This window comes from Avibacterium paragallinarum (assembly GCF_900450705.1).
In the GTDB taxonomy this organism is placed as follows: Bacteria; Pseudomonadota; Gammaproteobacteria; order Enterobacterales; family Pasteurellaceae; genus Avibacterium; species Avibacterium paragallinarum.
Genome location: NZ_UGHK01000001.1, coordinates 108366 through 165249 on the forward strand (window position 1 = coordinate 108366; position 56884 = coordinate 165249).

The following is a 56884-nucleotide window of genomic DNA, read 5'->3' on the forward strand; positions in this document are numbered from 1 at the left end:
GCCAAAGATGTATCAGATTTACGTATTGCTTTAGTTGAAATGAAAGGTGAAGCTAAGGAGCTTCGAGCAGAAACCAAGATGCTTCGGCATTTGGTAGGATTATTGACAGAAAAAGAGGTAAAGAATGGATAAGTTTAATATTTTTGCCCAAGACCAGCGGCTTGTTATTTTACGCTCGCTGATTGAGGCGGACTACGATGCTAACGAAAGCATTTTGCAAGATTGTTTAAGTTTATATGGGCATGATATTAGCCGAGATAGCCTGCGTAATCACCTAAATTGGCTTGAAGAACAAGGCTTGGTGAGTATTCGCCGACTACTTGATGGCTATATGGTCGCCACCATTACCACTCGCGGCATTGATGTGGCAAAAGGACGCACAAAAGTTGAGGGCGTGAAACGTCCTGCACCACGTATTTAAACCCCATTTAACGCCAATTTAAACCGCACTTAGAGGATGTTTAAATGACAGACAAAATCAAACGTGGGCGTGCGAGTAAAGTGGATTTATTACCGCCGAACATTAAAACCCAGCTCGCTATGATGTTACGAGATAAGCAATACTCGCAAGCGGAAATTTTGGAAGAGATCAATGATTTGATCCGTGATTGTGGATTGCCTGAAACAGCCTTGTTAAGCAAAACAGGGCTTAATCGTTATGCCAGCCGAATGGAAAAAATGGGGGCAAAAATCCGTCAATCTCGCGAAATTGCAGAAATTTGGACGAAGCAATTTGGTGAGGCACCACAGTCTGATATTGGCAAAATGTTGATGGAAATTGTGAAAAACATTGCCTTTGAAACCTCGCTTGGAATGAGTGAGGACGGTACAGCCGACCCGAAATCTATTGCCCTACTCTCTGCGGCAGTACAACGCCTAGAACAAGCGGAAAGTTTAAGTTTTAAACGTGAGCAAGCTATCCGAAAAGAGGTGGCTCAACAAGCAGCCGAAACCGCTGAAAAAGTGGTGATGCAAGCGGGCGTTTCCAAAGCCACCGTAGATCAACTGAAAATGGAAATCTTGGGGATTGCGTAATGACAGCGTTACCTGATTTTATTCTTTTTGACAAAAATGAATTGCTGCTCGGTTATCAAAAACGTTGGATAGCCGATCAAAGTCAATTAAAAATCGCCGAAAAATCACGCCGTACTGGGCTGACATGGGCGGAGGCGGCAGATGATGTGTTGATCGCCAGTCTTGCCAAGTCAGAAGGTGGTTCAGATGTGTTTTATATCGGCTCAAATAAAGAGATGGCACGGGAATTTATTGACGCTTGTGCGATGTGGGCTTCGAAATTTAACCGTGCGGCAGGCGAAATTCAGCAAGAAATTTTTGAAGATGAAGACAAGGATATTCTCACTTATGTGATCTATTTTGCCAGCGGTTACAAAATCAAAGCCCTTTCCTCTAACCCGAAAAATTTACGGGGTATGCAAGGGATTGTGGTGATTGATGAGGCGGCATTCCACGAGCATTTGGCGGAAGTGTTGAAAGCCGCTCTTGCTCTAACAATGTGGGGAGCCAAAGTACGACTCATCTCCACCCATAACGGCGTGAATAATCTGTTTAATCAGCTTATCCAAGATAGCCGTGCAGGGTGTAAGGGCTATTCGATACATACCATTACCCTCGATGACGCTTGTCGTGAGGGGCTTTATCAACGCATTTGCCAAGTGAGCAAACAGACGTGGTCGCCAGAGAAAGAAGCCGAGTGGAAAGCGAAATTATTGCGAGAAACGGCGACCGAAGACGATGCCTTAGAAGAATATTACTGCGTCCCCAAAGCCAGCTCAGGGGCTTACATTCCTCGTCCGTTGGTTGAGCGTGCTTGCGATAAAAGCAAAATCAAAGTGCGGTTTGATTGCGATGCGAAATTTATGCAATGGACGGAAGCGGAACGCATTCTCTTAACGCTAGCCTTTTTGACGACCGAAGTGCAACCGCATTTGGCAGCTTTAAACCCTGATTTGCGGCATTGTTTTGGCGTGGACTTTGCTCGTAGTGGTGACTTAAGCGTGTTTGCGGTGGCGAGTATTCAGCCGAACACGGCTCGTCATATTGAACTCACGCTGGAACTTCGCAACTGCCCTTACAACCAACAACGGCAGATTATGCTCTTTATCCTCAAAGCCTTGCCACGCTTTATTGGGGCGGCATTTGATGCTACTGGTAACGGTGGCTATTTAGCGGAAGCGGCATTGGTGCGTTATGGCTCAACAATGATTGAGGCGGTGCAACTGAACGACAAATGGTATCGGGAGTGGATGCCAAAATACAAAGCATTATACGAAGTAGATTTGATTACCATACCGCAAGATGAAGACATTATTTTAGATCAGGGGCATATTGCCGTGATCAACGGCGTGCCAAAAATTAACCGCACTCGCAGCCAAGACCAAAGCGGCAAACGGCACGGCGATAGTGCGGTCGCCTATTGTATGGCGGTGCGAGCCAGTTATCTGACGGGAGGCGAAATCGACTATATCGCCCTGCCAAGCAAGCACAACGACAAACAGCAACAATCCGAACAGGCATTTTATTATGCGGACAACGCCTTCGATGATTTGCCAAGCCAATATCACTCAGACTGGGAGAACTATTAATGATGATCGTGGATATTCACGGCAACCCATTGCGATTTAATGATGACGTACAAACCGAAAATGATAGTCGGTTGGCAACACTCAAACGCCACTACTCTGAACATCCTGCCAGTGGGCTTTCGCCTGAGCGTGCCGCACAAATTTTACAAAGTGCGGAACAAGGCGACTTAATCGCTCAAAGCGAACTCGGCGAAGATATGGAAGAAAAAGATGCCCATATTCAATCGGAACTCGGCAAACGCCGTTCAGCGGTGCTAACGGTGGATTGGCAAATTCAGCCACCGCCGAACGCCTCCGCCCAAGAACAACGTGATGCGGAAATGTTGGAAGAAATTTTGCGTGATGCGGTTTGGCTTGATGATTGTCTGTTTGACGCAACCGATGCGATTTTAAAGGGCTTTAGTTGTCAAGAAATTGAATGGGAGCCGAATTTAATTGGGGGCTTAAAACTGATCCGCAATGTGCAATGGCGTGATCCAGCGTGGTTTATGACCCCAAGCACACAACGCAACCAACTGCGTCTGCGTGATGGCTCAATCAATGGGGTTGAGCTTCAGCCATTTGGTTGGGTGAAGCATATTGCCAAAGCCAAAACGGGTTATTTATCACGTATTGGTTTAGTGCGAGCCTTAGTTTTTCCTTTTATCTTTAAAAATTATTCCGTGCGTGATTTTGCGGAATTTTTGGAGATTTACGGCTTACCAATGCGACTTGGCAAATACCCCGAAGGGGCAACGCAAAGCGAGAAAACCACCCTACTGCGTGCAGTGATGGGCATTGGGCATAATGCTGGCGGCATTATCCCTCGTGGGATGGAGATCGAATTTCAAAACGCCGCCCAGGGCGACAGCGGCTCCTTTATGGCAATGGTCGAATGGGCAGAAAAATCCATGTCCAAAGCCATTCTAGGCGGCACACTCACCAGCCAAGCCGATGGTGCAACCTCCACAAACGCACTCGGCAATGTGCATAATGACGTACGGTTGGAGCTGCGAAATGCGGATTTAAAACGGCTGCAAGCCACCTTAACCCGTGATTTGGTTTATCCGTTATATGCCCTAAACTGTAAATCTTACAATGATGCACGTCGTATTCCACGCCTTGAATTTGATATTAGCGAAAGCGAAGATATTAATAGCTTTGCTGACGGTTTAAACAAACTCGTGGATATTGGCTTTAAAATTCCGACCCAGTGGGCTCACGAAAAACTGCAAGTGCCGATGGCGGCGGAAAACGAAGCGGTGTTAGAGCGAAAAACGCAGCCAAATATGACCGCACTTTTATCTGCCCAGCCGAGCCAAAAAATGGCAGTGTTAAGTGTGGGGCGAGATCCTGATGATTTGCTTGATGAGCTAGAGCCAACCGCCGAGCAATATCAAGCTATTCTTGACCCGATGCTAAAGCCCGTTGTCGAGGCAATAGAACAAGGCGGCTATGAATTTGCTCAACAGCGAATAGCCACCCTTTACGCCGATTTAGATGATACACAGCTTGAAGAAACGCTGACCCGTGCGATTTTTGTCAGCGATTTATGGGGGCGATTAAATGCCAACCGATAACACCGCACTGGATATGGGCTATATGCTACGCCTTGAGCCAAAATTGGCAGTGGATTACCTGAAAGCCAAAGGCTACAACATCACGTGGAACTGGCAAGAGCAACTGGAAGACGCTCACGCCCGTGCCTTTACCGTTGCCAAAGCAACCAGAGCGGAGATTTTAGAAACGCTCCATCAGGCAACTCTAGATGCCATTGAACAAGGCATACCCGAACGGGAGTTTATCAAAAATCTTGAACCTAAATTGCGTGAATTAGGTTGGTGGGGCAAGCAAGCCATCGTGGACAGTCAAGGTATTGTCGAGCTTTCTGAAATGGGATCGCCACGTCGATTACGAACCATTTTACGCACCAACAAAAGCACCGCTTACCACGCTGGGCGTTATGCCGAGCAAATGGCAAATGCTGATGAGCAACCTTATTGGCAATATGTGGTAGTGCGAGATAGCCGCACTCGAGCTAGCCATCTTGCGTTGCACGGCAAAATTTATCGTTATGACGACCCGATATGGGAGACATTTTACCCTCCGAATGATTGGGGGTGTCGTTGTCGTGTGCGAGCGTTAAGCGAATTTAGGCTAAAGAAACAAGGTTTAACGGTCAGCCAGAGTGATGGCAAGATTGAAACAGATTGGGCGTTAGCAGGCGTAGATAAACGCACCGGTGAAGAAACCCATACTAAAATTAGCCGATTTACAACGGAAAAAGGCACCATCAAAACGGGAGCAGGCTGGAATTACAATGTGGGGAAAGCGGCGGTAGGGAGTGATATTGCCGTCATTCGCAAAGTGCTAGGCTTTCAAAACCGCCAACTACGGCAAGAAACCATTCAGACGATCAATAACAGCCCCGCTCGCCACAAAGCTTTTGAAAGTTGGGTAAAAAGCCATTTAGGTAAACGTGGAGCGGGTGCACGTTATATGACAGCAGGAGTTGTTACTCCTGATGTTGCGGAAGCAGTAACCAAATTTTCTAATGGTGAGAAATATTCTGAGCGTGTTTTAGTAATGACAGAAAAACGATTAGAACACGCTAACAGCGATAAACATCATAAAGGCGGAATTGGTTTATCTGTTGATGAATATGCCAGTATTTCAAGAATTATTGCAAATCCTAGTGTAATTCTTTGGGATACAGAACACCGTAATTTAATCTATTTGGACAAAACACAAACAATAAAAGTTGTTGTGGACGCACCAAATAATGACAAACTGAAACCAAACGAGGGGCTAGACTCAATAATTAATGCGTATCGCATAAGTATTGAAAGTGTGAAAGCAGCAATAAATGGTGGGATATTTAAAATTGTGAAAGGTGAAATAAATTAAGAGCCTTACGAAAAGGCTCTTATTACGAGAAAGCCGGTGGGAGTCGAACCCACATACATAATTTCTTACTGGCTTACCATTAGCCGACACTTTCTCTATCAACATACTCCACGCAACTAAAAGTTGATCCGTCAGTATGCGATTGATTGAAATCTAGCTTGTTTTATAGGAAATGTCAAATGCATTTAGAGTTTAAAGCTGATACCAACGAAATCCAGAAGATGTTCAGCAAGTTAAGTAAGCTGGGCAAAACAGATGGCTTAACCCGAAAAATTGCTAATGTCCTTTGGAAAGATGCCGAAGATGCCTTTGATAATGAATGCTCGCCAGAGGGAGAAAAGTGGGCGACATTGAAAGAGCCGTATAAATCGCAACGTTATAAAAAGGGTTATACGGGTTCAATGTTGCAGGTAACAGGAACATTAGCAGCCAGTTTAACGTTAGATTATGGTGAAAACTTTGCGGTGATTGGAACTCAAGAGTCTTATGGGCAATATCATCAAGCAGGCACAATAAAAATGGCTGCTCGTCCATTTTTAGGGTTAAGTGATGATGGCGTGGAAGAAATTAAAGATATTTTACACCGCACTTTAAAACAAGCGACACAAAGCTAAACATGACCCCAATCAGAAAAACGCCTCAATCGCTTGTCATCGTGTTTTTTTATTTATGGCAACCTTTCATCATCTCAACTTTTTTGAACGCACTGTGAGGGTTTTGAACGGGGTTTGAATGACATCTTAACCTCAACGTTATCTTATTTTGAAAAAATGCGTCAGACGCTCACTGTGGCGTTTAATTTTGTAAGTAATGGAATTTATCCGCTGAAAAAATTTAAACGCACTTAAACGCATTTAAACGCCCTTTAAACGATATGCAACCTCTCTCCCTCATTGTCTTTTCCTCTTTCCCGCAAAAATCCCCCGTTTTAAGGTCTGAAGTTCCACAAACTCACTCTGCTCTCCGCTCGTTGCATTATGCACCTATGAAAACGATAACTTCCCCTTTGGCAGTCTTAACGGCTGCACTTAACCCCAATGCCGATGGTTGGCAGCAACTGTTACCGCGTGGCGAATTTCGCTCAAGGGACGGCAGTCCAACCGATGTGCCGCATTGGTTTATTGATAAAACCATCGCCGAACGCCTTATTGACAAAGTGCGAGGCTTAAATCAGGACGTGTTGATTGATTATGAACACGAAACGATTTTTAAAGCCAAGCGGGGTGAGGGTGCAGGTGCGGTGTTAGCCGCCGGTTGGTTTAATGCCGATGAAATTAAATGGTTTGAAGATGACGAGCGTCAAGGCTTGTTTATCAAACCTCGTTGGACGGAAAAAGCCTACCAGCATATCAAAAATGGGGAGTTTGCGTTTTTAAGTGCCGTTTTTCCTTACGATAAAAACGGTATCCCGTTAGAACTGCGAATGGCAGCACTCACCAACGACCCCGGCGTAACGGGAATGCAACGATTGGCCGTGCTTTCGGCAGTCATTAACCAACAAGAGGACAAACCAATGCCTGAAATTTTGCGAAAACTGTTAGCAAAACTCGGTGTGGATGTGGCGGAGGGAGCAGATGCAACGGATGAGCAACTGCAATCGGCGTTATCCACGTTAGAGAAGCTACAAAGCGATAAAACCGCCGCAGACGAACAAGTGGCGACATTGAGTGCCAAGAGTACCGAAGTGGATTTAAGCAAATATGTGCCTAAAGACGCTTATGACGCCACCGTTACCCAACTTGCCACCCTGTCAGCGAAAGCCTGCGAAACGGAAGTGGACAGTTTGATTGCGACAGCCCGCAATGAGGGGCGGGTGTTAGAAGCGGAAGTGAATTACCTCAAAGGCTTTGGCAAGCAACAAGGGGTGGCAGCGTTATCGGCAATGCTCGCACAACGTCCACAAATTGCGGTGTTAAGTGCCAAACAAACCGATACCACTAACGTGGACAAAGACGGGGAAAAAGAAAAAGGGCTTGCCGTGTTATCGGCAGCAGACAAAGAGGCTGCGAAGTTAGTGGGTATGAGCGAAGCGGACTTTGCAAAACAGAAAGCAGAATTGGAGGAAAGCAATGGCTAATGTCACCCCTGAACTGGTGAAATCGTTATTTACCGCTTTTGGTAAAAATTTCAAAGAGGGCTTAGCGAAAGCCCCCTCGCAATACAGCAAAATTGCCACCGTAGTGAAATCGACCACCGCAGGCAACACTTACGGCTGGTTGGGGCAAATGCCAAAACTCACTGAATGGATTGGCAAACGTACTATCACCGCCATTCAATCGCACGGTTATGCGATTAAAAACAAAAACTGGGCGAATGGGGTGGAGATTTTACGCACGGACATCGAAGACGACAATGTCGGCATTTACAGCCCATTAATCGAAGAATTAGGGCGTGCCGCTGGCGAACACCCTGATGAATTGGTATTTGGGGTGTTAAAAGCAGGCTTTACCACCGAATGCTATGACGGGCAATATTTCTTCGACACCGACCACCCTGTGGGGACGAATGTCGATGGCACAAGCCCTAAATCGGTGAGCAATATTACCGATGACAGCACTTCAACCAGTGTGGATGACAGTTGGTATTTGCTGGATTGTTCTCGTTCGCTTAAGCCGATTATTTTCCAAGAACGTAAAGCCCCAACACCGGCACAGATGACCGATGCCAACGCCCAAAAGGTGTTTGAGGAGAATGTTTACACCTACGGTGTGGATAGTCGCTGTAATGTGGGCTATGGCTTCTGGCAAATGGCTCACGCCGTGAAAGGCAAGCTGACCGCTGAAAACCTGTGGAAAGCGATTGAAGCAATGCGAGCGGTACGAGGCGACGGCGATAAACGTTTGGCGATTAAGCCAACCCATATTGTGGTGCCTCCGCATTTAGCCAAAGCAGCAACCCAGCTTCTAGAGCGTGAATTGCGGGCAGAAAATGGGGCGGTAATTGATAACGAGTTTAAGAAAATGAACTTGGAATTGGTGATTGCCGATTATCTGTAACCGCAAAAGTGCGGTCAAAACGCACCGCACTTTAAATTCTGTTTAAACCCAATTTAAACCAATAGGAAAACGATGCAATGTCAGACATTATTATTGTCAAAAATCGCATTAAAGAAGGCTATCGCCGTGCTGGTCTGGCATTGGCGAAGGGCGATAACCGCTTTGAACAGCACACCCTCACGCAGTCGCAATTGGATGCACTTCACGCGGATCCACGCTTATCCGTGGTATTGGAAACCCGTGAAGGAGGTCATCCAAAAGGGCTATCTGGAAACGGTGAGGATAACAAAACCCAATCGGAAATGGACAATCAGTTGGTTCCAGCCAATTTAACGGTGGAACAACTGAAAACCAAATTGAGCGAATTGGCTATTGAATTTAAAGCCTCAAGCAAGAAAGAGGAACTTGTTGCCTTGCTTGAAGCCGCCTTAGCCAATGGGCGTGGTAAATAAGATGTACGCCACCTTAGACAGTTTGATTAAACGCTATGGGCGGGAAGAAATCACTCAACTTGCTTGCGGTGAAGATCGTGAGCTTGATGTCGCAAAAGCCGAAGAAGCCCTTTTCGATGCGAGTGATACCATCAATAGCTATTTAGGTGGACGCTACACCCTGCCCCTTTCACAGGTGCCTGCTGTGCTTGAACGCCATTGTTGCTATATCGCTCGTTACTTTTTAGAGCGTAATCGTGCCACCGACCAAGCTCGCAAGGACTACGAAGACAGCATACGTTTTTTGGAAAAAGTGGCAGCGGGAACCATCTCACTGGGTATCGCTGAAAACGGGGAGACCGTCGAAAGCGAGAATGTGGCTATCATTGAGTCGGCAGGTTCGGTGTGGGCAAGGGGAAAATCGCGAGGGTTTATTTGATGAGTGTGATTGCCGAAACCTCTAACGCCTTAATCGCCAGAGTGCGTGAGCTTTGTGGTGATTATTTAAAAGAAATTGCCGAGCATCCGGGTCAGTGGGACGAAGCAAGTATTCGCCGCATTGTTCGCAATCCCCCTGCGGTGTATGTGGCATGGCTAGGGCAAGTGCCAAACCCTCGCCCTTATACGGTGACGGCTCGTTGGGGCATTTTTGTAGTATGTGATGTGCTTAATGGTAGGCGTAAAGACAGCGTAGGCATTTATCAAGTGGTTGAAATGCTCACAGCGGGGATTGATAAAAGCCAAATAGAGCCAAGCGGACTGTTTGAATTGCAATCAGTGCAAAATTTATGGTCAGACACGCAAAGTGGTATGGGTGTTGCAGTCTATGGAATGTATTTTAATGCGGTGCAACCGTTGCCTACAGAGTTTGATGATAGCTCACTTGATGACTTTATTACTTATCATCACCAATTTAATCAATCGCAAGATGAAAAATACATTGATGATAAAACCCAACTTACGATTGCTCTACCCAAACAAGGAGAATAGAAATGTTCAAAATTAAACCCTGTAAAGGGCTGATTATTCGTGATCCAGAAACCTTTGAGGTATTAGCGGAAAACGGCGAGGAAAAGCCACGCACCAGTTATTGGCTTAATCATTTAAAAAATGGCGATGTTGAACTCGTCGAAACAAAATCTCGTAGCAGAGGAGAAAAATAATGGCGATTTCTTACAATGAAATTCCTAATGCAATTCGTGTGCCGCTTGCCTACATCGAATTTGATAACACGCAAGCCACATCAGGCACGCCAGCTATTTTGCATAAGGTGTTAATGCTTGGCACTAAATTGGCTTCAGGCTCTGCCGTTGCTGGTCAGGCGGTGCGTGTACTCAATGTGTCGCAAGCAAAACAATTATTCGGGCGTGGTTCGCAACTAGCACGAATGGTTGAGGTATTTAAACAACACAATACTACCCTTGATTTATGGGTATTACCCCTTGATGAAAATAGTGCCGGATCGAAAGCGACAGGTAAAATCAAACTCACTGGCACAGCAACACAAGCAGGTGTGCTAAATGTGATGATCGCGGGGGGGGGTAAACTTTAAACAATCGGTTAATATCGGAGATACTGCCGCAGTATTAGCTAAAAAACTGCAAAAGCTTATTGCATTAAACCAAGATATTGTCGTGAGTGCTGAAGTAGATAGTAGTGCAGAGGATTCGATTAATTTAACTTGCCGCTTTAAAGGTGAGTGTGGAAATGAAATTGATATTCGCACGAACTATTATTCAGGCGAGACTTATCCAGCGGGGATTTCGGCGGAAATCACGAAAATGGCAGGTGGCTCAGTCAATCCTGATATGACAACAGCAATTACAGGATTTGGGGCGGAATGGTGGAACTATCTCATCAGCCATTTACAGACACTGAAAGTTTAAATGCATTGCGTACAGAATTGGTTAAACGCTGGGGACCATTACAACAAATTGACGGAATTTGTTTTATGGCGAAAGGTGGCACACATGCTCAAGTGACTACCTTTGCCGAGCATCGAAATGACCATTTATTTAGCGTAATGGCAACCAATGCGACCCCTCAACCTGCTTATGAATGGGCGACGGCATATTGTGCGGTAGCAGCTAATTCTCTTTCTATCGATCCTGCTCGCCCTGTGCAGACGTTAGTGATGGATTTGCTCCCTCCTACGATGTCGGATCGTTGGGATTTGGCCGCACGCAATACCTTGCTTTATAGTGGGCTAAGCACTTACACCGTGAATGCTAACAGTCAGCCCCAGATTGAAACGGCAATTACGATGTATCGTAAAAACAGTTTTGGTGAGATGGACGAAAGCTATTTGTATATTGAGACCATTGCGACATTAAGTTATCTCCGCTATGCCATTCGCAATCGTATTACCAGTAAGTTCCCTCGCTATAAATTGGCTGATGATGGCATTCGTGTTGCACTAGGTCAAAAAGTGGTAACCCCAAATGTGATCCGTAATGAGCTTTTAGCTCTTTTTACGGAACTGGAATATGTGGCATTAGTGGAAAATTTTGAAGCGTTTAAGAAAACACTTATTGTTGAACGTGATCAAAATAACCGTTGTCGTCTAAATGTGTTATCCGGTGAGGATTTGGTTAATCAATTCCGCATCTATGCACATGCTATTCAATATCGTTTATAGGAGTAAAAGATATGAAATATCACGGCATTGCTCGTATCCGTGTCAATGGTGCGGAATACCCTACAGGTGAAGACGCTACGCTTGATGTGGGTGGATTTACCCGCGAAACCGTTAAAGGTGCGAGAGTTTACGGCTATAGAAACCCCAACAGAAGCGACGGTAGAGTGCAAAATGTTTAACAAGGCTCAGATTGATGTGTTAGAAATTAAAAGCTGGACAAATGCGACAGTGGAATTTGAAACCGACGTAGGGCAAACCTATTTACTCGCCAATGCGTGGGTGGTTGATGCAGTAACCCTTTCTAGCAAAGGCGAGATTGCGGTGAAATTCGCTGCAGTGGAATGTAAACGAGCTTGAGGAAATCAATATGGAATTTAGCTTAAAACATGGCTTAATGTTTGGTGATGAGCCTCAATTAGACGTGGAAACCCGAGATTTAAACACTGGCGATCTCATTGAGGCTGAATGTGCAGCAGAACGTTTGCTAATGGATGGACAAGGCAACCCTGTTCTTGTGGTCAGTTCGGTGTTGTTTAATTACGAACTTGTTCGTCGCCAAATTAAACGCGTAGGCAAGATTAATGGACCACTCTCGTTAAAACAATTGGGCAGTTTGCATCGTGAAGATTTAGACATCATTAATGCGATGCTATCCGCACAAGAAATTGCAAAATCAACACAGGCGTTAGATCAGCGGGGGCGCTTGGAAGCAACAGATAAGGACATTTGAGAAAGCTTGTCTGTTGCTTGCGAAACATTATCAATGCACCCCAGAGTGGGTGCTTTCTCAACCTATTCTTACTCTGCCCCGTTTAATTAGTTATATCAACACCGATTAGAGGCTTTTATGGCAACCAACTCTACGTCATTTTATATCAATTTAGCGGGTAATATTTCGCAACAGGCTAACCGCTTTGGACGAGATGTCTCACAATTTTCCAACCAATCTACCGCCAGTTTAGCCAAGCTCTCATCAAGGATTAAAAGCACCGCTAGCCAGTTTAAAGGTTTAGGCAAAAGTATTGGTATGGTTTCTAACCGTATTAATGGCATTGGCAATATCACTATCCCTGTATTAGGTATTGGTGCGGTAGCGGGTGCAACCACCGTTGGTAAATCTTTACTGCGTACAGCGGCAGATTTTGAGATGGCTGGTATCCGTATGAAGCAAACTTTCGGTGAGCGAGGTGATGAAGCCACAGCGTGGTTAAAAGACTTTGCGACTAATACACCAATGGCATTTGGCGATGTACAAAATGCCATGATGCGTTTGCAAACAGCGGGAATTGATCCAATGAACGGCTCATTACAAGCCTTAGTGGACTACAACGCGAAAGTGGGCGGTGATGCGGCAAACCTTGATGGCTATATTTCTGCTATATCTAAGGGATTTATCAAGGGCAAGCTCTCAATGGAGGAAATCAATCCATTGCTTGAGCGTAACGTTAAAGTCTTTGAATTATTAGCCCAAGAAACAGGCGGAAAATACACAGCCGAACAAATGCAGAAAATGTTGCAAGAAGGCAAGTTAGGACGCCGTGCTATTAAAGCCCTTTTGCGAGCGATGGGAAAAGATGCTGCAGGCTCTGCCAAAGAGCAGATGAAAACCTGGGACGGCTTAGCCTCTAATCTTGGCGATACTTGGACTGCAATGCAAGCACGCTTTATGGAGCATGGAGCGTTTGATGCGTTAAAAAAAGAACTCGGAAATTTAATCACTTGGCTTAATGAAAACATGGAAGATGGTACGCTAGATGAGTTTGCGAAAACGGTTAGCGAGACGCTGATTACTGGCTTAAATGATCTGAAATCAATGGCAAAAGAAGTGAAACCTGTTTTGGAAAGTATTGGGTCAGTAATGAGCTGGCTATCTGAAAAAGCTGGGGGATATGGAAATATTGCCAAATTTGCTGCCGCACTTTATGGTGCAAACAAGATTGCACGCCTTGGATTTGGATTGGGTAAAGGGATGTATGGATTTGGCAAAGGCACTTATGGTGCAGGTTCAACCCTTTGGGCGGCTGGCAAAACCTTATTAGGTCGTGGCAATGTGGCGAACTTTGCAGCAAATGCCGTAGCTGGAGCGGAAGGGGTACAATCGGTTTATGTGGTAAATATGCCCGATATGGGTGGCTTTGGCGGTGGAAAGAAACGTCGTAATCGACGCAATCAAAGAAAAAATAGTCGACCAAATAGATCTATTAGCCCGCAAAAACAAATGAAAAAGGTTAATACGCCATCAAATAACGCAATGCCTAAGCCGAAGGTCTTCCCAACGGGGCAGAAGTTAGCCAATGGCGTAAAACAGGCAACCAGTGCGATGAAAAACACGAGTCTTAATGTCGCAAAATCTACCGCAAGTATTACTAAATCCGCCACCACTGCTATTGGTAAAACAGTGGGAAAAGCCTTGCCTTTGGTTAATACGGGCTTAGCCATTGCACAAGGGGCCGCCGTTTTATTAGATGATGAAGCCTCAACTAAAGAAAAAAGCGAATCAATTGGCTCTATTGCAGGAGCTACCGCTGGGGCATTTATTGGACAAGCATTGATTCCTATTCCCGTTGTTGGGGCAGCAATTGGCGGATTTTTAGGCGAAACTATTGGTGGCTGGCTTGGTGAAAAAGTGGGCGAGGTAATAGAAGATAAACCCACACAACCGCCTGCTGAAAAACTCTCAAGTGCGGTGCAAAATGTGGGGCAAGCGGTCGGTCATTTTGTCAGTGGTGAAGTGGGTGAGAAACTCGCTAGCATTAATCCAATTGACACTAAATTGAATGGTCTTATTGAGGTGAAAGTTAAAGCCAGTGAAGGGTTGGTGACCAGTGTGGCTAAATCGAACTTAAATACCAATCAAGCCAATAGCTCATTAGGACTCAGTGTGTTAATGGGTAATAGCGGACAAGGATTATACGGAGGGGCATAATGCGTAGGAAAAGTGGCAAGGGAAGCTTTCGCGGCATCCCTTTTTTAATCGAAGAGCAACAGGATATTTCTGGCGGTCGTCGTTTAGTGCAGTTTGAATATCCACTACGTGATGATGGATTAACTGAAGATTTAGGCTTGCGATTACGCAATTACCATGTGAGCTGTTTAGTCATTGGTGATGACTATATTAAACAAGCAGAAAAGCTGATTGAAGCCTTAGAAAAACCCGATGAAGGGGAATTAAAACACCCTTATTTTGGCACAAAAACAGTGCGGGTCGAAGATTATAAAACCAGTTACTCCACCTCCGAGCAACGTATTGCTCGCTTTGAAATTACGTTTATCCCGGCTATCAACGACATTGCTCCCTTAGCAAAAAAGGATACGCTTTTGGGAGCATTAAGTCAGTATGCTGATGCACTTAATGCATTAGCAGATGAATTTGCAGAGATGATTGAAGAGGCATTAGCTTTTTTAGACGAACTAACCGCCCCTATCTTTGAGCTTGTTGATGCGTTTGTCGGCTTAATCGAAACAGTTTTTGATGGAGGCTATATGCTTGTTGGGGCTGGCATGGAATTTAAAAACCGTTTAATAAGCGTTAAAAACCAAATTGGTGTTTTAATCCGTACACCAAAATTACTAGCAAAAGAATTACAAGCCTTAGTTAATTTCAGCACACAAATAGGCGTTTATCAATCAGGGCGTTATCGCCCCCAAACACAATATGGCAATTTAACCGTTAGCCAAAACATAGATAACAAAAAGCAAAGTGCGGTGGAAAGCAAACGTGTTTTTGTATGGCTTGATACGATGATTAATAGTGTACAGACACAACAGAACAAACTACACCACCACTATGGTGAATTACAGACATCTGATGTGTCAAGACTTGCACAAAGCCAATTACAACACCAGCCGTTAAGTTTGGCTCTTGCTCGGACTTTTCGTGGACAATCAAAGCAAAATATGGTTGCCCTGTTACAAGCAAAGACCCAGTTTATTTTCTTACGTCTTATACAAGCTAGCCTTGTAATGGAGTATGGCAATGCCATTATGCGTGAGGTGAGTTTATCAAGCCAAATGCGTAATATAAAAATCACCGAAGGCATTATCCCTAATGCGATCGAAAGCAAAGGAGATGTACAACGTTATATGAACGAAATAAATGAGCGATTAGAAACCTTAGTCTTTGCCCTAGCTGATAATGAGCAGTGGCAAAGCTATGATGCTTTAGAGCAATATCGCCTCGCTCTTTTGAGTGATTTACGCACACGCGGTGAATTATTGGCTCATAGTCAAACAATAACGCTTAATGATACACAACCCGCCCTTGTGGTTGAATTTAATACTAATGGCAATGCGAGAGGCTGGGAGAAATTAAGTTTACGTAACCATATTCGTCATCCGTTATTTTGTGTGGGTGGCAAGGAGATTGAAGTTTTATTATGACAACATCTTTAACCCAACCCCAAATTGAACTTTATCTTAACGGTCTGATTTTTTCAGGCTGGAAATCCCTTTCTGTCACCCGCTCGCTGGAAGCAATGAGTGGACATTTTGAGTTGGGGATAGCCGTACGCCCTGAAGATGATGTTAGTGCCTTACAAGTTGGCGGTAGTCTGGTTTTAAAAATGAATGGGCAAACTGTGATCACGGGGTATTTAGATGATCTGACACAAAATATTAGCGGTACAAATAAAGACATTCGTATTACTGGACGAGATAAAACAGCGGATTTAGTGGATTGTTCGGTTATTCATCACAGCTACCATTTCCGCAATCAGACGGTAAAACAAATAGCTCAAGTGCTTTGCCAGCCATTTAATATCAATGTGGTGTGGGAGGTATTAACCTCTAAAGCTAATGATGTGATCAAAGTATGGCAAGTTGAGCCAGGTGAGACGGTGTTTGATACCTTAACCAAATTAGCTCGCCATAAAGGGATATTAGTCACCTCTGATGTAGAGGGAAATTTAGTCTTTACTGAGCCAAGTACAGAATTAAAAGGCGAATTGATCTTAGGACAAAATATTTTAGAACTTGAAACCACTGACAGTTGGGCAAACCGTTTTTCCCTTTATCGGGTTATTGGTGATGCGGAGCAAGGTGGCGAAAAAGGGGGGAAAGGGAAAACCTCAGCTCCTGAAGATCCCGATATTTATGTGTAGGACAAGGAGAATAAACAATGACAGCGAGTGGTTTAAAAGTGGAAGTCAGCGATCAGGAAATTACACGCTATCGCCCAATGGTAATTATTGCTGATGATAACATGACAGGCTCAACGGGCTATCAACGAGGTATGTGGGAGCTTAAACGCAATAAAGCGGAAGCCAAAAAAGAAACGGTTACTGTGCAAGGTTGGCAAAAGCCAGATGGCTCACTTTGGTTACCCAATGAAGTGGTTTCTCTTACTGCACTTGAATTGGGATTTGAGCGGGCGGAGCGTTTAATTATTGAGGTAAATTTTATTCTTGATGATAGTAGTGGTACTCGCACAATTTTAACCTTAATGCATCGTGATGCCTTTAATGAGCCACCGCAAGCCTTAGATGAAGTACAGAAAAAAAGTAAAACAGCGAAAAAATCAAATAAAGACAATGTGAAAGAATTTACTGACTTTAAACAGGAATAAATACATTATGCAAGGTTTAAATCGTCTTTTAGCCCCACTTAAACGCAATTTAAAATCCCTGATAGCACGTGGTGTGGTTTCTATTGTAACAGACTCTTTTGCCCGTCAAAATCTGCAATTACGTCTGCAAGCTGATGAGGTGATTGATGAGGTGGAACGTTTTCAAAATTACGGACATTCCAGTGTGCCTTTTGGCGGTGAAGCCATAGTGTTATCTGTAGGCGGTAAACGCTCGCATCTCATTGCTATTGCGGTTGAGGATAAAAGCGTGCGTCCAACTAATCTAAAAGTGGGTGATTCAGTTTTATATCATGCCGAAGGGCATCGCTTACTCTTAACCGAAAATGGAGAGGCCATTCTTACATGCAAAAAATTTGTGATTGATGCGGAAGAACAAGTGAAGTTTGAAACTCCACAAACGCAATTTTCAGGTGATGTTGTTATTCTTGGAAAATCAACAGCAGAAGATCACATCTCCAACGGTAAAAGTGGTGCAAATCACGACCATGTAGTGGGGGTGGGGAAACCAGTATAGAGGATTTATGAGCGATTTAAGCATAATGTGGAAAAATGGCGAAGGAGATTTAGTTGCCCTTGATGACGCATTATTGCTTGATGATACCCTGACGACCTCTATCATTATTAGCCTTTTTACTGATATGCGTGTCGATAAGCAACGTGGTTGGTGGGGTAATACATTTGGGCAAGATGAATTAGGTTCTCGCCTTTGGACACTTACCCGCTCTAAGCAACTCAACACCGTATTAGATGATGCACAAGCCTTACAATGGTTGGTGCAAGATAAACAGGCTACCGCCCTTGAGGTGATCGCCACTAATCCTAACGATGGCGTGCTGTTATTAACCGTTGTAATTACTTTGCCCAATGGAACAACAGAGCAACGTACATTTTACAGCACTTGGAGTCTTTAATGCCTTATCAATCCCCGACATTATCACAACTTATCCAACAAGGCGAACAACAGTTTTTAAGCCGTTTTCCTGATCTTAAACGCCATTCGGTAATTTCCGTATTAAATCGCGTTAATGCCGCCCTTAGTGCTGGAGAGCATAAACATCTTGATTGGTTGGCTAAGCAAATCATCCCTACCACAGCCGATGAGGATTATTTGCTTGATTATTGCATGTATAAAGGGGTTTTCCGCAAACCTGCTATAGCAGCAACAGGCATTATCCGTATTGAAGCTGTAGATGCTGCTGAAATACCAAAAGGAACAACATGGCGTGATAGTCGTACTGAGTTGAGCTTTATTGCCACAGCCACGCAACAAATTGACGCGGGGACGGCAGAGATTGCTGTGCAATGTGAAGCAGTTGGTAATCAAGGTAATGTTGCTGTCAATACGCAAGTTAGCCTCACTAATGCGATTTTAAACGTTAAACCAAAAGCAACCATTATACAGATGAGCGGTGGAGCAGATCTGGAATCGTTATCAAGTCTGTTAAGTCGCTTAATCCAGCGTGTGCAATATCCTCCAGCAGGAGGAGCATCGCATGATTATGTCCGCTGGGCTTTAGAAGTTTCAGGGATTACACGGGCTTGGTGTTTCCCGCGTTATTATGGCGGTGGCACAGTTGGCGTGGCGATTGTGCTTGATGAGCAAGCCGATATTTTACCTACCTCACAAGATTGTGAGCGGGTGAAAAACTATATTAGCGGACATAAAAACAGCGTCACAGGATTGTGGGAAGGTATGCCTGCCAATGTGGAGCTCTTTGTCTTTGCACCAAAAGTTAGGCGTTTGGATTTAACGATTCGCTTGATGCCAAATACTGATGCTGTGCAAAGTGCGGTGAAATCTGCCTTAGTTTCTCTTTTTCGCGGATTACCACCAGGAGGCTTACTCTATCTCTCTCATTTGCGAGCCTGTATTTCAAATGTAGTAACCGAAATTGATAACAGCCTATTGTCTGTACAGTCAGACATTCAGCTTGCTCCTGATGAGATTTTGGTATTAGGGGAAATCCAATGGCAGGCATAAGCACCGAACAATATCTTGACGCGGGATTAAAGCTATTACCTGTAGGGCTGGCTTGGACTCGTCATCCAGACAGTAATTTTGCAAAAATACTTAGCATCCGGGCAGAACAGCTTAGTCAAGCCAATGAACTTGCTCATCAGCTCGTTAAAGAACGGATATTAGGTAATGCGTTTTTACTTTTAGATGAGTGGGAAGCCTTTTTAGGACTTCCTGAATGCAGTGAAATTAATACCATTGAGGCACGTCGAACCGCATTGGTCGCAAAAGATAATGAAATTGGATCGTTTAATAAACATTATCTTGAGGAGGTTGCAGCTCAAAATGGCTATCAAATCCGCGTTATTACTTATTACCCACATCATTGTTTGCGAGATTGCCGTTATCCGTTATATCCCCAAGAAAATGCGTGGCGTGTGTTTATTTATACCACTAGTCGAAACGTCAGAAATATGACGTGCTTAGACGATATAACAAACGAACTCACTATGATTGAACGCTCAAAAATTGAATGTTTTTTAAAGCGTTTTTGTTATTCCCACTTAGAAATGATTTTTATCTATGAGGATTAATTATGTATGCACTTGATAATGAGTCTGGTGTGGCGGTAATGCCACCTGTAAAAGCCCAGAAAAAAGCACCCAATGAACCACAATGGTTTACAGAAGGGGGAAATGGTGTAGCCCCTACTTATCCTGGTGCGGATTGGTTTAATATCATGCAAGCAGAGCTTCTGAATATTTTAACTGATGCAGGTATTACACCAGATAAAACGCAACTTAATCAACTCACCTTGGCGATACGTACTTTGGCACGTAATGAAATAGGTAACTTGCCAGCAGCAAGTGGCACGGTTGCAGGGATATTGCGGCTTACCGACAGCATCAATATGGCATCAAGTGTGTTTGGGGCAAGTGCGTTGGCGGTGAAAACGGCGTTTGATAAAGCCGAAAGGGCTTACCATTTGGCTGAAAGCAAACAATCCCCTGCCACAACCTTAGCGGGCTATGGGATTGGTGATTTTAAGGTGGGGACATCCACCGGTGATGCCAATGATTGCAAGATTGACGGCAATTATTATTTTGCCAGCGGGCAAAATTTACCGAGTGCAGGTGAGTGGCATATTGAGGTGATTAGCGGCGGGCAAAATAATGCTATCCGACAAATTGCCCGTAAAGCCAATGAGAGCAAGGTTCAAACCCGTTATTTTAACGGCACGTCTTGGAGTGCGTGGAAAGAGGTGGGCGGTGATGGGGTGCCTGTTGGCTCTGTTGTTGCGTTTCCAAGTGCGGTACAAAATCCGCACGGATTTTTACGCTGTGACGGCTCAACCTTTGGGAGAACAACTTATCCCGCCCTTTATCAAGCCTTAGGGGTGAACACATTGCCCGACCTGCGTCGCTCTGATGTGGGAATGACCGCCTATTTTGCCACCGACAATATCCCCGAAGGCTGGATTGCCTTTGATGACATTGAAGAGCAAGTTAGCGAACAGGCTTATCCCGAACTGTATCGCCATCTTGTGGCGAAATATGGCAGCCTTTCCGCCGTGCCGAAAGCGAAAGACCGCTTTATTCGTAACGCGGGAGCATTGCTTGCGGTGGGTGAGGTGCAACAAGACGCCCTTCAAGACCACTTTCACTATATTCCTACCGAAGCCGGGGGCGATTATCAAGCCGAGAAAGGTATCACTATCGTCATTCATGATAGTGATACCACCAATGTAGTGCCGGGTGCGTTTAAGCCCGCACAAAAAGGCAGGGTGCAGGCGAACAACGTGGCGGTCGCCGATGGGGCAAGGGCAAAAACCTACCTTGCTTCTACGAAGGATAGGACAGAGAAAGATACGCGAACTGCGGAAGAAACGCGCCCGAAATCCCTTGTTCTCAAACTCTGCATTAAAGCACAAAACACGCTCGATGGGGTGCAGTTTTGGATTAAGGCGTTTGGAGAGATTGCTAATGCTGGGCAACTTGATGCAAGTAGATTGGCACAAGATATTCAAGAAGTGAAGGCAAAAAAAGCGGACGTGTTACATACGCATAGGGTGAGTGAAATAACGGATTTTGAACGAAGCGTAGAGCAATACCTTAACAATCTTTTTAGCCAACAGTTTACAGAAAATGGCTGGAGCAAATTGCCCAATGGATTAATTATTCAATGGGGTAAGTTTAGAGCAGGGTGGGAAGCAACCACACAACGGCGAGTAACATTTCCAATAACCTTTCCTAATCAAGTATTTTTTATTGGACTCACAGAGTTTACTAAGATGTGGAGCTACACAAGTACCGTACAAAGCCGTGGACAGATGGATAATAGTGGTTTTGAGGTAGTCAGCCAGCGAAATGACACGATGTTTTTAGCAATAGGTTATTAAGGGGGAACAATGTATTTTTTTAACAGACTCACACAAGGTTTTTTCCTAGCGGGGATACATGTTATCCCCGAGGGTTCAGTAGAAATTAGCGAAGAAACCTACCGCACTTTACTTATCGGGCAAAGTGAGGGAAAACAGATTATCCCCGATGAGCGGGGCTATCCCGTTTTGATTGAGCCCCAGCCAAGCCCTTATCACAGATTGCAAGGGGGAAAATGGGTGATGGATGAGGAGCAAAAAGCCGCTTGGTTAGCTGCACAACAAGCCGAAGTATGGAAAAAAATTAAAGAAGAACGTTATCGTCGCACGCATAGTGGGGTGTATGTTGCGAGTGTGAATAAATGGTTTCACACCGATGAGGTAAGTCGCCAACAATATACCTTTATGCGGACATTACCCAGTTTTCCTGAAACGCAATGGAAAACAATGGATAACAGTTTTGTATTGATGAATGAGGCATTATTAGACCAGCTAGCATTAACGCTAATGCAACAAGAGCAAGCCAATTTTGACAACGCTGAAAAGCACCGCTTGGCGATGTTGGCGGTGGATAACCCGTTAGATTATGACTACAGCACAGGCTGGCAGGAGGTTTATCATGGATAATCGAGTTTATTTAGCTCTCTATAAAGGCAACCGCAGTGGCAAAGGTTTTGCCGTGCTTAAAGCCAAATTAGGTGACTGGCTCACTCGTAAGCTCACTAAAGGCCAATACTCCCATTGTGAGATTGCCGTTGCTCGGCGTGAGTGGCTAAGTGGTCATCATTATGACCACGAGATTGTTTACGACTGTTACAGCTCATCAATCCGAGATGGTGGGGTGCGTTGCAAGCAGATTGACCTTGATAACGGCAAGTGGGATTTAATTCCGCTTTATGGGGTCGATGAGGCTAAAGTTAAGGGATATTTTTGGCAAACTAAAGATAAAAAATACGACTGGTTAGGGGCGTTAGGGATTGTGTTATTTACCCCGCAAGCACGCGACAAATTTTTTTTGCAGTGAGTGGTGTGCAAATGCGATTAATGGCGGTGATGAGGGCTGGCGGTTTAGTCCAAATCATTTAGCGGCAATTTTTAAATTAAAACATAAGGAGTAAATTGTAGATGAAAGGAAATCTAACATTTGGACAAAAAGCAGTAGGATTAACTTTTAATCCTGATAATAACGATGAAGTGACAAAGTGCAAACGGCTTTATGCGGATATCATTGATCAACTTAATGAGTTACGTAACTCAACAAATATACTAGAGGTTAAGCGTTTAGCCAGCGTGGCAATCACTGAAGCACAAACCGCTCAAATGTGGAGTGTAAAAGCGATTACTTACAAAGATTGAGAATGTAACAAGTAAACATAAAGAAGCGGCGATGTGGTAGGCTCTGACCTCTACCACATCAGCCTAAGCAGATAGCACCTGCATAGACCCGAGACCGCTTTGTCTGACCAGACGGACGGATTGTAACAAAACCGCGTAAAGTGAGAAAGTCTATGCAAAAAGATTTGCAAGAAATGCGGTGCAAGTGCTGTAAAAAGCTCCTTGCACGCACAAAAGATAATCAATATTTAGAAATTAAATGTGTGCGGTGTAAAACCTTAAACACATTTAAACCTACTCGTTAAACAACTCAGAGTGTCCGAATGCCTTGAGCGTCAGAACGCCATAATTTAAGGATAAATTATGGCAAACAAGAAAATCATTGTTTGGGCGTTATTTGATAGCGGCAACGGCTGCTATACCCAAGCAGCAAAAGCATTTCGCAATATTAAAATCTATCCTATCGGCATTGATATTGAGCGTAAAAATCGGCATTTTCTACCGCTGAATTTAGCGGATTTTGGGCGGTTGTTTGGTGATAAAACCCTGTTTAATAAGCTAGATAGCCTCCCTAAACCCGATGTCATTTTAGCCAGTCCGCCTTGTGAGAGTTTTTCCGTTGCCAACTCTATTAAGGGCGGGAATGTCTGTTGGCAATGGCAGGGAAATACACGCTTTGCTATTCGTCGTCGCAAAGATTTTGACGCGGCAGCGGTTAAAAAGCGACGTTATCGTTATGAGACCTCTTTTTTAAATCGAATTAATGGTGAGCTTTGCATTTATAACACCATTGAGATTATTAAACGGTATCAGCCGAAAATTTATGTGATTGAAAACCCTTATGCGAGCCGCCTTTGGCACTATCTTGATGAGATTTTAGCCTTTCCTCTTCCTTATGCGAACCCTACCTATTATGGGAATTATGGCTGGCCCTGCAAAAAGGCGACTAAGTTTAAAAGCAATATTCCGCTAAATTTGCGTTATCAGCATTATATTTCGGGCAAAACGATGTTTGACTGTTTACACAGTTATAACGCCCGTTCAGCCATTCCGTTGCCGCTTATCCACGATATTTATCGTCGTATTATTGAGGTATTAGGGGGTAACGATGCGTCATTTTAATCAAGCACCGTTGCCGTTTGTCGGGCAAAAACGGCTGTTTTTAAATGCCTTTAAACAGGTTTTAAATGAGCATATTTCTGATGATGGGGAGGGGTGGACGATTGTCGATGCTTTTGGAGGAAGTGGTTTATTAAGCCATGTGGCAAAGCGTATCAAGTCCAAAGCACGGGTGATTTATAATGATTTTGATGGCTATGCCGACAGGTTAAAACACATAAGCGATACAAATCGTTTACGAGCTGAACTGCTTCAAATTGTTGGCGATATTGTACCCAAAAACAAGCGATTAGATAACAATAAAAAGCAAGAAATCATCAATAAAATCAATGATTTTAAGGGATTTAAAGACCTCAACACCATTGCAAGTTGGTTGCTTTTCAGTGGGCAACAAGTCAGCTCATTTGAGGAGCTATTTAGCAAGACATTTTGGAATGGAATAAAGCTGGCTGATTATCCTAGTGCAGAGGATTACCTTGATGGGCTTGAGATAGTCAGCGAGCCATTTCAACAGCTTCTGCCTAAGTTTGCCGACAACCCTAAAGCCCTGTTTGTGTTAGACTCGCCTTATCTTTGCACCAAGCAAAACAGCTATAAAATGGCAAATTATTTTGATTTGATTGATTTCTTGCAGCTTATTGACCGAACACGACCGCCTTATGTGTTTTTTAGCTCCACTAAGTCAGAGTTTGTGCGGTTTATTGCGTATATGGTGCAGGCGAAAAAGGATAACTGGCAAGCCTTTGATGGAGCTGAGCGGATAGTCCTTCAAACATCGTTAAACTATCAGGTTAGCTATGAGGATAATTTGGTGTTTAAATTCTAAAAATTAAGGGGCTAACGCCCCTATTTTTCAACGCCCGCCTTATAGCCTGCCTCATAAGCCGCACGCATAAGGCGTTTGATATTCCATACGCCCATATCATAAAAATCTAAATGGTCGCTCATTCGGGTCTCTAATGTTTCAATATCCCCCACCTCTTTTGCAATGGTTTCTAATACGTTGTTAATAGCTTTTTCAGTTGGTTTTTTCATTGCTTATTTCCCTCTTAAAATGTTTGCGATTTTGTCAGCGATTTGCTGGGCGACAATGTCAAAGTTAGTCTCGATTGAAACGCGTTGGCGACAATGTTCAGAGTGTTCAACCAGCGTGCCTTGTGGCATATAAAGTAAATAAATTGTTGGCTCATTTTGATAACTATCTTGACGGACTTGAAAGCGGCGTTTCCCTTGCACAAATTCCCCATTTTTAAAGCCGTGATGGTTTTCAAGTCTGGTGGTTAAGTGTTGAATAAATTCTCGTGTATTAAATTTCATTTTTATGTCCCTGTTGTTTTATGTTGGGGGCATCATTGCTCGTTGGGGACGAGGAGTAAAGGGGAAATAAGCGGGTAATTAAGCTGACTGGCTAACAATGTAGCTGGGGAGGTATGGAGGTCTATTTCAGCATCGTTTAAAAGCAGTTTAAATAGTGTTTAAATATCATAAAAAATCCACATAACGTGGGAAATTTTTTTCTCAAGTTATGTGGATGCTTTTCTCATTTTTCGCGGACGGCTTCAACGGATAAACTCAGGAACATCGGAAATAGTATGAGTTGAAATATTAAAATTTTCCATCGCTCTTAGTGTGTGTATTCCCCAATAAGCATCATTAGGTACTTCTCGTTTACCAAGTAAATCAACTTCAATGCGTACATTTGTCATAATTAGTTCCTTATATTTTGTTAAATATGACTCTATTATAGATATTTAATTTAGGGAAAAACTTGAAGTAGATCACATTGTTAAAAATGTATATAAGATATTAATTTATCGTTAGAATTAGATTTTTTGTGTGTAATGGAAGGAAGATGATATCTCGCTAATTAAACTAGAACACCTATCTATTAATAGCTGTTCTAGTTTTGAAACAAATAGTAAAAATTTTACGATTTATATATTATCTGTGGAGCTTGGTTTTTTGTTACCGTACTCTCTTCAATGATTACCTTCTCGACATTTTTCAATGAAGGAAGATCGTACATCGTATCAAGCAACAATCCCTCTACGATAGAACGCAATCCCCTCGCCCCCGTTTTTCTTTCCAACGCCTGTTTTGCCATTGCCACGAGGGCAGCGTGGGTAAATTCTAACTTCACATTTTCAAGGTTGAATAGCACTTGATATTGCTTAGTAAGTGCATTTTTCGGTTCGGTCAGAATTTGGATTAAGGCTTCTTCATCAAGATCGGCTAATGGTGCTATCACGGGTAAACGCCCAATAAATTCAGGGATTAAACCAAATTTCATTAAATCATCAGGTTCAACTTGGGCAAATAGTTCCGTCAAGGTAGCTTTATCTGATTCTCCTTTCACTTCTGCTCCAAAGCCGATACCACTACCTACATGTACGCGTTTTTCAATGATTCTATCTAACCCCGCGAAAGCTCCGCCGCAGATAAAGAGAATTTTTGATGTATCAAGGCGTAACATCTCTTGTTGTGGGTGTTTGCGTCCACCTTGTGGTGGGATTGACGCAATCGTTCCCTCTACTAATTTAAGTAAGGCTTGCTGAACACCCTCGCCTGATACATCACGGGTAATAGATGGGTTCTCTGATTTCCGCGTAATTTTGTCAATTTCATCAATGTAAATAATGCCTTTTTCTGCTTTTTCCACGTCATAATCGCAATTTTGCAAAAGTTTTTGTAGCACATTTTCTACATCTTCACCAACATAACCCGCTTCGGTGAGTGTGGTTGCATCAGCCATTGCAAAAGGCACATTCAGCATTCTAGCTAGGGTTTCTGCCAATAGGGTTTTTCCGCTTCCCGTTGGACCAATGAGCAAAATATTACTTTTGCCTAGTTCCACATCGTCAGCCTTATAGCCCGCCTGTTGGCGTTTGTAATGATTATACACCGCAACGGCAAGCACTTTTTTGGCATAGTTTTGCCCAATGACATAATCATCTAAATGCGCGCGAATTTGATGAGGCGTAGGTAATGCCACCTGTTCTGTTTGTTGCTCACTTTCTTCCTGAGTTTCCGCTGTTTGCTGCTCCGCTTCAACTAAAAAATTATGGCAACGTTCAATACATTCATTACAAATTGCACCTTCTACGCCAGAAATAAGTTTTTTTACTTGGCTACGGTCATTACCGCAAATAGAGCAATGGAGTTGTTGTTCTGTTGTCATAATTTATTCCGTTTCTCTTTTAATTAGGACTTCGTCAATTAAGCCGTAAGCTTTGGCTTCTTCGGCAGACATAAAATTGTCGCGATCAGTATCGTTTTCAATTTTTGCTAAAGGCTGCCCTGTGTGGAATGCCAATTTTTCATTCAATGTCTGCTTAATTTTTAAGATTTCTTGGGCGTGAATTTGAATATCGGAAGCCTGCCCACGGAATCCCCCTAGTGGTTGGTGAATCATCACCCGTGCATTTGGTAATGCCGCACGTTTGCCCGGTGTGCCACCCGCGAGTAAAAATGCTCCCATTGAACAAGCCTGTCCAATACAAAGGGTTCTCACATCAGGCTTAATGAATTGCATTGTGTCATAAATCGCCATTCCCGCGGTTACCGAGCCGCCCGGAGAGTTAATGTAAATACTAATATCTTTGTCTGGATTTTCCGATTCTAAAAAAAGCAGTTGTGCGACGATCAAATTCGCCATATTGTCTTCAACTTGCCCACTTAAAAAAATCACACGCTCTTTCAATAAACGTGAATAAATGTCATATGAACGCTCGCCTCTTGCAGTCTGTTCAACGACCATAGGGATTAAAGCCATAGAAATCTCCATTAATCTTTTCCGATAGGCGTGCTATCAGGAAATCAAATAATAAAAGTGCGGTCATTTTTCGCTTAAAAAAAACGACCGCACTTTAAAAGGGTAATAAAATCCGAAATTATGCTTGTGGATTCATCACTTCATCAAATGAAGCCGCTTTTTCACTCACTTGTGCTTTCGCTAAGACCGCATCAACGGCTTGTTCCTCTAACACTGCATTGCGAATATTATTCATTAACTCTTTGTTATTTTTATAATATTCCACCACTTCTGCTGGCTGCTCATAAGCTGACGCAATTTCGTCAATCATTGCGTTTACGCGATCTTCATCCACTTTTAATTCATTTGAAGCAATCACTTCTGCGAGTAATAAGCCAACTTGAACGCGACGTTTTGCTTGCTCTTCAAATAATTCGCGAGGTAATTGTGACGCTTGTTGTTGGTTGCCACCAAAACGTTGTGCCGCTTGTTGGCGTAACACATCAATTTCTTGTTCAACTGCTGCAGCTGGGACATCAATTGGGTTTTGTTCAATTAAACCTTCGATAACTTGATTTTTAACGCGTGCCGTTAAAGCATTTTTCAATTCACGTTGCATATTTTTAGCAATTTCTGCACGTAAATCTGCTACGGTTTTAGTGTTTGGACCAAATTTCGCCACAAACTCGTCGGTTAATTCAGGCAATACCATTACTTCCACTTTTTTCAAGGTAATGGCAAATTTCGCGGCTTTACCTTTTAAGTTCTCAGCGTGGTATTCTTCTGGGAAGGTTACACCAATATCAAACTGCTCACCTGCTTTATGTCCAACAATGCCTTCTTCAAAGCCAGGGATCATTCTGCCTTGCCCCATTGCTAATACGAAATCAGTGGCTTTGCCGCCTTCAAATTCTTCGCCATCAACACTTCCAACGAAGTCAATAGTTACACGATCATCAGCTTTTGCTGGCTCTTGAGTTTCTTCCCAAGTTGCTTGTTGTTTGCGTAACACATCAACCATTTTGTCAATGTCTGCTTCGCTGATTTCAACAACAGGTTTTTCAACTTTGATTTGATCTAAACCTTTTAATTCCACTTCTGGATACACTTCAAAGGTTGCGGTGAAAACAAGATCTTTACCCGCTTCAAATTGCTCAACGTTAAATGTTGGGCGACCCGCTAGATTCACTTTGCTTTCAACAAGCACGTTGAAGAAGTGTTTTTGTAATAGATCACCTAACACATCTTGACGCACAGACGCACCAAAGCGTTTTTCAATGATATGTGGTGGCACTTTACCTTTACGGAAACCATCTACGCGTGCATTTTTTGCTACACGTTTTAATTCTTCACGCACCGCTTGTTCTACGGTTTCAGCTGGAACGGTGAGAGTTACACGACGCTCAAGACCTTGAGTTGTTTCAATATTAAATGACATTATGTTACCTCAAAATGAATTTGCACTCGGCGAACACTAACACCGAACACGTTAGTAAATAAAAAGTTAAAAGACATCAGATTATAGCGATACAACACTCGCCCGTCGAGATATTGAGAAATAAAAAAATACAATTGGGCATTTTTTAACCTAAAAACTTCATTCTATAAGAATGATAATTTAGAAAAGATAATGTATTTAATTTTAAATACAAGGAAAATCGATCCTGACGATGCTTTGATACACTGGAGAGTGTAATAAATTGATGAATTGCTATCTTTTATCTTATTGATAAAAATGTCAAAAATCCCTTTTCTGGCAAAATTTAGATTTTTATGCTAAAATAGCAACTATTTTATATATTTAATTTTTATTTTTAAGCTATTTTATCCATTTTATGCTAACAAAATTTTGAGAGTAGGAGAAACTAAGAAGTTTAAAGTATAGCTCTCAGCCATAATACACAACCCTTAATAAATCATAAAACCTAGAGGAGAACCTTATTTTGTCTTTTTCAAATTTTATCCAGCAAAAATCCTCATTTAACCCCTTTGTGATTGGGGCAACTTTATTACTGGTTATTTTGTTGCTCGTTGCAACGTTAATTTTGCCAGAAAAAACCACCGCACTTTTAGATTGGGCGAAAGCGGGGGTGTTTGCTAATTTTAGCTGGTTTTATATTTTAGCTTTTTCCGTTTTCCTTTGTTTCTTATTCGAGTTGTCGGTCAGTAGCTTGGGTAATATTAAGCTCGGAACGAATGAAGAAGAACCTGAATTTTCTTTCCTTTCTTGGCTAGCGATGTTGTTTGCCGCTGGAATGGGGGTTGGGTTGATGTTCTTCGGCGTAGCAGAACCGCTCACCCATTATTTTTCCGCCATCACCACAGGATCGCCCGAACATAAACAGCAAGAAGCCTTGTTGCACACCTTTTTCCACTGGGGCATTCACGCTTGGGCAGTGTATGGGGTGATCGCCTTAGCACTCGCTTATTTTGGCTTCCGCTATAAATTGCCGTTGGCGTTGCGTTCTTGCTTTTATCCTTTATTGAAAGATCGCATTAACGGTAAAGTAGGCGATGTGATTGATATTATGGCGTTAGTGGCGACCCTTTTCGGGATTATCACTACCTTAGGATTTGGTGCGGCACAGCTCGGTGCAGGGCTAACTCAGCTTGGCGTGGTGGCTGAAAATAGTTTCGGCTTGCAAACGGTGATTATCGTTGTGGTGATGTCCATTGCGGTATTTTCCGCCATTTCAGGGGTGGGCAAAGGGGTGAAATTACTCAGCGAAATCAATCTCGGCTTAGCCCTCGCTTTAATGTTGTTTATTTTAATCGCAGGCCCAACCCTATATTTGCTCACCACATTTAGCGATAACATTGGCATTTATTTGAGCAATTTAGTACGCCTAAGTTTTAAAACCTATGCCTATGAAACGGAAAACACCTCGTGGTTTACGGGCTGGACGGTGCTTTATTGGGCGTGGTGGTGTTCGTGGGCGCCATTTGTGGGCTTGTTTATCGTGCGTATTTCCCGCGGACGCACCATTCGCGAATTTATTTTCGGCGTGCTAGCCGTGCCAAGTTTATTCTGCGTCTTGTGGTTCACCGTGTTTGGCAACAGTGCGATTTGGTTAGAGCTAAACGTGGCAGAGGGGGCATTGCACGCGTTCACCTCCGCACCAGAAAAATTGTTATTTAAATTCTTAGATTATCTTCCGCTTTCCGCATTAACGGGCACAATGGCGTTGGTGATTATTTCTTTATTTTTCATCACCTCCGCGGACTCGGGCATTTATGTGTTAAATAATATGGCATCACGGGATAAAAGCCTCTCCGCACCGCGTTGGCAAGCCATAATGTGGGGTGCGGTGATGATGGTGCTGGCTATCGTGTTAATGCGTGAGGGCGGTTTAGGCACGCTTCAAACAATGACTTTATTGGTCGCACTTCCCTTTGCAATGTTGATGTTAGTGATGTGCGTAAGTTTATGGAAAGGCTTGAACGCGGATCAAAAATATTTCGCCGCCAAAGTTACCCCAACCAGCCTGTTATGGACGGGGGAAAAATGGCGAGAGCGTTTGGGGCAAATGCTTAATCAAACGCAAGAAAAGGATATTTTAAAATTCCTTAACCGCACTGCTTTGCCTGCGATGCGTGAGTTGCGTCAAGAATTGGTTAATGTGCATAATTTGAACGTGGAGGTGGCGCAAGCCTTGGATTCTGACGAACCAAATGTGGAGCTTATCATCAAGAAAGAATCAATGCGTGATTTTATGTATGGAGTGAAATCCGTAAGCCACGAAATTGCCTCGCAGTTGGTTGATGATGAAAATCTCCCGCATATTCAGCATTCCGTCACTTACCAGCCGATGACTTACTTCGCTGACGGTCGTACGGGCTATGATGTGCAATATATGACACGTAACGAACTCATCGCCGATATTTTGCGTCAATATGAACGCTATCTCAGCTTGCTAGAAGACGTGGGGCAAGAGCTAATGTCGCACGAGCAAACGGAGCTGGCGGAATAATTTAAGCGATAGCAACGAATAAAAACAAAGTGCGGTCAAAAAAATGATAGAATTTTGCACCGCACTTTTTACGCGAGCTTTTCTCGCTTTTGATGTTTATGGAGAACTTTATGGATACCGCATTTATCTTATCTGCCATTGTTGGCTTGGGTATTGTGGCACAATGGCTGGCTTGGTATTTAAAACAGCCCTCAATTTTATTTTTATTGCTGATCGGCATTGTAGTCGGCCCCGTGTTGAATTTGTTCAACCCTGATGCCATTTTGGGCGATTTGCTCTTTCCTTTTATTTCCCTTGGCGTTGCTGTCATTCTCTTTGAGGGGGCATTAACCCTCGAATTTGACGAAATAAAACAACACGGCAAGGTGGTGCAGCTCTTGGTTTCACTCGGAATGCTCATCACCGTCAGCGTGATTTCTGTTGCCACTTATTTTCTGTTTGATGTGGATTGGCGCATCGCCTTGCTGTTCGGTACATTGGTGTGCGTAACGGGCCCAACGGTGATTGTGCCATTGTTGCGGAGCGTTCGCCCCAACAGCAATATCGCCAATATTCTTAAATGGGAAGGCATTATCATTGACCCCATCGGGGCGATCGCCGTGGTATTGGTGTATGAATACATCATTTCAGGCGGGCAAGCCAGTGAAATCGGCACGTTCGCTAAAATCATCGGTGTGGCGGGTGTCATTGGTTTAGTGGGTGCTTGGGTGCTGGCGAATTTAATCAAACGCCATATGATCCCTGAATATTTACGCAACGTCTTTGTACTGGCTTACATTTTGTTACTGTTCACCGCCTCCAACCACCTTGCTCACGAATCAGGGCTATTAACCGTTACCGTGCTGGGCGTGGCATTGGCAAACTGGAAAGGTTTCCCCAAAGATCATATTTTGGAATTTAAAGAATCCCTCACGGTGTTGCTGATTTCCACCTTGTTTATTATTCTTGCCGCACGGGTGAATTTAGCACATTTGGTCGGCGTAGGAATGGCAGGAATTTTGTTGTTATTCGTGGCGATGTTTATCGCTCGTCCACTTGCTATTTGGTTTTCGTCTATTGGCTCAAGTTTAACCTTAAATGAAAAGTTGATGATTAGTTGGATTGGCCCGCGCGGAATTGTCGCCGCAGCCATTTCTTCTCTGTTCGCGATTAAATTGCAAAACACCCAACTGCAAGGCGTGGAATTGCTCGTGCCATTGGTGTTTACCATTATTATCGGCACGGTGTTAATTCAAGGCTTGGGGGCGAAAGCCATTGCGAAATTGTTGAACGTGCAAGAAGCGGTGTATAAAGGCGTGTTGATTATCGGCTCAAACCCTGTTGCCTTGGCGATCGCCACCTCGCTGAAAGAACAAAATGTCGATGTGCTGGTTGCCAGCCGCCATTATAACGAAGTAGCAAAAGCCAGAATGCTCGGGCTTCGCACTTACTACGGCAACCCCGTGTCCACTCACGCAGATGGCCATTTGGATCTTATCGGATTAGGTAATATGTTTGCCATTAGTACAGATAAAGAACTCAACACTTTGTCAGAAATTCATTACCGCCACGAGTTCGATAAAAATAACATTTACCGCATTCGTTTCAGTGATGATAGCAATCAAACGGAGCGTTACGATATTCAAGATAACTACCGCTCCAACTGGCTATTCGGTAAAAACGTTACCTACGCGAAGCTCGCCAGTATGCTAGCAAAAAATGCCCGAATTAAAGTAACCAACCTCACTGATAGCTATACCTATCAAGACTATAAAGCGACCAATAAACAATTTGTCCCGCTCTATACCATTGATGATAAAGGCTTTATTTCTATTATCAATGAGGAAAATAGCGTACCAACAAATTGCCGTATTGTGGCATTGGTGGCAGAGCAATAAAGCACAGAAACCATCAAAAATAGCAGTTAAAAATATATCTCTAAAAAATTAGGTTATACATGAAGGTGTGAATTTATTGGAAAATATAATCAGTTTATTTAGATAACAAGCCCTTAGAAAAAATAACATAAATAACTTATTTACATTTTTTCTTATAATGAAAATTCAATCTTCTAAAGTATTCCTGAAATTTAAAACTTACGAAGCTAGAAAATGACTTGAGAATTTTAGATTTTATGTAAGAATATTATGTGGTATATAAATACGGATAATTAGGCTATAACAAATTTTTATTATTGATAGGTTTAATATGATAAAAATAATCAACTATATTAGAATGCATTTTCTAGTTTTAATCTTAGGATTACATGGTATATTAGCAATTTTAATGACTGGCACTGCATTAAAATGGTATAGCATTTTAGGTTATGTTGCTTTTTTTAGTTTAGGGTTTAATTATCTACGTTTAGGAAGTTATATACTATTTATAATTTGGAGCTTTATTAGCATTTCTTACCTTCCACAAGTCATATTATACGGTGATGTATCTTCAGGAATGATTGCTTCATTATTTGAAACAAATGCTAATGAAGCATTAGAATATTTAAAAGAAATACCTTTATATATTTATATAATAGCTATATGTTACTTATATTTTAGCTGTTATATCTTGTATACTGCAAGCAAGCAATATTCTATTGTCTAATCCTTATATTTTCAATAATTTATCGTCCAATCAAATATATTTATTCTGATAATCTTCCTTTTTCATTAGTAAACTCGAATTTTCCTATGATCTCTTTCTTCCTTGAGAATTATGCTCTTATTAAAGAGTATAAACAAGAGCGAATTTTATTAGAAAAAGCAAAATCTCAGCCTTCTACATGGAAGATAGAATCTGTAATACCCAATTACCCTTTATATATTTTAGTCATCGGGGAAAGTATGAGATTAGATTACTTATCTGTTTATGGATTCCCTTTAAATACAACGCCATTTTTAGATAAATCTAACGGTACTTTTTATCACGGATATATCTCAGCAGCACCAAATACACAGCCTTCTTTACTTCGTACGTTATATCAATTAGATAAGAATAATAAAATAATTGCTCAAAATAATCTTATTTCTTTAGCAAAGGATGCTGGGTTTAAAACATATTGGCTTTCTAATCAGGGGATGGTTGGAGAATATGATAATGCGGCATCTCGTGTTGGACGGCAAGCAGATTTTTCATTTTTTACAAAGAAAGGAGACTATAAATTCAAAAATACATTTGATACTGAATTGCTTCCACATTTTAAACAAATTATTAATGAACCATCAAATAAACCTAAATTAATTGTATTACATTTGATAGGCTCTCATCCTATTTTTTGCGAAAGATTATGGCAAAAAGTAGAATTCAGCTATATAAATGAGAACTTATCTTGTTATTTACAAAGTATAAAACAAACTGATTGGTTATTAGAAAATATTGTAGAGGAACTAAAATTACAAAACAAAAAATATTCTTTATTATATTTTTCTGATCATGGATTATCTTTACAAAATAAAAGTAGATTGGGGAAACTAACATTATCCGTTGGTAATGAGACCAAACAGAATTATTTAGTACCATTATTTATTTTGGCTAGCGACGCTAAAGAGCACCAAATTATTCCGATTAAACAAAGTGCGATAAATTTTTTATATGGATTTAGTCAGTGGCTTGGTATCACTTTAATTGATAAATCTTTAATACAATCATCATTCTGGCAAGGTAGTACAGACCCCATAAAAGTTTACGATTGGAATAACTGGGTTGAGTTTGATTTATTAAAGAATGAACCGGCTATTAAACCATAATAAGATAAGAATACATTGCCTATAAAATTTTTATAGGCAATGAATGAACTATTTTTAGTGGGCTTCATCCCAGTTATTGCCCACGCCCACATCAACAATCAGTGGAACGACGAGTTGGGCGGCGTTTTGCATTAGAGATTGGATTTGCGAGCGGTAGTGATCTACACGGTCGGTTTTCACTTCAAACACCAATTCATCGTGGACTTGCATAATCATTTTGATGTCGGGATCTTGGTGGATTGCCTGATCAATGGCGATCATCGCACGCTTAATAATGTCCGCTGCCGTGCCTTGCATTGGGGCGTTGATGGCGACACGTTCCGCCCCTTTACGCCGCATTGCGTTGCTAGATTGAATGTCTGGCAAGTATAAACGGCGACCGAATAGGGTTTCCACATAGCCTTGTGCTTTGGCTTTTTCGCGAATGTCCGTCATAAAGGTTTGCACGGAGGGGTAGCGTTGGAAATACAAATCCATATATTTTTGTGCGTCCGCACGTGGAATACCTAATTGGCGGGACAGCCCGAAAGCACTCATTCCGTAAATCAAGCCGAAGTTAATGGCTTTGGCACTGCGGCGTTGTTCGCTGGTTACCTCATCAAGGGGGACGCCAAAAATTTCCGCTGCGGTGGAGCGGTGAATGTCTTTGCCCTGTTGGAATGCGGTGATCAGCCCCTCATCTTGCGATAAATGTGCCATTATGCGAAGTTCGATTTGTGAGTAATCCGCCGCGATAATTTGATAGCCTTCGCGAGCAATAAAGGCTTGGCGAATACGGCGACCTTCTTCGTTGCGGATTGGGATATTTTGCAAATTGGGATCGCTGGAGGATAATCGCCCTGTTGCCGTTACCGCTTGATGATAAGAGGTGTGAATCCGCCCTGTGCGAGGGTTGATCATCAGCGGTAATTTATCCGTGTAAGTGGATTTTAATTTTGACAAGCCACGATGTTCAATCAGTAATTTCGGCACAATATGCCCCTGTTGTGCCAATTCTTCCAATACTTCTTCATTGGTAGAAGGTGCACCTTTTGGCGTTTTGGCGATAATCGGTAAACCGAGCTTTTCAAACAAGATTTCTTGTAATTGTTTGGTGGAGGCGAGGTTGAAAGTTTCCCCCGCCGCTTGGTGAACTTGGCTTTCAAGTGCGGTCAGTTTTTCGCTAATTTCTTGCGATTGGGCGAGCAAGGTTTGGCTGTCCACCAACACGCCGTTGCGTTCGATGCGAGAAAGCACGCCAACCAACGGCATTTCTATCTCGCTAAATAATTGCACTAAGCTTTCCGTTTGATCTAAGGTTTGCCATAGGGTTTGGTGCAATTTCATTGTGATTTCTGCATCTTCTGCCGCGTATTCGGTGGCTTGGGCGATGGCGATTTTGTCAAAGGTGAGTTGTTTTTTGCCCTTGCCTGCAATGGCTTCAAATTCGATGGTTTGATGCTCCAAATGACGTTTTGCCAGCTCGTCCATATTGTGTCGCCCCGTGCTGTTTAGCACATAGGATTCGAGCATTGTGTCAAATTTCACTCCTTGCAATTCAATGCCGTTGTTGGCGAATACGGTGAGATCATATTTGATATTTTGCCCCACTTTTTGGATCTCAGGGTTTTCCAAGAGAGGCTTGAGAGCGGCAAGGCAAGCCGTTTTATCCAATTGATTCGGCACAAGGGCAAAGTGCGTACTGGCAGGGGCTTCTGTTTCGCCGAATAATTCCCCTTGGGGCTGGCTTTCCGTTGCTACTTCTTCTTGGTGAGCCAGCGGAATGTAGCACGCTTCGCTATTTTCTAACGCGAAAGAAATGCCCACTAGATTGGCTTGCATTACGTCTAAATTATCGGTTTCCGTATCCACGGCGATGAATTTCGCTTGCTGAATTTTGCCGATCCACGCATCAAGTTTCTCTTGGCTATCCACTGTTTCATATAAAGTGCGGTCAATTTTGACGCGATTTTTTACCGCACTTTGTGTACTATCTGCCACCTCTGGCGAGCTGGCAAATTTCGCACTTTGCAAATCCCCTTTGGTTAAACCGCTTTCACCCTCCATCACTTCGTTGAGCCAGCGTTTAAATTCATAACGAGCAAAATATTCAATCAATTTATCCCGTTGATTTTCCCCCAGATGAAGTTCTTCGGGCTTCATATCGAGCGGCACATCGGTTTTAATCGTAGCGAGGGTGTAAGATAAGTCAGCATCCGCTTTGGCAGCGAGCAGTTTTTCCCCCAATTTTTTTGCTCCACGAATAGGCAAAGTGGCAACTTTATCCAAATTGGCATAGATTTCCGCCATACTGCCAATGCCTTGCAACAAGCCGAGTGCGGTTTTCTCCCCCACGCCTGCGACACCGGGGATATTGTCCGCACTGTCGCCCATTAAGGCGAGATAATCGATAATCAGCTCAGGGGGAATGCCGTATTTTTCAATCACCCCCTCACGATCAAGCAAACTGTTGTTCATCGTATTGATGAGCATAATGTTATCGTCCACCAGCTGAGCCATATCTTTATCACCCGTGCTGATTAACACTTTTTTGCCCGCTTGAGAGGCTTGCACCGCGAGCGTGCCGATCACATCATCGGCTTCCACGCCCTCAATGGATAATAGCGGAATGCCGAGGGCTTTGATAATGGCGTGCAACGGCTGAATTTGTTTGCGAAGATCATCAGGCATTGGCGGGCGGTGCGATTTGTATTGCTCAAACAATTCATCACGAAACGTCTTGCCTTTTGCGTCAAACACCACCGCAATATGGCTCGGCTGTACCTGTGCAATCAAACTTTTCAGCATATTCAACACGCCATACATCGCCCCCGTAGGCTCGCCGAGAGAGTTGGTGAGCGGTGGAAAAGCGTGAAACGCACGGTATAGATAAGAAGAACCATCAACTAAAACAAGGGGATTTTCTGCTATATTTGCCATTATATTCTCATTAAATCAGAGTGAAAATTGTCGGCTATTATAGTTGAAATAAGAAAAATAGCCTACTGCCTCGAAAAAGTGAGAAACACATAATGAGTAAACTATTTCAGGAGATCTTCACTTTTTTTGTGAATCCATTTTCCTTTCTTTTTATCCATATATTGGAAATATTCATTAGAAAAGGTACCTTGAACACAAGTTAATTTATCTTTTCGGCAATTAACGACTTTGTCTTTTAATGCATTATTTAATGTGACGGGACCTGTTAAACAAAATACGCCATTTTCTGTTCTACCCTGCTCAATATTCTCAACAATTAGTATGAGTGTATCTAATAAAAATGAATTTCCTTTTTTACTTGCAATAAAAAAATTTGTATAACTATCACGCCTTTTAATTAAAACCTCACTATCATTCGGCTTGATAATTTCTTCAAGCTTCCATACTAAATGACCATCTATATCAATATAAACTCCGCCCTCATTGTATAAAACAAATAAACGCCAAAAATCCGCTTGTGCAGCACCATCGTTTAGTCTTATATAAGCCTCATAAAAACGCTGAGGAGCATTTTGTTTAATGTATTTTTCTCGTTCTTCTGTTCCCATATAACGATAATTGAAAGAAGGTGAGAAAAAACGGTTAATTAAATAAGTACAGTAAATAGGTAACGTTACTTTATTAGTATAATTAGTTTGCCAAATTGTAGGGGATATTTGATAGTTTAAATTCTCTTTTCTAGCTGGACTAAACTCAGGTAGGGTGAAACGTTTTCTAGGAAAAAGGAAATGAAATGGATAGCTCAGCGTTTTAACAACATTACCAATTAATCTTAATACAGAATTTGTAACAAGAATTTTCTTTGAATTTAATCCGTATTTCATTTTATGACCCATTCCCCAAAAAATATAAGTTTTGAGAACAGTGTACCACATAAGCATTTAAAGATTAAACAGGGAAATAATGATACTTTTCAGCTTGAGTTTATAGCGGGCTTTCCACCTGTAATCGTTCGTAAATTTCACTTATGGTGAGTATTAGACAGGAACGCACGAGTTTTTCTTTGCGTTGGGTTTTGATTTGGTAGCTGAGGGAGTCGGGATCTTCCTTTTCTTCGGGGAAATTCAGCAGGCTTTTGTCTTGTTGCAAATGCAGGCTTTGCATAAACGCAATGATAAGGGGATCGAAAAAGCGGTGATCTTTTTCGTCATTATTGAGCTTTTCTTTGAATTTGATAAAGGCATTGAGATCTTCAAAAACGTCGTGTTCGATCACGCCAAGCCCAAGTAGAACTTTCAGGCGGATAGACAGCTCAAAAAGCGGGCCTGAAGTCATAAAAAGGGAGTCTACCACGGATTTCACTGCAAAATCCGTTTTGCGGAAAACGCGATTGATGAGGCTGTCCACCGCCTCATCAAAAAGGGCAACGCTCGCGGTAATGAAGCCACGAATGGAGGTGGCTTCGCTCAATTTTTCATAAACTGGATCGTCCAATGATAGCTTCCTAAAAATTGGGTAGACAAAGTGCGGTTAGAAAAATTCGTATTTTTTGCACCGCACTTTTGAATATTCGCAAATAGCCCAAGTTTATCACACTTGGGCGGTAAATTTACGCGAGTTTTTCATAGGCTTGGGCGATTTGTGAAATCACTTCGTGATCTGGCAATTCCGTGAATTTCTCAAGGCTTGGAATAACCCCTTGCTGAGCGAGGGCTTGTTGCAACTCTTGGGCTTGCGGATCGTTTTCATTGCGATAGCACAGGGCGGTGGCAACTGCTTGCATAAGGTGTTGATGAGGCAAATGGTATTCCAATGTGCCACGCAACGGCTTAATCAAACGATCGTTGTAGCTCAGTTTTCGCAACGGCTCACGCCCTACGCGATCCACATCATCAACCAAATAAGGGTTGGCGAAGCGGGCGAGAATTTTTTCAATATAAGCGGCGTGAGCTTGCGGATCGAAGCCGTAGCGTTTAATCAACACCGCCCCGCTTTCTTCCATTACCGCTTTTACAAAGGCTCGCACTTCAGGATCTTCAATGCTCTGCTTAACAAATTGATGCCCTTTTAGTTTGCCGTAATAAGCGGTAACGGCGTGGCCAGTGTTGAGGGTGAACAATTTGCGCTCCACAAATGCCATCAGATTATCCGTGAGTTCCATTCCCTCAATGTGCGGAATATCGCCTTTGAATTGGGTTTTATCCACGATCCATTCGCTAAATTCTTCCACCGTAACCAACAGCGGATCTTGCGGATCAAGTTGCACTGGCGGCACAATGCGATCCACCGCACTATCCACAAAGCCAACCAATGCGTCCACTTGTTGCTGCTGTTTTTCATCTAAATAGTGAAAAACCTGCTCTTTTAAGAAGGTTGTGCCACGCACCATATTTTCGCACGCAATGATATTGAGTGGCTGTTTGTTGCCTGCTTCAAGACGTGCCACCAAGCCTTTGGCAATGGTGCTAGCAATAATTTTTAGTACATTTGGCCCAACGGCAGTGGTGACTAAATCCACTTGTTTAAATAAGTCAATCAGGGCATTTTCATCTTTTGAATTAACGCCTGTTACATTAGACACCAGCTCAATTCGATTAACCGTTTCCCCCACCACTTTTACGTTGTAGCTTTTTTGTTCTTGTAATAATCGAATAACATCATCATTCACATCGGCAAAAATCACTTCAATACCACTGTCGGCGAGCAATTTTCCGATGAAACCACGCCCGATATTTCCTGCCCCAAAATGTAATGCTTTCATTTTTTTCTCCAATAACATCAATAATGAGAAATGGCATCGCAAAAACGATGCCATTTTTGACCGCACTTTAAGATTTAAGTAAGGCTAACACCTCTTCCACATTGTTTGTGGTGGTCAATGTTGCAATCGCTTCTTCGCTGTCTAAAGCGTTGGTGATAGCGGTTAGCACTTGAATATGTTCATTATTGCGTGCGGCGATACCAATCACTAATTTCGCTACGCCGTCTTCTTCCTCAGTAAAGCGTACGCCTTCAGGATATTGACATACTACGATACCTGTTTTCAATACGGCATCTTTGGCATCAACTGTACCGTGTGGCACGGCTAAGCCTTCGCCTAAGTAAGTGGAAACTAATTCTTCGCGTTCAAACATTGCGTCCACATAACTTGGTAACACAAAGCCTGCTTTCACTAATTGTTCACCCGCAAAACGAATGGCATCTTGTTTATTTTCTGCTTTCAATCCTAAGAAAATTTGATCCGCACTTAGGTTGAAGGTTGCACCGTCCATTTCTGCCACTTCTACGCTGTCTGCCGGTTTTGCGGCGGCGTCTGCAAAATGCACTTTTAATTCATTCACCAAATTATCATAGAATTTATTATCTAAGAAATTGGTTAAAGAAAGATGCATTGCATTTGGCACTTGTTTTTGTGCGCGTAAGGTTAGGTCTTGGTGCGTGATCACTAATCTTGCGTTATCTGGCAAGTCATTGATTGCACAGTTCGCCACCTTAATTGGCAAGCCAGCATCTTTCACTTTTTTGCGTAGCATACTTGCACCCATTGCGCTTGATCCCATTCCTGCATCGCAAGATACAAAGATTTTTTGCAAGCCTTTGTAATCGGTTACTGGTTTTGCCACACCGCCTTTCATTGCTTTTGATGCTGCTTGCGCTTCTTCTAATTTATCTGATGTGTCTTCTTTTTGAATTTTTAAGAAGAACGCGGCAATAAGGAAAGAAACCAATGTTGCTAATGCCACGGAACAAAGCACGCCAAAGATAGAATGGGCAGGAGTCATCGCCAATACGGCAATAATCGAACCGGGTGAAGCTGGTGCAATAAGCCCTGCATTAAATAACACTAAGGTAAATACGCCTGTCATTCCCCCTGCGGTAACCGCAATTAATAGACGTGGATTCATTAACACATAAGGGAAATAAATTTCGTGGATCCCACCGAAGAAGTGGATCACCGCCGCTCCACCTGCAGTTTGTTTGGCTGAGCCTTTACCGAATAAAATATAGGCTAATAAGATGCCTAATCCCGGGCCTGGGTTAGCTTCGATCAAGAAGAAAATAGATTGACCAACTTCTTGAGATTGTTGAATACCTAATGGCGAGAAAATTCCGTGATTGATGGCATTGTTAAGGAAAAGGATTTTTGCTGGCTCAACAAAAATAGAGGTTAAAGGCAACAAATGAGCTTGCACAAGCACATCAACCCCAGCCGCTAATGCAGTAGAAAGCACTTTCACCGCGGGGCCAACCACTAAGAAGAATAGAATGGCTAGTACCATTCCGATAATGCCTGATGAAAAATTATTCACCAACATTTCAAAACCGCTTTTGATTTTACCATCAGCCCAGCGGTCAAAACGTTTAATCGCCCAACCACCTGTTGGCCCTGCAATCATTGCACCAAGGAACATTGGAATATCTGTCCCAATGATTACCCCAGCGGTTGTGATCGCACCTACAACCGCACCACGATCGCCACCGACTAATTTCCCCCCAGTATAACCAATTAATAATGGCAATAAATAGGTGATCATCGGCCCAACGAGTTTCGCCAAGGTTTCATTCGGCACCCAGCCCGTTGGAATGAAAAGTGCGGTGATAAATCCCCACGCAATAAATGCCCCAATATTTGGCATTACCATATTCGATAAAAAGCGTCCAAAACTTTGAACCTTAAGCTTTGCATTTGCAGATAACATAATTTACCTCATTTATAGAGAAACGATTTGCGTCCATTTAATGAACGAAAGCATATCAAAGGCAAAATCAAAGCCAAAATTTTTTAAGTCAGAAATGTGAGTTAGATCACAATATATTTTGGAGTATAAAAATATAAAATGTGATACAGATCACAGTTTGTATAATAAGCTGTCAATTTTGCTCTTAATTACTATTTAGAACTATCTAGAGAGAAGGAAAGCTAAGTAAAGGATTATTTTTTATAGTATGGAAGAAAGTCGAGGGTCAGAAAAGCCTTTTTATTGCGATTTTATCCGAAGAAGGGTAACTCTTGAACTCGACTTTGAATATGAATGTAGCATCATAATAAATTTATGACTTTTTACATTTTAATAGCAACCTAACTGCATTTAATTGCTCAGCGTAAACCGTATTGGAACAACATTAATTTCCTGTAGCCCGAAAGGCTTTGGACCAACAGATTGTGCGTTTTTCACCGCATTCAACGCGGCATTATCTAAATCGGCATTGCCTGAGGATTGTGCCACTTTAATATTACCAATCGTTCCGTTATTTGCTACAGAAAAGGAAATCTTCACTATACCTTGCTTACGCATTAATTTTGCACGCTGTGGATAGCGTTTTTGCCGTTCAAATTCTCTGCGTAGAGCTAAAAGATAGGCTTTCACCTCATCTGTGCTGTTTCCTTTGCCCACCAAATTAGGGTTGTCCACCGTGGCTTTACCTAATCCTGTGGCGACAGAATCTATTTTCGCTGCAGAATCTACATTACGGTCACCCTTTGATAGATCTTTATTTTTTATCGCTTTATTTGATTTTTCTTTTGGCTTTTTCTTTTCTTTTGGTTTTTCTTTTTTCACTTCCGTGACTTTTTCAGGCTGTTGCGTCGGATCAGGCACATCTTCCTTCGCCACAGGTTGAGGTTCAGGCTTCACTTCTGGCTCAGGCTCAGGGACTGGAGCAGGCTCAGGTTCGACCATCATTCCTTGCAACATTTCCATTGAAATGCTGGTGTCGATCAAATCAGCCTGATAGCCATTAGCACTGTCATCAGATCGTAACGCATAAGCAATCCCGCCGAACAAAAAACAATGAAAGAGCAAAGAAGCTAAAAAGCCAAACCAAGAACGCTGTTTGTTCGTCATTTATTTGCCTTTTCTTTCATCGTCACAATGGCAACGTTTTTGATGTCATTTTTTGCCATTAAATCCGTTAGGGTTACGAAATCTTGAAATGTCGCTTTGGCATCCACTTTAAGGGTAACTTTTTGATCTTTTGCCCAGCTTGCCACTTCTTTTTCCATCTGAGCTAAATCCGTCGGCTTATCGTTAAAAAAGATTTCGCCCGTTTCTGTAACGGTTAATAATTTTGCCAAGTCATCCGACTTAAATGCCACTGTGCTACTGGCTTTTGGCACGTTCACTTGAATTTTACCTTGCGAAATAAAAGACGCGGTAATTAATACAATCGCCAACAGCACCAACATAATGTCAATGAAAGGGATAATGTTGATTTCATCAAATTTTTTCACGTTATGCCCCTAGCTGTTTTTCTCGTTTAAGGCTTTCCATTTTAGGCGATTAACTTCTACTTTGCGTTGCAAGCCGTTGTAAAACACCATTGACGGAATGGCAACCAAAATTCCCACCGCAGTAGCTTTTAGAGCAAGAGAAAGGTTGAGCATAATCGCCGCAGCATCAATATCACCGCCTGAATTTCGCAATTCATAGAAGGTTAATAAAATTCCGATTACCGTCCCCAATAATCCAACATAAGGAGCATTAGACCCGATGGTAGAAATAATGGTGAGATTGCGGTTGAGATCAATGTCTAGCTCGTGGATATTGGAGTATTTGGCAACATCAACACGGTTTAGGAAAACAAAGCGTTCAATCACAAACCATACCATAATAAAACTCATTAACCCGAGCAAACCAAGAATAATATAATCAATGTAATGTTGTAAAAATGCGAATAATTGTGGCATTGGAAAATCCTTAACGCTGACTTCAAAATAGAATTTAGGCAATCCGCCTATTAATTAGTATTGAGAATTAATTTCAATTAGATTACGAATTGTAACAAAGAAAAATTTATGGGTCAAAGCACCAATAAAAAAGTGCGATGAAAAATGACCGTACTTTTATTGATTTTTTAGCTACAAAAGAAAAAGACGAAAGCAAACACTTTCGTCTTTAAGAGGAACTGAAAAATAAGATTTTTTATTCCGCGTTTTTAGATTATGAAATTTTCTCCACCCTCGCCTGTTTCACCATATTATCTGCCACTTCTAAGATGGTGATTTTTAAGCCGTTAATCTCGCAAACCGTGCCTTCATCGGGGATTTCTTCTAAATGCTCTAGAATTAAGCCGTTGAAAGTGCGGGCTTCGTCGGTGTCTAGATGCCAGTCAAATAGTTTATTCAAATCACGGATATTAGCAGAACCTTCGATAATCATCGAGCCGTCCGATTGTTGAGTGACTTCTTCATCAATGGAAGGGGCGGTTGAGGTGGTAAATTCGCCGACAATTTCTTCTAAAATATCTTCCAGCGTTACTAAGCCTTTAATATCGCCATATTCGTCCACAACTAAACCAATACGCTCTTTTTTATTGCGGAAATTAACTAATTGTGCGTTTAGCGGTGTGCCTTCAGGGATAAAATAAGCCTCGTCCACCGCACGAATAAGGGTTTCTTTGCTAAATTCATTTTTGTCCAACATTAAGCGGTAAGCCTCACGCACCCGTAAGATACCCAGCACATTTTCGTCCATACTCTCTTTGTATAGCACCACTTTGCTATGTGCGGAATGGTTGAGCTGACGCATAATAGCTTTCCAATCATCATCAATATTAATACCGCCAATATCGTTACGCGGCACCATAATATCGTCCACCGTCACTTTTTCTAAATCTAAAATGGAAAGCAGCATATTTTGGTGGGCGGAGGGAATAAATTGCCCTGATTGGTTTACAATAGCACGCAATTCTTCGGTGCTTAGCGAGCTAGTTTTAACTTCATTTTTAACTCTAAATAATTTCATTAAGCCACGAATAATCACATTCATCACAAAAACGATCGGGCTAAAGAGCTTTAATAATGGCGTGAGAATATGGCTGGATAGAAATGCCACTTTTTCAGGATAAAGTGCTGCAATGGTTTTGGGGAAAATTTCAGCAAAAATCAGCATTGCAAAGGTTAATATTCCCGTGGCAATCGCCACGCCCATATCCCCATACAAACGCATACCAATAATGGTGGCGATGGCGGACGCGGAAATATTAACAAGGTTATTACAAATTAGGATCAGGCTGAGCAAAATATCCGTTTTTTTGAGCAATTTCTCGGCTTTTTTTGCTCCTTTATGCCCCTTTTCTGCCAAAAAACGCATACGGTAGCGGTTGGCAGATAACAGCCCCGTTTCAGAGCTAGAAAAATAAGCGGATAAAATCAATAAAATAATTAAGGTGATAAATAACGTACTAAGGGGAATACTATCCAAAATTAAATCCTTTCTTTAACTCATTATTCTTGGGAAAGCCTGAGATTAAAGGCTTAGCCCAAATGCGACGCGGCTGCCAAAATAGGCAAGCGAGAGCAAAATCATACCTGAAATGCAATAAATGATCATCTTTTTTCCTCGCCAATGCCATTTCCAATGTCCAATCAATGCGATGCCAATCTCAAGCCAAGCAAGAAAAGAAAACACCGCTTTTTGCACATTGTGCGGGGCAAAAAAATCTGGCAAATAAATCGCCCCTGAAATCAGCGTCAAGGTGAGCAAAATCTCACCACTAAACATTAGGCGGAAAAAATGGCGTTCCACCGTCATCAATGGTGGAATAATGGGCGATAACGCCAATTTTTTATTTTTCAAATTGCGATCAATCCACCAAAGTTGCACCGCATATAAAGTTGCAATAAAACACAAAGCATAAGCCAACAAAGCCAACCCAATATGCAAAAATAAGCCTAAGTTGTGGCTTAAATGCTGGATAATCGAAAATGGTAAAAATGCCTGTAAAATCAAATTGATAATGGCAAGGCAATACACGATCGGCAACAAAAACCACAGGGTATTGACGCGAAAACCGATGGCACAAGTGGCAAGCATTGCCACAATCACGCTAAGCAATGAGCTAATTTCGATCAAGGTGAAATCTTGCTCATTGAATAAATGCGAGAAAAGCAGGGTTAAGCTCAGCCCGTGCAACACAATGGCGAAAAGTGCGGTGCTAAAAAATAGCGTTTTATTCGGTTTCTTCGCCTGCTCCCCTGAATGGGCTTTCAGCAACATTGGCGTAATAAAGAGAATACTCGCCACATAAAATAACATTGAAAAGACGGCAAATCCCATTTTTATTCACCCTAAATCCAAATCAAGAATTATTTTTATTCTAGCCTCGCGGAGGTAAAATCGCTATAAATTTCTTTCAAATGATGAAAATCTGTGGGATTTCAGTATAATTGAAGCAATTTTTTCTTTACGTCGTTTCTCAAAATAACACAAGGCAAACCAACGTCGTATTATTTTGCAATCAAGCGACCACAATCCAACCAAATTTAGGATAAACAATGTTTGAAAACCTTTCTGACCGCCTGTCTAAAACCCTGCGTAACATTACGGGGAAAGGGCGTTTAACTGAAGACAATATTAAAGACACCCTGCGTGAAGTGCGAATGGCATTGCTCGAAGCGGACGTTGCCTTGCCTGTGGTGCGTGAGTTTATCAACAAAGTGAAAGAACGTGCGATTGGTGAAGAAGTCAATCGTAGCCTTACCCCTGGGCAAGAATTTCTCAAAATCGTGCAGTCTGAGCTTGAAAAAGCGATGGGTGAAGCGAATGAAAGCCTAAATCTTGCCACTCAGCCACCAGCGGTGATCCTAATGGCGGGTTTACAAGGGGCGGGGAAAACTACCAGCGTAGGGAAATTAGCCAAATTCTTGAGTGAACGTCAGAAAAAGAAAGTGATGGTGGTGTCGGCGGACGTGTATCGCCCTGCGGCGATCAAACAGCTTGAAACCCTTGCCCAAGCCGTAGGCGTGGATTTTTTCCCTTCAAGTAGCGAGCAAAATCCCGTTGAAATTACACAAGCCGCTCTTGCCGAAGCCAAGCTCAAGTTCTACGATGTGTTGATTGTGGATACCGCAGGTCGCTTGCACGTTGATAGCGAAATGATGGAAGAAATCCAAAAAATTCACACCGCACTTAACCCTGTGGAAACCCTTTTCACGGTGGACGCAATGACAGGGCAAGATGCAGCCAATACCGCAAAAGCCTTTAACGAAGCCCTCCCACTTACTGGCGTGATTCTCACCAAAGTGGACGGTGATGCGCGCGGCGGTGCGGCACTTTCTATTCGACAAATCACCGGCAAACCGATTAAATTCCTAGGGGTTGGGGAAAAAACTGACGCCCTTGAGCCTTTCCACCCTGATCGTGTGGCTTCACGCATTTTAGGAATGGGGGATGTGCTTTCGCTCATCGAAGATCTACAACGTTCTGTGGATCAAGAAAAAGCGGAAAAAATGGCGAAAAAATTCCAAAAAGGCGATGACTTCACTTTGGAAGATTTCCGCGATCAGCTCGTTGAAATGAAAAAAATGGGCGGAATGATGACTATGTTGGAAAAACTTCCAGGGGCGAAAAACCTCCCCGATCACGTTAAAAATCAAATGGACGATAAAATGTTCATCAAAATGGAAGCCATTATCAATTCAATGACCTTAAAAGAGCGTGCCAAACCTGAAATCATCAAAGGCTCACGCCGCCGCCGTATCTCCCTTGGCTCAGGTACGCAAGTGCAAGATGTTAATAAATTGCTCAAACAATTTGACGAAATGCAACGTATGATGAAAAAAATGCGTAAAGGTGGAATGGGTAAAATGATGCGAAGTATGAAAGGAATGATGGGCGGAATGGGCGGCTTAGGTGGTCTTGGGGGATTATTCAAGCGTTAGTGGGTAAATACTGATGATTCCAAATATAAGGAAGTAATATAATTGTTAGTATAGTTAACTAGAATAACCCTTTGTGAAATCTGCACATAATATAATGATAGTAGGTTATCTGTATCTTATTTGTGTGCAGATTGATGTTAGTGAATTATTTGAAACATTAAATATGCATATTTAGATGACCAATTCTTACGCCTAACATTCCCAAAGCTATAGGGTCAAGATAGTCGCCTAAAAATTTAAATAATTCTGTTAATTCACTGAATGTTCTATTTATTTTTACTTGATCTTCAACTTTACGCGTAAATTCATAAGTGATTTTTCCACCTTCAATATGGGCATCTAGGGTGATATAGATTTTTTCAAAAAAATGGCTATTTGCCCCTTCCTCACCGGGATCGCTAATTCGCACATTCCATTCGTTACTAAATAAACGCTCTGTTTTTATTGACATCATAATATCCTCTCATTACAACTTTAATTAAGAAAAACCCGATTATAAAACCTTTGTTATCAAAAATTTTATAATCGGGCTTTTCAAAAATTTTTCCTCGATGTTTTTCGTTACGTTGATAGCTACCTTTACCTTTTCGTTTTTTTTCAATTCGCTGACGAAATAATTTATCTGACAATAAAGCCTGAATTGCGTTATCTTGGATTACACCTTTATTGTGTAGATAGATGGTACACCCTTTTGCATCAGCAACGGGGGTAAAAGATTTTTTCTTTTTCATCATTGCCTCTCAATATCGTTAAAAATAATGCCCTATCTTGGGCGGGCATTATTATAGCTGAGAAATTATAAAATTGCTAAAACACTTTCTGGAGGGCGACCAATTTTAGCTTTTTCGCCATTTACCACAATCGGTCGTTCAAGCAAGGCAGAATGTTGTGAGATCGCTTCAAGTAGCTGTGTTTCCGTCAAGACAGGATTATCCAATTGTAAAGTGCGGTATAAATCATCTTTCGTTCTCATCATTTCTCGTACAGTATTGAGTTGCAGTTTTTGGGCTAACTGTTGCAAAAAATCTACGGAATATTGTTGCTCTAAATAAAGCTCAATTTCGGGATTTATGCCTTGTTGCTGTAATAGAGCAAGGGTTTCACGGCTTTTGGAGCAACGAGGATTGTGGTAAATTTTGATGGTCATAGAAAATTCCTTCTGTAAATATAAATTTGGCTAATTTTACCTTATAATCGGCACAAAATTGCTATCAAAAGGAAGTTTTATGTTTGAAATGTTAAAAAATTGGTATAAACGCCGATTTAGCGATCCGCAAGCAATGGCGTTGCTTGCTATTTTGTTATTCGGGTTTATTGCGATTTATTTTTTTAGTGATTTACTCGCACCATTATTAGTGGCTATTGTTTTAGCGTATTTATTAGAAATGCCAATTCGCCTGCTTAATGAGAAATTAAAATTTCCTCGATTACTTGCCACAATTTTTGTTTTGGGTGGCTTTGTTGGCATCGTACTCATTGTGGCTCTTGTGCTTATTCCGACGTTAATTAGCCAGACTATTAATTTGTTTAGCGAATTGCCTCATATGTTCAATTCCTTTAATGATTGGCTCCTTTCCTTGCCTGAGCATTATCCAGAAGTCGTGGATTATCAAATGATCGATGGCTTCTTTACCGGTGTAAAAAGTAAAATTTTAGGTTTTGGTGAATCAGCCCTAAAACTTTCAATTTCTTCCATTATTAGTTTGGTGAGTTTGGGGATTTACGCTTTCCTTGTACCACTGATGGTTTTTTTCCTTTTAAAAGATAAACAAGAATTAATGGCTTATATTAGTCGATTTTTACCACGCAATCGCAAACTCGCCGATCAAGTGTGGCAAGAGATGCAAAAACAAATTGCCAACTATATCCGCGGTAAAATTATTGAAATTGTTGTTGTGGGCGTGATTAGTTATGCAATTTTTCTCTTTTTTGATCTACGTTACGCTTTGTTACTCGCAGTTGCCGTAGGGCTTTCTGTATTAGTGCCTTATGTAGGTGCTGTGCTTGTTAGTATTCCTGTAGGACTTGTCGCGATGTCGCAATTTGGTATTGGCTCAACTTTTTGGTCATTAATGACAGCTTATGTGGTAAGCCAAATCCTAGATGGTAACTTATTAGTTCCATTCCTATTCTCTGAAGCAGTGAATCTCAATCCTTTAACAATCATCATCGCCGTTCTCATTTTTGGTGGGCTATGGGGATTTTGGGGCGTATTTTTTGCCATTCCGCTCGCAACGTTGGTGAAAGCCGTTGTTCACTCTTGGCCTTCTGATGAAAATGCGTAGAGATATCAGGGAATTTTTAAAGTGCGGTAGAAATTTTTAATCTTTTTATTTGCATATTTATGCAATAAACATTAATATTATTGCAATTTTACAAAGACAGAGATCTATCATAAAAATGACTATTAGTGTAAAAAATTTGAATTTTTTCTACGGTTCATCGCAAGCGTTGTTTGATATAAACCTCACAGCGGAAGATGGTGACACTGTGGTTTTATTGGGGCCAAGTGGAGCAGGAAAAAGTACATTAATTCGAACCTTAAATTTGTTAGAAGTGCCAAAATCAGGAGAACTCATCATCGCCAATAATAAATTCGATCTATCTCAAGCAAAGGCGAATCCAAAACAAATGCGTCAATTACGGCAAGATGTAGGAATGGTTTTCCAACAGTACAATTTATGGCCGCATCTAACAGTCATCGAAAATTTAATTGAAGCCCCAGTAAAAGTGTTAGGTTTAAATAAAGAAGCTGCGAAGAAGCAGGCACTTGAGCTGCTTTCTCGTTTACGTTTAGATACTTTTGCTGAGCGTTTTCCTCTTCATCTATCAGGGGGGCAACAACAACGCGTGGCGATTGCTCGTGCTTTAATGATGAAACCGCAAGTATTACTTTTTGATGAACCAACCGCCGCATTAGATCCAGAAATCACTGCTCAAGTTGTTGCTATTATTCAAGAATTACAACAAACAGGTATTACACAGGTGATCGTAACACACGAGGTTTCAGTAGCACAAAAAGTGGCGACTAAAGTAGTGTATATGGAAAAAGGCCGTATTATCGAAATGGGGGACGCAAATTGTTTCCTCCAACCCAAAACTGAACAATTTAAACAATATCTATCTCATTCACATTAAGGAACAATACAATGAAAAAATTATTTTTAACGACACTCTTAGCAAGTTCTGCAATGATGGTTCAAGCACAAGATATTACGTTTGCAATGGAGCCAAGTTACCCACCTTTTGAATCAACTGATGCAAAAGGGGATATTGTAGGCTTTGATGTAGATATTGCTAATGCAATTTGTAAGGAAATTGACGCAACTTGTCATTTTAAAAGCCAAGCTTTTGATGCGTTAATTCCAAGCTTAATTAAAGGCCGTGGCTTTGATGCAGCGATTTCTGCCATTGATATTACAGAGGCAAGAGCCAAACAAGTGGCATTTACTGTACCTTATTATGAAAGCTCAGCGAGCTTTATTGCCGTAAAAGGCAAAGCTGATCTCAGCACAGCAAAAACAATCGGTGTGCAAAATGGGACAACCTATCAACAATATGCCAATGCGGAAACAAAACAGTACACCACAAAATCTTATGCCAGCTTACAAGATGCCGTTCTTGATTTAAAAAATGGGCGTATTGATTTGATCTTTGGTGATACTGATGTATTGCGTGATATGTTTGAAAAAAATCCAGAACTCACTTTTATTGGCGAGCGTATTACCGATAAACGTTACTTTAATAACGGACTTGGTATTGCCGTAAATAAATCAAATACAGACTTGGTAAATAGCTTAAATAAAGGTATTGAAGCTATTAAAGCAAACGGCGAATATCAAAAAATTTATGACAAATGGATGACTAAATAATCCCTATGTTTGTTGATTATCTTCCTTTAATGTACACCGCAACCCTGATGACCTTAGGGTTGGCGGTGTGTTCATTATTACTTGGGCTAGTTTTAGCATTAATATTTGTCAGCCTAGAAATGAGTAAATGGCAATGCGTACATAAGCCAAGTGCCATCATAATTACGCTTTTGAGAGGATTGCCGGAGATCCTTGTTGTTTTCCTGATTTACTTTGGTATTCCTGAAGTATTGGAATTTATTACGGGTAAGTATTTAGAACTGAGTCCATTCTTTTGTGGCGTACTCGCATTATCCATTATTTTTGCCGCTTATGCCTCACAATCATTGCGTGGGGCCATTCAAGCAATTCCTTCAGGGCAATGGGAGTCTGGTGCGGCACTTGGTTTAAGTCGCAGTTATACCTTTATACATATCATTATGCCACAAGTATGGCGACACGCATTACCCGGCTTAAGTAATCAATGGTTAGTACTTTTAAAAGATACTGCATTAGTTTCTTTAATTGGTGTTCACGATCTAATGCGTCAAGCAGAACTTATCAATACTCGTACCCACGAACCTTTTACTTGGTATGGTTTTGCAGCGTTGATGTATTTGCTGATCACGCTTATTAGCCAAATATTAATTCGTAAATTAGAGTGGCGTTTTACCCGTTTTGAAAGAGGAGTGGAATAATGATTCACGATTATTTCATCACTATTGCTCAAGGGATACCAACTAGCTTATTACTCACTGTCGCAGCACTTCTTGTTGCTTTCATTCTCGCTATTGCTTTAACATTTATCTTAGCGATGGAAAATAAGGTATTAAAAAGTGCAGTCAATATCTTCCTTACTTTGTTTACAGGTACACCACTTTTAGTCCAGTTTTTTCTGATCTATTATGGACCTGGTCAGTTTCAATGGATAGTACAAAGCCCAGCTTGGTCACTTCTCTCTAATGCGTGGTTCTGTGCAATGCTCACACTTGCCTTAAATAGTGCGGCTTATTCTACACAATTATTTTATGGTGCGGTAAAAGCAATCCCCAAAGGACAGTGGGAAAGCTGTGCTGCCTTAGGAATGAGTCGATGGCAAACATTGAAAATCCTTATTCCTTATGCTTTAAAGCGTGCATTGCCTTCTTATAGTAATGAGATTATCTTGGTTTTTAAAGGGACCTCTCTTGCTTCAACGATCACACTCCTTGATATTATGGGGTATGCTCGACAACTTTATGGTACAGAATATGATGCTCTAACCATTTATGGGATTGCAGGTATAATTTATTTAGTTATCACTGGAATTACTACTTTATTACTCCGAAAATTAGAAAATAAAGTACTTGTTTTTGAACGATTAGAGAAATCCTAGAATAGACATAGACGGTAATGGCATTCTATTTGATGGCTTGATAGAATCAATTCTCTCATCGAGTGACTAACTTTTGATCTGATAGTCAAGATACTTTCTATTAACAGTAAATATAAGAGATACACAATGGGCGACGATAGCCAGAATTCGAGTTTAGAAACCTCGAGCAAAAAGAGCTTTTTGCAATCCCTATTTGGGCGATTTTTCCAAGGGGAGTTGAAAAATCGGGAGGAATTGGTGGAGGTGATCCGCGATTCCGAGCAGAATGAACTTATCGATCAAGACACCCGTGAGATGATCGAGGGCGTGATGGAGATCGCCGAGTTACGCGTACGGGATATTATGATCCCCCGCTCACAAATCGTTTTTATTGAAGCGGATCAGGATTTAGATTCTTGCTTGGAAACCATTATCGAAAGCGCTCACTCCCGCTTCCCCGTGATTACTGATGAAAAAGACAACATCGCGGGCATTTTGCACGCCAAAGATTTGCTGAAATTTTTGCGTTCTAATGCGGAAGAATTTGAACTTCTCGCTTTGCTTCGCCCTGTGGTGATCGTGCCTGAAAGTAAGCGGGTGGATCGAATGCTGAAAGATTTCCGCTCAGAGCGTTTTCATATGGCGATTGTGGTGGACGAATTTGGTGCAGTGTCGGGCTTGGTTACCATTGAAGATATTTTGGAGCAAATTGTCGGCGATATTGAAGACGAATTTGATGAAGAAGACATCGCGGATATTCGCCAGCTTTCCCGCCATACTTACGCAGTGCGAGCCTTAACAGATATTGAGGATTTCAACCAGCAATTCCATACCCATTTTGCCGATGAAGAAGTGGACACCATCGGCGGCGTAGTGATGCAAGCCTTCGGGCATTTGCCGAAACGTGGGGAAGAAATCACCCTTGAACATCTGCATTTTAAGGTTACCTCCGCCGACAGTCGTCGCGTGATTCAGTTGCGTGTTACCGTGCCTGATGAGTACCTTGAGCAGATCGAAAATCAGGAAGAAAATAACGAGAGCGTTCAATGAAGCCTTTCTTCACCTATCTCATTGCGATCTTATCGGGAAGCCTAGGCGTGCTTGCCTTTTCCCCCTTTAATTATTGGGGCGTTGCCTATGTTTCCTTGCTCGGCTTGCTGTGTGTAATAAAAACTTCGCCAAAACACACCGCACTTTTCGCCGCCTTTTTATGGGGGCTAAGCTTTTTCGCTATTGGCGTAAGCTGGTTGCACGTCAGCATTCACCAATTTGGCGGCTCACCGTTATGGCTCAGCTATGTTTTGGTAGGGCTGTTGGCAGCCTACTTAGCGTTATTTCCCACTCTGTTTGCCTACCTGATACAGCGTTTTCACGTTCAGCATCTCGCACTTTACCCTGTGCTTTGGACATTCACTGAATTTTTACGCGGCTGGCTGTTTACGGGGTTTCCGTGGTTACAATTTGGCTATACGCAAATCGACAGCCCATTCTCAGGACTTGCTCCGATTTTTGGTGTGCAAGGGCTAACATTTTTTGTGATGTGGGTAAGTGCGGTCATTTTTCAGCTTATTTTTACTGCGTTTCAAAAGCCCAAAAAATGGGCGTTGTTATTCAGCCACAGCGGTTTATTATTGTTGATTAGCGGATTGGCGATGTGGTCAAGTTCGGCGAATTATGTCAAAACCGAGCCAGAAAAAGCCCTCCGCATTACCTTGGTGCAGGGCAATGTACAACAAGAACTCAAATGGGACGCACAATATTTACAACAAATTATCGGTACTTATGTCAAGCTAATTAACCAGCATTTAGGCAAAACTGATTTAATTATTTTGCCCGAAGCCGCATTCCCCACGTTTGAAAATCAAATTCAGCCTTTTCTGCTTTCTTTGCAACAAGCAGCACGCGAAGCGGGGACAGAAGTAATGATCGGCACGATTTATCAAGATTGGCAAAAAGGCAAATTATTTAATTCGATCATTAACTTAGGCAATCCCGATTTGCCTTATAACGAGGAAACACCAAACCGTTATAATAAGCATCATCTCGTGCCATTTGGTGAATATGTGCCATTGGAAAGCCTGTTGCGACCATTGGGATCGGTGTTTAATTTGCCGATGTCCGCCTTTCAAGCGGGGGACGCGGTGCAGCCGCCTTTCCTTGCCAAACAGCGGAAATTCACCCCCGCGATTTGTTATGAAATTATTTTTGGTTCGCAAGTGCAAAAAAATCTCACCGCACAAACGGATTTTCTTCTGACTATCTCAAATGACGCGTGGTTCGGTGATAGCATTGGGCCTTGGCAACATTTGCAAATGGCGAGAATGCGAGCGTTAGAGCTAGGCAAACCCGAAATTCGGGCGACCAGCACGGGGATTACCGCCTTTATTGATGAAAAAGGCAAGATAATTGCACAAGCTCCACAATTCACCGAAACCACATTAACGCAACGCATCGCCCCGACAAAAGGCAAAACCCCTTACGCTCAATTTGGTGATATGCCATTATATTTATTGTGTCTTTTGTTGCTGTGCTTCCGTTTGGCACATTATGCTATTTGGCGTTGGGTGATAAAAGTTCGGTCATAAAATGACCCTATTTTTAAAATAAAGTGCGGTGGAAAAAACATTCAAATTTTACACCGCACTTTAACGTATTAGGAACGTATCAGGAAAATCTTCCCGCTTCGCTTGTATTCTAAACGAAAAAGTGTATTATAGCCGTCTA

Annotated in this window: 58 protein-coding genes, 1 tRNA gene and 4 pseudogenes (1 of these 63 running past the window's edge); 43 read left to right on the forward strand and 20 right to left on the reverse strand. The window is 42.1% G+C overall.

Going from position 1 to position 56884, the window contains the following annotated elements; genetic code table 11:
* The 6 genes in view from DXZ23_RS00715 to DXZ23_RS00740 are tightly spaced (at most 44 nt apart) and all read left to right on the forward strand, a layout consistent with a single transcriptional unit that may run on beyond the window.
* Window positions 1–132: the 3' end of a DUF2730 family protein gene (locus DXZ23_RS00715; protein WP_017806869.1), read on the forward strand. The gene continues 177 nt to the left of window position 1, outside the view; 132 of the gene's 309 nt are visible here — the last part of the coding sequence; the start codon falls outside the window, past its left edge; it ends in the stop codon at window positions 130–132.
* The gene (locus tag DXZ23_RS00720; protein WP_017806870.1) at window positions 125–421 is read left to right on the forward strand and encodes a VpaChn25_0724 family phage protein; all 297 of its coding nucleotides are present in this window, start codon (window positions 125–127) and stop codon (window positions 419–421) included. The genes DXZ23_RS00715 and DXZ23_RS00720 overlap by 8 nt, the downstream gene beginning before the upstream one ends.
* 44 nt (window positions 422–465) lie before the next feature.
* Window positions 466–1035, forward strand: a complete 570-nt coding sequence (locus tag DXZ23_RS00725; protein ID WP_017806871.1) for a DUF3486 family protein — start codon at window positions 466–468, stop codon at window positions 1033–1035.
* The gene (locus tag DXZ23_RS00730) at window positions 1035–2603 is read left to right on the forward strand and encodes a terminase large subunit domain-containing protein (protein ID WP_017806872.1); all 1569 of its coding nucleotides are present in this window, start codon (window positions 1035–1037) and stop codon (window positions 2601–2603) included. The genes DXZ23_RS00725 and DXZ23_RS00730 overlap by 1 nt, the downstream gene beginning before the upstream one ends.
* Entirely contained in the window at window positions 2603–4162 is a 1560-nt protein-coding gene (locus tag DXZ23_RS00735; RefSeq protein ID WP_017806873.1) for a DUF935 domain-containing protein, read from the forward strand. Before DXZ23_RS00730 ends, DXZ23_RS00735 begins: the two co-directional genes overlap by 1 nt.
* Window positions 4149–5489 carry a phage head morphogenesis protein gene (locus DXZ23_RS00740; RefSeq protein WP_017806874.1) on the forward strand — a complete coding sequence of 447 codons (1341 nt, stop codon included), beginning with the start codon at window positions 4149–4151 and terminating at the stop codon, window positions 5487–5489. The genes DXZ23_RS00735 and DXZ23_RS00740 overlap by 14 nt, the downstream gene beginning before the upstream one ends.
* 27 nt (window positions 5490–5516) lie before the next feature.
* Here DXZ23_RS00740 and DXZ23_RS15305 read toward each other — a convergent pair.
* A tRNA-OTHER gene (locus DXZ23_RS15305) sits at window positions 5517–5583 on the reverse strand.
* 85 nt (window positions 5584–5668) lie between these two features.
* Here DXZ23_RS15305 and DXZ23_RS00745 point away from each other — a divergent pair.
* The 25 genes and pseudogenes from DXZ23_RS00745 to DXZ23_RS00865 all read left to right on the forward strand — a co-directional run bounded on the left by DXZ23_RS00745 (window position 5669) and on the right by DXZ23_RS00865 (window position 24752).
* Window positions 5669–6103, forward strand: a complete 435-nt coding sequence (locus DXZ23_RS00745) for a phage virion morphogenesis protein (protein WP_017806875.1) — start codon at window positions 5669–5671, stop codon at window positions 6101–6103.
* A gap of 371 nt (window positions 6104–6474) precedes the next feature.
* Entirely contained in the window at window positions 6475–7566 is a 1092-nt protein-coding gene (locus DXZ23_RS00750) for a phage protease (protein WP_035695735.1), read from the forward strand.
* Window positions 7559–8485, forward strand: a complete 927-nt coding sequence (locus DXZ23_RS00755; RefSeq protein ID WP_017806876.1) for a Mu-like prophage major head subunit gpT family protein — start codon at window positions 7559–7561, stop codon at window positions 8483–8485. Before DXZ23_RS00750 ends, DXZ23_RS00755 begins: the two co-directional genes overlap by 8 nt.
* A gap of 77 nt (window positions 8486–8562) precedes the next feature.
* Window positions 8563–8937 carry an HI1506-related protein gene (locus tag DXZ23_RS00760; protein WP_017806877.1) on the forward strand — a complete coding sequence of 125 codons (375 nt, stop codon included), beginning with the start codon at window positions 8563–8565 and terminating at the stop codon, window positions 8935–8937.
* Window positions 8921–9355: a gp436 family protein gene (locus DXZ23_RS00765; RefSeq protein WP_017806878.1), complete on the forward strand. Its 435-nt coding sequence runs from the start codon at window positions 8921–8923 to the stop codon at window positions 9353–9355. Before DXZ23_RS00760 ends, DXZ23_RS00765 begins: the two co-directional genes overlap by 17 nt.
* Window positions 9355–9906, forward strand: coding sequence for a DUF1834 family protein (locus DXZ23_RS00770; RefSeq protein ID WP_017806879.1), 552 nt, complete (start codon window positions 9355–9357; stop codon window positions 9904–9906). The genes DXZ23_RS00765 and DXZ23_RS00770 overlap by 1 nt, the downstream gene beginning before the upstream one ends.
* Window positions 9903–10079, forward strand: a complete 177-nt coding sequence (locus tag DXZ23_RS00775; protein ID WP_103846605.1) for a DUF2635 domain-containing protein — start codon at window positions 9903–9905, stop codon at window positions 10077–10079. The genes DXZ23_RS00770 and DXZ23_RS00775 overlap by 4 nt, the downstream gene beginning before the upstream one ends.
* Window positions 10079–11554: pseudogene (locus DXZ23_RS16090) on the forward strand (phage tail sheath subtilisin-like domain-containing protein). Before DXZ23_RS00775 ends, DXZ23_RS16090 begins: the two are co-directional and overlap by 1 nt.
* A gap of 11 nt (window positions 11555–11565) precedes the next feature.
* Window positions 11566–11911 (forward strand): annotated as a pseudogene (locus tag DXZ23_RS00785) (phage tail tube protein).
* 10 nt (window positions 11912–11921) lie between these two features.
* Entirely contained in the window at window positions 11922–12284 is a 363-nt protein-coding gene (locus DXZ23_RS00790; protein ID WP_017806881.1) for a phage tail assembly protein, read from the forward strand.
* Between the two features lie 297 nt (window positions 12285–12581).
* Entirely contained in the window at window positions 12582–14480 is a 1899-nt protein-coding gene (locus DXZ23_RS00795) for a tape measure protein (RefSeq protein WP_017806882.1), read from the forward strand.
* A complete protein-coding gene (locus DXZ23_RS00800; protein WP_017806883.1) occupies window positions 14480–15934 on the forward strand; it encodes a DNA circularization protein in 1455 nt (484 codons plus the stop codon). Before DXZ23_RS00795 ends, DXZ23_RS00800 begins: the two co-directional genes overlap by 1 nt.
* A complete protein-coding gene (locus DXZ23_RS00805) occupies window positions 15931–16653 on the forward strand; it encodes a phage baseplate assembly protein (protein ID WP_017806884.1) in 723 nt (240 codons plus the stop codon). The genes DXZ23_RS00800 and DXZ23_RS00805 overlap by 4 nt, the downstream gene beginning before the upstream one ends.
* 17 nt (window positions 16654–16670) lie before the next feature.
* Window positions 16671–17117: a phage baseplate assembly protein gene (locus DXZ23_RS00810; protein ID WP_017806885.1), complete on the forward strand. Its 447-nt coding sequence runs from the start codon at window positions 16671–16673 to the stop codon at window positions 17115–17117.
* A gap of 7 nt (window positions 17118–17124) precedes the next feature.
* Window positions 17125–17652, forward strand: coding sequence for a phage baseplate assembly protein V (locus tag DXZ23_RS00815; protein ID WP_017806886.1), 528 nt, complete (start codon window positions 17125–17127; stop codon window positions 17650–17652).
* 7 nt (window positions 17653–17659) lie between these two features.
* The gene (locus DXZ23_RS00820) at window positions 17660–18049 is read left to right on the forward strand and encodes a phage GP46 family protein (RefSeq protein ID WP_017806887.1); all 390 of its coding nucleotides are present in this window, start codon (window positions 17660–17662) and stop codon (window positions 18047–18049) included.
* A complete protein-coding gene (locus DXZ23_RS00825) occupies window positions 18049–19119 on the forward strand; it encodes a baseplate J/gp47 family protein (RefSeq protein ID WP_021724121.1) in 1071 nt (356 codons plus the stop codon). The genes DXZ23_RS00820 and DXZ23_RS00825 overlap by 1 nt, the downstream gene beginning before the upstream one ends.
* A complete protein-coding gene (locus tag DXZ23_RS00830) occupies window positions 19107–19688 on the forward strand; it encodes a putative phage tail protein (RefSeq protein WP_017806889.1) in 582 nt (193 codons plus the stop codon). Before DXZ23_RS00825 ends, DXZ23_RS00830 begins: the two co-directional genes overlap by 13 nt.
* A gap of 2 nt (window positions 19689–19690) precedes the next feature.
* Window positions 19691–21493, forward strand: coding sequence for a tail fiber protein (locus DXZ23_RS00835; protein WP_114995382.1), 1803 nt, complete (start codon window positions 19691–19693; stop codon window positions 21491–21493).
* Between the two features lie 9 nt (window positions 21494–21502).
* Complete coding sequence (locus tag DXZ23_RS00840; protein ID WP_035695579.1) at window positions 21503–22099, forward strand: DUF4376 domain-containing protein; 597 nt, start codon at window positions 21503–21505, stop codon at window positions 22097–22099.
* Window positions 22092–22590 (forward strand): annotated as a pseudogene (locus DXZ23_RS00845) (enoyl-CoA hydratase). The gene DXZ23_RS00840 and the pseudogene DXZ23_RS00845 overlap by 8 nt, the downstream one beginning before the upstream one ends.
* Window positions 22591–22597: 7 nt before the next feature.
* A complete protein-coding gene (locus DXZ23_RS00850) occupies window positions 22598–22828 on the forward strand; it encodes an Acb2/Tad1 domain-containing protein (RefSeq protein ID WP_017807578.1) in 231 nt (76 codons plus the stop codon).
* Window positions 22829–23001: 173 nt separating this feature from the next.
* On the forward strand, window positions 23002–23112 hold the full coding sequence (locus DXZ23_RS00855; protein ID WP_082188684.1) for a Com family DNA-binding transcriptional regulator: 111 nt from the start codon (window positions 23002–23004) through the stop codon (window positions 23110–23112).
* Between the two features lie 58 nt (window positions 23113–23170).
* Window positions 23171–23929 carry a class I SAM-dependent methyltransferase gene (locus DXZ23_RS00860; protein WP_021723659.1) on the forward strand — a complete coding sequence of 253 codons (759 nt, stop codon included), beginning with the start codon at window positions 23171–23173 and terminating at the stop codon, window positions 23927–23929.
* Window positions 23916–24752, forward strand: coding sequence for a hypothetical protein (locus DXZ23_RS00865; RefSeq protein ID WP_035695578.1), 837 nt, complete (start codon window positions 23916–23918; stop codon window positions 24750–24752). Before DXZ23_RS00860 ends, DXZ23_RS00865 begins: the two co-directional genes overlap by 14 nt.
* Before the next feature lie 20 nt (window positions 24753–24772).
* On the opposite strand, the gene DXZ23_RS00870 is transcribed toward DXZ23_RS00865, so the two are convergent.
* From DXZ23_RS00870 to tig, 6 genes and pseudogenes are all read right to left on the reverse strand, one after another.
* A complete protein-coding gene (locus tag DXZ23_RS00870; protein WP_039088530.1) occupies window positions 24773–24961 on the reverse strand; it encodes a DUF6900 domain-containing protein in 189 nt (62 codons plus the stop codon).
* Between the two features lie 3 nt (window positions 24962–24964).
* Window positions 24965–25243: a hypothetical protein gene (locus DXZ23_RS00875; protein WP_017806894.1), complete on the reverse strand. Its 279-nt coding sequence runs from the start codon at window positions 25241–25243 to the stop codon at window positions 24965–24967.
* Between the two features lie 245 nt (window positions 25244–25488).
* A pseudogene (gene aspA / locus DXZ23_RS00880) lies at window positions 25489–25632 on the reverse strand (aspartate ammonia-lyase); the annotation flags it as partial.
* A gap of 221 nt (window positions 25633–25853) precedes the next feature.
* The gene (gene clpX, locus DXZ23_RS00885) at window positions 25854–27104 is read right to left on the reverse strand and encodes an ATP-dependent protease ATP-binding subunit ClpX (protein ID WP_017806896.1); all 1251 of its coding nucleotides are present in this window, start codon (window positions 27102–27104) and stop codon (window positions 25854–25856) included.
* Window positions 27105–27107: 3 nt separating this feature from the next.
* The gene (gene clpP, locus DXZ23_RS00890) at window positions 27108–27698 is read right to left on the reverse strand and encodes an ATP-dependent Clp endopeptidase proteolytic subunit ClpP (RefSeq protein WP_017806897.1); all 591 of its coding nucleotides are present in this window, start codon (window positions 27696–27698) and stop codon (window positions 27108–27110) included.
* Between the two features lie 118 nt (window positions 27699–27816).
* A complete protein-coding gene (tig, locus tag DXZ23_RS00895) occupies window positions 27817–29115 on the reverse strand; it encodes a trigger factor (protein ID WP_017806898.1) in 1299 nt (432 codons plus the stop codon).
* Between the two features lie 505 nt (window positions 29116–29620).
* On the opposite strand from tig, the gene DXZ23_RS00900 reads away from it, so the two are divergent.
* From DXZ23_RS00900 to DXZ23_RS00915, 4 genes are all read left to right on the forward strand, one after another.
* Window positions 29621–31648 (forward strand): BCCT family transporter, encoded by a 2028-nt coding sequence (locus DXZ23_RS00900; RefSeq protein ID WP_017806899.1) that lies wholly within the window; start codon window positions 29621–29623, stop codon window positions 31646–31648.
* A 110-nt stretch (window positions 31649–31758) separates the two neighbouring features.
* Entirely contained in the window at window positions 31759–33525 is a 1767-nt protein-coding gene (locus DXZ23_RS00905; protein WP_035695620.1) for a cation:proton antiporter, read from the forward strand.
* A gap of 388 nt (window positions 33526–33913) precedes the next feature.
* Window positions 33914–34231 (forward strand): hypothetical protein, encoded by a 318-nt coding sequence (locus DXZ23_RS00910; protein WP_123797043.1) that lies wholly within the window; start codon window positions 33914–33916, stop codon window positions 34229–34231.
* Between the two features lie 86 nt (window positions 34232–34317).
* Entirely contained in the window at window positions 34318–35373 is a 1056-nt protein-coding gene (locus tag DXZ23_RS00915; protein ID WP_021723777.1) for a phosphoethanolamine transferase, read from the forward strand.
* 54 nt (window positions 35374–35427) lie between these two features.
* Here the strand turns inward: DXZ23_RS00915 and polA are convergent, their stop codons facing one another.
* The 10 genes from polA to DXZ23_RS00965 form a co-directional block, all read right to left on the reverse strand.
* Window positions 35428–38292 (reverse strand): DNA polymerase I, encoded by a 2865-nt coding sequence (gene polA, locus DXZ23_RS00920; RefSeq protein ID WP_017806903.1) that lies wholly within the window; start codon window positions 38290–38292, stop codon window positions 35428–35430.
* A 101-nt stretch (window positions 38293–38393) separates the two neighbouring features.
* Window positions 38394–39176, reverse strand: coding sequence for a glycosyltransferase family 32 protein (locus tag DXZ23_RS00925; protein WP_017806904.1), 783 nt, complete (start codon window positions 39174–39176; stop codon window positions 38394–38396).
* 100 nt (window positions 39177–39276) lie between these two features.
* Window positions 39277–39786 (reverse strand): MltR family transcriptional regulator, encoded by a 510-nt coding sequence (locus tag DXZ23_RS00930; protein ID WP_017806905.1) that lies wholly within the window; start codon window positions 39784–39786, stop codon window positions 39277–39279.
* Window positions 39787–39901: 115 nt separating this feature from the next.
* On the reverse strand, window positions 39902–41053 hold the full coding sequence (locus DXZ23_RS00935) for a mannitol-1-phosphate 5-dehydrogenase (RefSeq protein WP_017806906.1): 1152 nt from the start codon (window positions 41051–41053) through the stop codon (window positions 39902–39904).
* A 67-nt stretch (window positions 41054–41120) separates the two neighbouring features.
* Window positions 41121–42992 (reverse strand): PTS mannitol transporter subunit IICBA, encoded by a 1872-nt coding sequence (locus DXZ23_RS00940; RefSeq protein WP_017806907.1) that lies wholly within the window; start codon window positions 42990–42992, stop codon window positions 41121–41123.
* A 390-nt stretch (window positions 42993–43382) separates the two neighbouring features.
* Window positions 43383–44138, reverse strand: coding sequence for an energy transducer TonB (locus DXZ23_RS00945; protein ID WP_017806908.1), 756 nt, complete (start codon window positions 44136–44138; stop codon window positions 43383–43385).
* Window positions 44135–44524 (reverse strand): TonB system transport protein ExbD, encoded by a 390-nt coding sequence (exbD, locus tag DXZ23_RS00950; protein WP_017806909.1) that lies wholly within the window; start codon window positions 44522–44524, stop codon window positions 44135–44137. Before exbD ends, DXZ23_RS00945 begins: the two co-directional genes overlap by 4 nt.
* Before the next feature lie 9 nt (window positions 44525–44533).
* Complete coding sequence (exbB, locus tag DXZ23_RS00955; RefSeq protein WP_017806910.1) at window positions 44534–44980, reverse strand: TonB-system energizer ExbB; 447 nt, start codon at window positions 44978–44980, stop codon at window positions 44534–44536.
* Window positions 44981–45233: 253 nt separating this feature from the next.
* Window positions 45234–46496, reverse strand: coding sequence for an HlyC/CorC family transporter (locus DXZ23_RS00960; RefSeq protein ID WP_017806911.1), 1263 nt, complete (start codon window positions 46494–46496; stop codon window positions 45234–45236).
* A 45-nt stretch (window positions 46497–46541) separates the two neighbouring features.
* Window positions 46542–47351 (reverse strand): cytochrome C assembly family protein, encoded by an 810-nt coding sequence (locus DXZ23_RS00965; protein ID WP_017806912.1) that lies wholly within the window; start codon window positions 47349–47351, stop codon window positions 46542–46544.
* A 218-nt stretch (window positions 47352–47569) separates the two neighbouring features.
* Here DXZ23_RS00965 and ffh point away from each other — a divergent pair, with 218 nt between their 5' ends.
* Window positions 47570–48955 carry a signal recognition particle protein gene (ffh, locus tag DXZ23_RS00970; protein WP_017806913.1) on the forward strand — a complete coding sequence of 462 codons (1386 nt, stop codon included), beginning with the start codon at window positions 47570–47572 and terminating at the stop codon, window positions 48953–48955.
* Between the two features lie 157 nt (window positions 48956–49112).
* On the opposite strand, the gene DXZ23_RS00975 is transcribed toward ffh, so the two are convergent.
* From DXZ23_RS00975 to arsC, 3 genes are all read right to left on the reverse strand, one after another.
* Window positions 49113–49406 (reverse strand): DUF5377 domain-containing protein, encoded by a 294-nt coding sequence (locus DXZ23_RS00975; RefSeq protein ID WP_017806914.1) that lies wholly within the window; start codon window positions 49404–49406, stop codon window positions 49113–49115.
* Entirely contained in the window at window positions 49378–49689 is a 312-nt protein-coding gene (locus DXZ23_RS00980; protein WP_021723786.1) for an alternative ribosome-rescue factor A, read from the reverse strand. The genes DXZ23_RS00975 and DXZ23_RS00980 overlap by 29 nt, the downstream gene beginning before the upstream one ends.
* Before the next feature lie 62 nt (window positions 49690–49751).
* Entirely contained in the window at window positions 49752–50102 is a 351-nt protein-coding gene (gene arsC / locus DXZ23_RS00985) for an arsenate reductase (glutaredoxin) (RefSeq protein WP_017806916.1), read from the reverse strand.
* Window positions 50103–50181: 79 nt separating this feature from the next.
* On the opposite strand from arsC, the gene DXZ23_RS00990 reads away from it, so the two are divergent.
* The 7 genes from DXZ23_RS00990 to lnt all read left to right on the forward strand — a co-directional run bounded on the left by DXZ23_RS00990 (window position 50182) and on the right by lnt (window position 56745).
* Window positions 50182–51240, forward strand: a complete 1059-nt coding sequence (locus tag DXZ23_RS00990; protein WP_017806917.1) for an AI-2E family transporter — start codon at window positions 50182–50184, stop codon at window positions 51238–51240.
* 115 nt (window positions 51241–51355) lie between these two features.
* A complete protein-coding gene (gene artP, locus DXZ23_RS00995) occupies window positions 51356–52093 on the forward strand; it encodes an arginine ABC transporter ATP-binding protein ArtP (protein ID WP_017806918.1) in 738 nt (245 codons plus the stop codon).
* An 11-nt stretch (window positions 52094–52104) separates the two neighbouring features.
* Window positions 52105–52827, forward strand: coding sequence for a transporter substrate-binding domain-containing protein (locus tag DXZ23_RS01000; protein WP_017806919.1), 723 nt, complete (start codon window positions 52105–52107; stop codon window positions 52825–52827).
* 5 nt (window positions 52828–52832) lie between these two features.
* The gene (gene artQ, locus DXZ23_RS01005; RefSeq protein WP_017806920.1) at window positions 52833–53504 is read left to right on the forward strand and encodes an arginine ABC transporter permease ArtQ; all 672 of its coding nucleotides are present in this window, start codon (window positions 52833–52835) and stop codon (window positions 53502–53504) included.
* The gene (gene artM / locus DXZ23_RS01010; protein ID WP_017806921.1) at window positions 53504–54181 is read left to right on the forward strand and encodes an arginine ABC transporter permease ArtM; all 678 of its coding nucleotides are present in this window, start codon (window positions 53504–53506) and stop codon (window positions 54179–54181) included. The genes artQ and artM overlap by 1 nt, the downstream gene beginning before the upstream one ends.
* Before the next feature lie 126 nt (window positions 54182–54307).
* Window positions 54308–55210, forward strand: coding sequence for a CNNM family magnesium/cobalt transport protein CorC (gene corC, locus DXZ23_RS01015; RefSeq protein ID WP_017806922.1), 903 nt, complete (start codon window positions 54308–54310; stop codon window positions 55208–55210).
* Window positions 55207–56745, forward strand: coding sequence for an apolipoprotein N-acyltransferase (gene lnt / locus DXZ23_RS01020; protein WP_017806923.1), 1539 nt, complete (start codon window positions 55207–55209; stop codon window positions 56743–56745). Before corC ends, lnt begins: the two co-directional genes overlap by 4 nt.
* The last annotated feature ends 139 nt before the right edge of the window (window positions 56746–56884 follow it).

What these genes read in the sequence shown, in the direction of transcription:
- DXZ23_RS00935 (WP_017806906.1), bottom strand. Translation starts at nt 41,053, where the DNA reads ATGAAAGCATTACATTTTGGGGCAGGAAATATCGGGCGTGGTTTCATC.
- DXZ23_RS00855 (WP_082188684.1), top strand. Translation starts at nt 23,002, where the DNA reads ATGCGGTGCAAGTGCTGTAAAAAGCTCCTTGCACGCACAAAAGATAAT.
- arsC (WP_017806916.1), bottom strand. Translation starts at nt 50,102, where the DNA reads ATGACCATCAAAATTTACCACAATCCTCGTTGCTCCAAAAGCCGTGAA.
- clpP (WP_017806897.1), bottom strand. Translation starts at nt 27,698, where the DNA reads ATGGCTTTAATCCCTATGGTCGTTGAACAGACTGCAAGAGGCGAGCGT.
- DXZ23_RS00790 (WP_017806881.1), top strand. Translation starts at nt 11,922, where the DNA reads ATGGAATTTAGCTTAAAACATGGCTTAATGTTTGGTGATGAGCCTCAA.
- DXZ23_RS00965 (WP_017806912.1), bottom strand. Translation starts at nt 47,351, where the DNA reads ATGGGATTTGCCGTCTTTTCAATGTTATTTTATGTGGCGAGTATTCTC.
- DXZ23_RS00925 (WP_017806904.1), bottom strand. Translation starts at nt 39,176, where the DNA reads ATGAAATACGGATTAAATTCAAAGAAAATTCTTGTTACAAATTCTGTA.
- DXZ23_RS00735 (WP_017806873.1), top strand. Translation starts at nt 2,603, where the DNA reads ATGATGATCGTGGATATTCACGGCAACCCATTGCGATTTAATGATGAC.
- DXZ23_RS01000 (WP_017806919.1), top strand. Translation starts at nt 52,105, where the DNA reads ATGAAAAAATTATTTTTAACGACACTCTTAGCAAGTTCTGCAATGATG.
- tig (WP_017806898.1), bottom strand. Translation starts at nt 29,115, where the DNA reads ATGTCATTTAATATTGAAACAACTCAAGGTCTTGAGCGTCGTGTAACT.
- DXZ23_RS00980 (WP_021723786.1), bottom strand. Translation starts at nt 49,689, where the DNA reads ATGATGAAAAAGAAAAAATCTTTTACCCCCGTTGCTGATGCAAAAGGG.
- DXZ23_RS00875 (WP_017806894.1), bottom strand. Translation starts at nt 25,243, where the DNA reads ATGAAATTTAATACACGAGAATTTATTCAACACTTAACCACCAGACTT.
- DXZ23_RS00730 (WP_017806872.1), top strand. Translation starts at nt 1,035, where the DNA reads ATGACAGCGTTACCTGATTTTATTCTTTTTGACAAAAATGAATTGCTG.
- DXZ23_RS00765 (WP_017806878.1), top strand. Translation starts at nt 8,921, where the DNA reads ATGGGCGTGGTAAATAAGATGTACGCCACCTTAGACAGTTTGATTAAA.
- exbB (WP_017806910.1), bottom strand. Translation starts at nt 44,980, where the DNA reads ATGCCACAATTATTCGCATTTTTACAACATTACATTGATTATATTATT.
- DXZ23_RS00750 (WP_035695735.1), top strand. Translation starts at nt 6,475, where the DNA reads ATGAAAACGATAACTTCCCCTTTGGCAGTCTTAACGGCTGCACTTAAC.
- DXZ23_RS00915 (WP_021723777.1), top strand. Translation starts at nt 34,318, where the DNA reads ATGATCTCTTTCTTCCTTGAGAATTATGCTCTTATTAAAGAGTATAAA.
- DXZ23_RS00745 (WP_017806875.1), top strand. Translation starts at nt 5,669, where the DNA reads ATGCATTTAGAGTTTAAAGCTGATACCAACGAAATCCAGAAGATGTTC.
- DXZ23_RS00825 (WP_021724121.1), top strand. Translation starts at nt 18,049, where the DNA reads ATGCCTTATCAATCCCCGACATTATCACAACTTATCCAACAAGGCGAA.
- corC (WP_017806922.1), top strand. Translation starts at nt 54,308, where the DNA reads ATGGGCGACGATAGCCAGAATTCGAGTTTAGAAACCTCGAGCAAAAAG.
- artP (WP_017806918.1), top strand. Translation starts at nt 51,356, where the DNA reads ATGACTATTAGTGTAAAAAATTTGAATTTTTTCTACGGTTCATCGCAA.
- DXZ23_RS00905 (WP_035695620.1), top strand. Translation starts at nt 31,759, where the DNA reads ATGGATACCGCATTTATCTTATCTGCCATTGTTGGCTTGGGTATTGTG.
- DXZ23_RS00830 (WP_017806889.1), top strand. Translation starts at nt 19,107, where the DNA reads ATGGCAGGCATAAGCACCGAACAATATCTTGACGCGGGATTAAAGCTA.
- DXZ23_RS00910 (WP_123797043.1), top strand. Translation starts at nt 33,914, where the DNA reads ATGACTGGCACTGCATTAAAATGGTATAGCATTTTAGGTTATGTTGCT.
- DXZ23_RS00870 (WP_039088530.1), bottom strand. Translation starts at nt 24,961, where the DNA reads ATGAAAAAACCAACTGAAAAAGCTATTAACAACGTATTAGAAACCATT.
- DXZ23_RS00850 (WP_017807578.1), top strand. Translation starts at nt 22,598, where the DNA reads ATGAAAGGAAATCTAACATTTGGACAAAAAGCAGTAGGATTAACTTTT.
- DXZ23_RS00720 (WP_017806870.1), top strand. Translation starts at nt 125, where the DNA reads ATGGATAAGTTTAATATTTTTGCCCAAGACCAGCGGCTTGTTATTTTA.
- DXZ23_RS00805 (WP_017806884.1), top strand. Translation starts at nt 15,931, where the DNA reads ATGACAACATCTTTAACCCAACCCCAAATTGAACTTTATCTTAACGGT.
- clpX (WP_017806896.1), bottom strand. Translation starts at nt 27,104, where the DNA reads ATGACAACAGAACAACAACTCCATTGCTCTATTTGCGGTAATGACCGT.
- DXZ23_RS00740 (WP_017806874.1), top strand. Translation starts at nt 4,149, where the DNA reads ATGCCAACCGATAACACCGCACTGGATATGGGCTATATGCTACGCCTT.
- DXZ23_RS00860 (WP_021723659.1), top strand. Translation starts at nt 23,171, where the DNA reads ATGGCAAACAAGAAAATCATTGTTTGGGCGTTATTTGATAGCGGCAAC.
- DXZ23_RS00725 (WP_017806871.1), top strand. Translation starts at nt 466, where the DNA reads ATGACAGACAAAATCAAACGTGGGCGTGCGAGTAAAGTGGATTTATTA.
- DXZ23_RS00810 (WP_017806885.1), top strand. Translation starts at nt 16,671, where the DNA reads ATGACAGCGAGTGGTTTAAAAGTGGAAGTCAGCGATCAGGAAATTACA.
- DXZ23_RS00945 (WP_017806908.1), bottom strand. Translation starts at nt 44,138, where the DNA reads ATGACGAACAAACAGCGTTCTTGGTTTGGCTTTTTAGCTTCTTTGCTC.
- DXZ23_RS00800 (WP_017806883.1), top strand. Translation starts at nt 14,480, where the DNA reads ATGCGTAGGAAAAGTGGCAAGGGAAGCTTTCGCGGCATCCCTTTTTTA.
- ffh (WP_017806913.1), top strand. Translation starts at nt 47,570, where the DNA reads ATGTTTGAAAACCTTTCTGACCGCCTGTCTAAAACCCTGCGTAACATT.
- lnt (WP_017806923.1), top strand. Translation starts at nt 55,207, where the DNA reads ATGAAGCCTTTCTTCACCTATCTCATTGCGATCTTATCGGGAAGCCTA.
- DXZ23_RS00755 (WP_017806876.1), top strand. Translation starts at nt 7,559, where the DNA reads ATGGCTAATGTCACCCCTGAACTGGTGAAATCGTTATTTACCGCTTTT.
- artM (WP_017806921.1), top strand. Translation starts at nt 53,504, where the DNA reads ATGATTCACGATTATTTCATCACTATTGCTCAAGGGATACCAACTAGC.
- DXZ23_RS00940 (WP_017806907.1), bottom strand. Translation starts at nt 42,992, where the DNA reads ATGTTATCTGCAAATGCAAAGCTTAAGGTTCAAAGTTTTGGACGCTTT.
- DXZ23_RS00795 (WP_017806882.1), top strand. Translation starts at nt 12,582, where the DNA reads ATGGTTTCTAACCGTATTAATGGCATTGGCAATATCACTATCCCTGTA.
- polA (WP_017806903.1), bottom strand. Translation starts at nt 38,292, where the DNA reads ATGGCAAATATAGCAGAAAATCCCCTTGTTTTAGTTGATGGTTCTTCT.
- DXZ23_RS00840 (WP_035695579.1), top strand. Translation starts at nt 21,503, where the DNA reads ATGTATTTTTTTAACAGACTCACACAAGGTTTTTTCCTAGCGGGGATA.
- DXZ23_RS00975 (WP_017806914.1), bottom strand. Translation starts at nt 49,406, where the DNA reads ATGTCAATAAAAACAGAGCGTTTATTTAGTAACGAATGGAATGTGCGA.
- DXZ23_RS00770 (WP_017806879.1), top strand. Translation starts at nt 9,355, where the DNA reads ATGAGTGTGATTGCCGAAACCTCTAACGCCTTAATCGCCAGAGTGCGT.
- DXZ23_RS00820 (WP_017806887.1), top strand. Translation starts at nt 17,660, where the DNA reads ATGAGCGATTTAAGCATAATGTGGAAAAATGGCGAAGGAGATTTAGTT.
- DXZ23_RS00835 (WP_114995382.1), top strand. Translation starts at nt 19,691, where the DNA reads ATGTATGCACTTGATAATGAGTCTGGTGTGGCGGTAATGCCACCTGTA.
- DXZ23_RS00990 (WP_017806917.1), top strand. Translation starts at nt 50,182, where the DNA reads ATGTTTGAAATGTTAAAAAATTGGTATAAACGCCGATTTAGCGATCCG.
- DXZ23_RS00760 (WP_017806877.1), top strand. Translation starts at nt 8,563, where the DNA reads ATGTCAGACATTATTATTGTCAAAAATCGCATTAAAGAAGGCTATCGC.
- DXZ23_RS00815 (WP_017806886.1), top strand. Translation starts at nt 17,125, where the DNA reads ATGCAAGGTTTAAATCGTCTTTTAGCCCCACTTAAACGCAATTTAAAA.
- artQ (WP_017806920.1), top strand. Translation starts at nt 52,833, where the DNA reads ATGTTTGTTGATTATCTTCCTTTAATGTACACCGCAACCCTGATGACC.
- DXZ23_RS00865 (WP_035695578.1), top strand. Translation starts at nt 23,916, where the DNA reads ATGCGTCATTTTAATCAAGCACCGTTGCCGTTTGTCGGGCAAAAACGG.